This is a genomic window from Bradyrhizobium genomosp. III (genome assembly GCF_000261705.1).
GTDB lineage: Bacteria > Pseudomonadota > Alphaproteobacteria > Rhizobiales > Xanthobacteraceae > Bradyrhizobium > Bradyrhizobium ottawaense.
Map to the genome: position 1 here is coordinate 1 of NZ_AJQF01000379.1, position 55,747 is coordinate 55,747.

Here is a 55,747-nt window from a genome sequence, read left to right on the forward strand (position 1 = left end):
CCGGCTCGCTCAGCCATGGAAGCCCCCTGGGAGCTTGTATTGCATGCCGACCCGCGTCGCCGGGCGCAGCAGGATCGGTTCGAAGAACTCGCCGAAGCGCTTATCCGCGTAGGGGGACATGATGCTCTTGAAGCGGCAGTTCATGCTCCAGCGCGTGCCGGGCTCCTCGTTGACGCGATTGCCGTGCATCAGGGTCTGGTTGAACAGCATCACGTGACCGTAGGGGATCTCGATGAAGGTCGCGTGCGGCTTGATCGTCTTGTACAGCTCCTCGGCGCTGCGCAGGCTTGCCATCCGGTCCTGCATATCGCCGTTCAGCGACGGCGGCAGCAGATACATCGCCTTGGTGTGGTGGACGTCCACCAGCGGCACCCACACCACGACCTCGAACGGCGAGTCGCCCGACCAGACATCGGAATGGGTGGCGAGCAGCGAAGAATCGTCGCCGGGCATCTGGATGCTGAGATTGACGCGGCGCTGCATGCAGAGCTCGTTGCCGACGATGGTCTCGATCGTCGAACGCGCCAGGCGGAAATAAGTCGGCCGGAACCACGGCTCGGCGTTGAGGCCGTTGAAGACGTGCAGCCGCAGGCCGTTGAGATCGTCCACGCTCACCCGGGTGTGGATGCTGTCCAGCATCGCATAGGGATCGTTGCTGTGCGGCAGCTTGAGATAGTCCGCCGCGAGTTCAGCGGCGCGCCGCTGGATGCGGTCGAGGCCTGCGCGATCGTCGGCCGGCGTGGTGACGAAGCCGTTGTCGATGAAGCGCTGCGCCAGCGCCTGCTCATCGGCCTGAAGGAAGTCCGTATCCGTCATGCAAAATACTCCCGGGCGGTCGCGCAGATATAGCTGATATCGGCGGCCGACAGGAACTGGTTGATGGGAAGCGTGAGGATCTGGTCTGCCTGCCGCTCGGTCACCGGGAACGCGCCGCGGCCTTGACCCAGATGCGCCGCCGCCGGCTGCAAATGGATCGGGACCGGATAATGGATCGCGGTCTCGATGCCCTTGTCGGCCAGATATGTCTGGAAGTCGTTGCGGCGGTCGGTCTGCACCACGAAGGTGTGGAAGGTGTTGAACTCGATGTTGCGGCAGGGCGGAATGAACAGAGGAAGCCCTGCGAGCTCGGCGCGGTATTGCGCGGCGTTGCGCCGCCGACGCTCGATCACGGAGGGCAGGTGACGCAGGCGAATGCGCAGCACCTCGGCCTGCAGCGTGTCGAGCCGTGATACGATGCCCCACTCCTGGACGTCACTGCGGTTGATGAGGCCGTGATTGCGCAGCCGGCGGATTCTTGCGGCGAGCTCGGCGTCGGCAGTGACGAGGAAGCCGGCATCGCCCGCGGCGTTGAGATTCTTCAAGGGGTGGGCGGAGAAGCAACCGAACGTGCCGATGGTGCCGCTCATCCGCCCGTCATAGGTCGAGCCGACCGCCTGGGCGCTGTCCTCGATCACGGCGAGCGCGTGCTTGTCCGCGATCGCCATCAGCGGGGTCATGTCGGCCATGCGCCCGGTCAGGTGTACCGGCATGATCGCCTTGGTGCGCGGCGTGACGGCCGCCTCGACCGCGGCCGGATCGATGTTCTGGTCCGGCAGCACGTCCGCAAAGACAGGCGTGGCGCCGACCGCGATGATCGCGGCGGTCGAGGCCACGAACGAATTCGGCGGGGTGATCACCTCGTCGCCGGGACCGATGTCGAGCGCCCGCAAGGAAAGGATCAGCGCGTCGGTGCCGGAATTCAGCGTCACGACATGGGGCGAGCCGAGATAGGCGGACAATTCCTCCTCGAGCTTTCCGACCGCCGCCCCGCCGATGAAATCGCCGCGCTGGAATACGCCTTCCACCGCCTGCATGATCTCGGTGCGCTCTTCCTCGAACTGGGCGGGAAGATTGACGTAACCGATGCGCCGGCGGCCGGTGTCAGCGTCCATGGCAGAACTTCCTGACGGTCTCGATGACGCGGTCCTGCTGTGCGCGCGTCAGATGCTGGTCGACGGGGAAGCTGATGACTTCCTTGGCGTGGCGATCGGTGACCGGGAAGGTGCCGGGCGCGTAGCCGAGATGCTTGAGGCCTTCCTGCTGATACAGCGGGATCGGATAGTGGATCTTGGCCTCGATGCCGTTGTCCAGGCAGTATTGGTAGAGCTCGTCGCGGCGTTCGGCGAACACCATGTAGAGATGGTAGACGTGCTTCACGTTGGGCCGGCGCGGCGGAACGCGCAGGCCGGGCAGGCCGGCAAGGCCCGCGTCGTAATAGGCCGCGTTCTCGATTCGGCGCCGCGTGATCTCGCTGGTCTGGCCGATCAGCCAGTTGCCGACGACGGCCTGCAGGGAATCGAGCCGCGAATTGCAGCCGAGGATCGCGATCTCGTCGCGGTTCTTCATGCCGTGGTTGCGGATCAGGCGGAGCTTCTCGTTCATGCCGTCGTCATTGGTGACGACGACGCCGGCATCGCCCCAGACGTTGAGGTTCTTGAGCGGATGCAGGGAGAAGCCGGCGGCGATGCCGTGGGTGCCGGAGCGCTTTCCCGCAAACTCCGAGAGGATGCCCTGGCAGGCGTCCTCGACGACGGGAAGGTTATGGCGCTGCGCGATCGCCATCAGCTTGCCCATGTCGGTGACCTCGCCGGTCAACTGAACCGGCATGATCGCCTTGGTCTTCTTGGTGATGGCGGCTTCGACCTGGTCGACGTTCATGCAGAAGGAATCGTCGCAGTCGACCAGCACCGGGGTGGCGCCGGTTTCCGCGATCGCGCCGACGGTGGCGATGAAGGTGTTGGCGGCGGTGATGACCTCGTCGCCATGGCCGATGCCGAGCGCCTTGAGCGGCAGCTTGAGTGCGTCGGTGCCGGATCCGACGCCGATGGCGTGACGCACGCCGATCAGTTCGGCAAAGCGCTTCTCGAATTCGGCGACGGGCTTGCCAAGGGTGAAGTCACCGGTCGCGACCAGCCGGCCGATCTCGGCCAGGATCGGGGCGGGGTCGGAGAATTGCTCGAGCAGATAGGAATATCGAACGTCGTACATGTGACCCGTCAGGTGGAATGGAGTTGAGGAGCGGAGGTGCGCGACGCCGCGAGCGCGTGCTCGATCGAGGTCGCAATGGCGTTGGGCGCGAGGCCGTGCTTCTTCAGCAGCGAGTCCTGCGAGCCGTAATTGTGCATGAAGCGGTCCGGCAGCGACAGCCGCAGCATCGCGGGCAGGCCGGAGCCGAGCTTGTCGATCAGCGTCTCCGCAACCGCACTGCCGAGGCCGCCGGAGGGCACGTGCTCCTCCAGCGTTGCCACGAGCTTGATGCCGCGGATCGCTTGCAGTAGCGCTTCGGTGTCGAGCGGCTTCACCGTATGCATATGCAGGATGCCGGCGCGAATGCCTTGCGCGGCCAGCAGGTCGGCTGCGGCGATGGCGCGCTGGAGCATGATGCCGGTGGTCACCATGAGGACGTCGCCCGGCGGGCGCATCAGGATGGCCTTGCCGATCTCGAAGCCGTGCTCGGCCTTCGAGACGATGGCATCACCGCCCTTGCCGAGCCGGATGTAGATTGGTCCGGTCCAGTCGAGCGTCTTGTCCATCATGCGCGCGGCCTCGTCGGCGTCGCATGGGCAGACCACCGTCATGTTCGGCAGCGCCCTCATGATGGCGATGTCCTCGATCGCCTGGTGGGTGGGGCCGAGCGGCGCGTAGACGAGCCCGCCGCCATTGGCGATCAGCCGCACCGGCAGATTGTGCAAACAGAGATCGACGGCCACCTGCTCGTAGCAGCGGCGGGTGAGGAAGGTCGCGATGGTATTGACGTAAGGCACGAAGCCTTCCATCGCGAGGCCGGCCGACATGCCGATGATGTGCGCTTCCGAAATGCCCTCGATCAGATGGCGCTTGGGAAACTCCTTGCTCATCGCACGCAGCGTGCCGGCGCCGGGATCGGAGCCGATGTAAAGCACACGCTCGTCGCGCGCGGCGAGCTTGTGGACCATGTTCATCGCGGTGTTGCGCATGGGGAGCCGATCAAAAATCGCCGACGGCGACGCGGATGGCGTCGAGCTCACTGTCGGACAGCTTGTTCTTGTGATGCCAATCGGCGTTGGATTCTGCGGGCGGCAGACCCTTGCCCTTGACGGTATGGCAGATCACCGCGGTGGGCTTGCCCGGTACGGCCGGGACCTGCTTCAGGACGGTGCGCAGGGCGCCGACGTCGTGGCCGTTGAGCTCCTGCACGGCAAAGCCGAAGCTGCGCCATTTGTCCGCAAGCGGCTCCAGCGGCAGCACGTAGTCGGTGGGGCCGTAGCTCTGAAGCTTGTTGTAGTCGATCATCGCGACGAGGTTGTCGAGCCCGTGCTTGGCCGCGCCCATGGCGGCCTCCCACACCGATCCTTCGTTGATCTCGCCGTCGCCGAGCAGCACGAAGGTCCGGTAATTGCGCTCGCGCATGCGGGCGGCGAGCGCAAGGCCGACGCCGATCGACAGGCCGTGTCCGAGCGCGCCGGTCGACGCCTCGACACCCGGCACCATGCCGTATTCGGGATGTCCGCCCAAGATACTGTCGGAGCCGCAAAAGCCGTCGAGCTCCGACAGCGGGAAGAAGCCGCGATCGGCGAGCAGCGCGTAGAGCGCCAGGCACCCGTGCCCCTTGCTGAGGATCGCGCGGTCGCGTTCCGGATCGCGCGGGTTGTTCGGATCGATCCGCAGGATGTCGTCGTAGAGCACGCGGACCATTTCGATCAGCGACAGGGCCGGACCGACATGGCCGCGTCCTGCGGAGCGAACAGAACCAAGGACCAGGCGGCGCAAATAGAGACTGCGCTCGTCCAGCGTGCAGGTGAGGGCGGCTTCAGCGTGGGGTGAGATCTGGATCACGTTGGCAAATCGTTTGATGAAGCCGGCGTGCTTTGTCGAGCTGACCGGCAAGGCGGACCGTCAGATCGCCACCTTGCGCAGCCAAGGCGCGCCGGGAGCGGCTTTCGGGCAAATAGGCATTCAGGACAATCAGGCACCAGATCGCCCCGAACACAGGATACAGTACGTCACGGCGGATCGCAAACGCGTCATCCCTAGCCGCAAAGGCTTGCGTGAGGCGTTCGATGAGGCGATTCGCGCTTGTTGCGGGCAGATCGCTGCCGGGGTGGATCGCGGTATCGGACAGCAGTTTGACCGGATCGTCCCAGCCGAAATATTCGAAGTCGATGAAGCGCAGGCGGCCGTCTTCGCCGCGCAGCGCGTTGTGCAGTCCGAAATCGGACGGGCTCAATGCGCGATGCGCGGGCAGAAGGTCCGCTGCGGGATCCCGCCCCAGTTCCGCATAACGTTGGCGGAGCCTTTGGATGGCGACGGCCGTGCTGGGAACCAGGCTGCCGTCGATGAACGTACGCAGCTCGGGGTGATCCTGCGACTCGCGCGTCAACCCGTCGAGGCGCTGCTCGTACTGGGCGATGGCTTCCTCGGGTGAAAAGATGCTGGCTGACGCATTGCGCAAGGTCTGCGCACCTTCGGCGTCGCGCAGCTTCTGCAATTCGATCAGGAAATCGGCCAGCTGGTCGGCATCGTCGTCCCGGGGACGCAGCACCGCCGCGTCACCGTCGAACCATTGATACAGCGCGCAGAACGCATCCGCGTCCTTTGCAATCGGCCGCGGCGTCGATGTAATCCCATGGCGCGACAGAAACGTCAGCGCGTCATATTCCTGTCCCAGCCGGTCGCGCCCGTCGGACGGATAATGCTTGAGGGCGAGGGGTGGACCCTCCGCCATCTCCAGCCGAAACACCCTGTTGTTGCCGCCGGACCGCGCCGGGTGGGCGGCCGCGACCGTTGCTCCGGCAAGGCGGCTGCCGATCGAGATCGCATCCGCTGCGCTGATGTCGGGCTCGCTCATGCCGCAAACACCTCGTCGCGGATGCCGGCCCATGTCGCGATCGGCGTGCAATGTTCGGGGTGCGGGGACTGCGAACGCGTGAACAGGATCGATCGCGTGTCCTTCGGGAAATGCGGCTGCTCGAAGACCTCGACGAGATCGTCGATGAAGATGTCCAGCTCCAGGCTCGCGAGCCTGTCGACCTTGGCCGCCATCGTGTCCTCGAAATAAACATCGCCGCTGGCCACTGCCGCCTCCGCAGCGTCGATGAGGCCGGCGCCACGCAGCCAGCCGCGTGCGGCCTCGCGCAGGTCGGTATGGTCGGGGTCCTGATGACCGAATCGGGTCTTGTGGCTGACGATGTACACCCTGGCGCCGGCCTGTCTGCACGCCGCGAGGAATTCGCGCACGCCCGGATAGATTTCGGCGCCGCCAATGCCCTTGCCGTAGACGAAGCCTTGCAGGCCTTGCCAGGCGAGCTCGCCACCCGTGCGGGATCGCAAGAGATCCCGCACATCGTTCTTCAGCCCCTCCCAGCCCTCCGGCACCAGGTCGCGCTGACGCGCCGCGGCGGCAAAGACCTTGTCGTAGCAGATGATCGTGTTGTCGAAATCGATGCCGATCCGCACGCCGCTCACTTCAGGCTGATGTTCTGCATCATCTTGATGTTGAAATACCGGGGATCGTTGAGCGAGTTCGGCAGGCGGCCGGACCTGAAGGCGTCCACGAGGCCGGACACGGCCTGCTCGATCGTGTGCGTCGGTGCAAATCCGAGTTCGCGGCGGATCTTCTCCGAGGAGACGTGGTAGGAGCGCAGATCGTCGGTCGGCTCGACGGCGACCTCGACGTTGTTTCCGACCACCGATTTGACGATGTCGGCGATCTTCATCAGCGAGTGGTTCTCGTAGCCGATATTGTAGGTCTTGCCGTCGATCTTCGCGTCATCCTGCTGCAGCAGGAACAGATAGGCCGCCGACATGTCCTCGATGTGCAGATTGGGCCGCTTCTGCGTTCCGCCGAACACGCGGATGCGGCCGGTGTTGACCGCGAGGTTGGTCAGGATGTTGACCACGACGTCGAGCCGCTGCCGCGGTGCATAGCCGCAGACGGTGGCGGGACGAACCGTGCAGGTGACGAAGCCGGCCGCGGCCTCTTCGGCGAGGTCGGTCTCGCACATCGCCTTGAACTTGGAGTAGTCCGTGAGCGGCTCGCAGGACAGTTCCTCGGTCACCTCGGCCTCGTCCTTGATGCCGTAGACGCTCGAGGAGGAGGCGTAGATGAAGCGCTTGATGCCGGCCTTCTTCGCGGCGCGCACCATCGGACGGAAGCAGTCGTAGTTGATGGACTTGCCGAGCCCCGGATCGAGCTCGAACGAGGGATCGTTGGAGATGCAGGCGAGGTGGATCACCGCATTGTTGCCGCGCAGGGCCTCGTTGATCGCGGCCTCATCGCGGATGTCGCCCTTGATCAGGCGAAGGTTCGGATTGTTGCGAACCGCGTCGAAGACGGATTCGCCATACATGAACAGGTCGAGCACCGTGACCTTGTGGCCCGCTGCCAGCAACTGGGGAACCAGCACGCTGCCGACATAGCCGGCGCCGCCGGTGACCATCACGTTCCATTTCTGATCAATCACTGTCGTTCTCCAGATTTCCGGTTCGCGTTACTTCAACAACGCGGTGACGAATTTGACCAGCGGCGCCTTTTCGACCGAGTTGCGGTGACCGACGATGCCGACCTTGATCGCGCCTGCCGCGTTGCCGATGAAGGCGACGTCCTCGATATTGCCGCCGGCCGCCACCAGCGGCGCCGTGATCGTCAGGAAGGCATCGCCGGCGCCGACCGTGTCGACGACGGTCTTGGTGAAAGCGGGCACGCGCGCGACGCCGGTCTTCGACGAGAAGGGGTAGCAGCCGAAGGAGCCGTGCGTGATGATCATGTTGTCGCAATCGATCTTGCCGTGCAGGCGATTCTCGATCACCGACGCGATGTCGCTGAACTTGTCGGTCGCGGCCAGCCGCGCTTCCGGCGCGTCGATGCAGACGTAGTCGGCCCGCGGATATTTCGTGATCAGATTGTAGCCGTGGTTTCCGCTGTTGCTCTGGGCGTTGACCGCCAGGAACTTGGAGTTCGCGATGAGCGTGTCGATGGTGCTGGACGCGATCATGCCGTGACCGAAATCGGTGACGATCACCACGTCTCCGCCACGAACGCGCTCGGCGGTGATTCGGTCGATCTCCTTGCGCTCGGCCTCGTCGAGCGGCGTGTCGTCCATGGTGTAGACTTCGAAGAGCTTGTGCAGATAGCCCATCTCGACGTACCGCAATTTGCGGGTCGTCGGTCGGCCCTGAATGCGGATCGGCGTCAGCGTGACATTCGGGCGGACATGCGCGCGAATGAACTCCTCGGGGTAGTCGTTGCCGCCCAGCGTCGTGACGATCTCCACCGACTTGCAGAAGCTCGCCACGTGATTGGCCGCGGCAATGACGCCGCCGGCAAATTGCTCGCCATTCTTGAGCAGAGTGGCGACAATGTTCTCCTTCGAAGCCTTCCCGAGCGCCGTGACGTACTGGTATTCGTCGATGATGGTATCGCCGACCAGCACGACGTGCATGTCCTGGATCTTGTCGATCAGCTTCAGCAGGCGTTCGGCGCCGCCACCTTCGCGTACCTTCTGGAGGTAGTCGCGCAGGGGGGGATCGTAGATGTCGAAATAGCGGTTCAGCAGCGACGACGAGCTGAAGGTGACGTCGCGCGTGAAGACGATCCGTCCGCCATGACGTTCGACGGCCTCGCGCTCGGTGGCGATCTTGCCGGTGACGTCATCCTCGGGATTCTCGTAGTCCGAGCCCTTCACGTAGGTGTCGGGGCGCACGGTATCGAGGACCGGCTCGGCGCTGGAGGTCCGGTTGATGCCGACCCAGTCGACCGTGCCGAGCGCGGCCAGCATCTCGGCGCGCATGTTTTCCGGAAAGATCGGCCGTCCCGGGCCCTTGTTGACGAAACGGTCGGCGGTGATGGTCACGATGACCACGTCGGCCTCGTTGCGCGCCGCCAGGATGTGCCGGACGTGGCCGAGATGCACCAGATCGAACACGCCGTGGCAGAGCGCGACGGTCAGGCCCTTGGCCTGCGCGGCGCGAGCAATCTCGCCCAGTTCCTCGATCGTCCTGATCTTGTCGTGCGGTGCCGGATGGCCGGTCGGCTTGTCTGTCGCAGCATTACCCATGTGGATTACCCAAAGCGCCGGCAGGTCTCAGATGGCCGGCCTGAAATGATCGACTCGCAGCAACGATATCCGGCGAGCCTGTTCAAGAGCTTGCCTTCTGCGGTGAGCCGTCGTCGTCACCGAGATATTTGAACCAGTCCTTGGTGGCGTCGGCGATCTTGTCGACCGTCCACAAGGGCGCGTCCTTGTACTGATCCATCGACTTCAGCATCGTCGCGACGCCGTCCTCGAATTTCACCTTCGGCGTCCAGTTCAGGACCCGTTTGATTTTGGTGATGTCGGCGTAGGTGCAATCGGGCTCGCCCGGACGCTTGGGAATATGGACCTTGTCGCCGCCGAGAAGCTCGACCAGCCGGTTGACGCTGTAGGTGTTGTCCGAGCCGACGTTGAATATCTCGTGCGAGACATCGGAGCGCGCGGCGGTGACGAAGGCGTCCGCGACGTCGCTGACGAAGGTGAAATCGCGCGTCTGCTCGCCGTCGCCGACCACCGTGAAGGGCTTTCCGGCAAGCTTCTGCGCCATGAACACCCCGAACACGGCGCCGTAGGTGCCGGTGGTGCGATGGCGCGGCCCGTACACGTTGAACAGGCGCAGCGCGACCGCAGGCAGTTTGTAGACCTGGCACCAGTGCATGACGCACTGCTCGCCGAGATTCTTGGTAAGCGCGTAGGGATACATCGGCCGGATCTCGGCGCTCTCCGGCGTCGGATAGACGTCGGGAATGCCGTAACAGGACGACGAGGCGGCGTAGACGAAGCGCTTGGCGCCCGCGTGCCGCGCCGCTTCGAGGACGTTGACCGTGCCGTCGACATTGGCGCGATGATACGGGATCGGGGACTCGATCGAGGGAACGATGTCGGCCAGCGCCGCCAGATGGAAGACCCAGTCGATACCGTGGAAATACGGCTTGATCGACTCGAGATCGGTGACGTCGGCCCGGACGACTTTCAACTGGCTCGAACCGGCGCGTGCGGCCAGATTTTCGGGGCGACCGATCACGAAATTATCGAGCGCGATGACCTCGTGGCCGTCGTCGAGGAGACGATCGACGAGGTGACTTCCAATGAAGCCGGCGCCGCCAGTAACGATGCATTTCATGAGGAACATCCGTGACGCGAATGCCCAGCGAAACAGGCCCGCCAATGTTGAGTGAAACCCGAAAGCCGACTACCAGCCGCTCGCCGACTTTGCAAGTATTATACCTTTGCAATCCTTGGTAATAGCCGGTATCACCCGGTCATGTTGCAATCGAGCCGCCAGCCCATGCCCGCCGTGTCCGTCGATCCCGATCACAAGGCTTTCCTTGACGATTACGTGGGGCGCCTCCACCGCGCGACGGCGATCGACGACGGCGCTTTCGCCGCAATCTCCGCCACCCGCGCCACATGGTTGCGCGCGCGCGAGCAGGGCGGCCGCGTCATCTTCATCGGCAATGGCGGCTCGGCCGGCATCGCTTCGCATCTGGCGATCGATCTGGCGAAGAACGCATCGGTGCCTGCGCTCTGCTTCAGCGACGCGAGCATGATGTCGTGCCTTGCCAACGATTACGGATTCGAGGACTGGATCGCGCACGCCGTGCGGCTGAGCGCGCGTGCCGGCGACTGCCTCGTCGCGATCAGCTCCTCGGGGCGCTCGAAGAACATTCTCAACGCGGTTGCGCAGGCGCGGACGATGAAGCTCGATGTGATCACGCTGTCGGGCATGAATGCGGACAATCCGCTGCGCAATCTCGGCGACGTCAATTTCTTCGTCGATAGCCGCAGCTACAACATTGTCGAGACCACGCACCAGTTCTGGATGATGGCCGCGATCGATCTCGTGATCGGTCGCGCGGAATATCCGGCATCCTGAGGCGGGCATCCGATGCAGTCGCGGTTCAAACAGGCGGCCCTGTTTTCGGTAAAGCTGCTGCTGTCGATTGCCGTCCTGGTCTACATCGCGCGCGGTCTCGATCTGCAGCGGTTGCGCAGCCATCTCGTCTCGGTCGATCCTTTGCTGTTCGTCCTGGCGCTGGCGCTGATCTTCTTCCAGACCTTCGTGCTCAACGGCCGGTGGGAGCTGATCATGCGCGCGCTCGGCGTGTCGCTGGACTGGCTCGCGGGCTGGCGGATCCTCATGATCAGCCTCTGGTTCAATCAGGTGTTGCCGTCCTCGGTCGGCGGTGATGCGGTGCGGATGTGGCTGCTGCGCCAGCGCGGCGTGCAGTGGCCGGAGGCGGTCAAGGGCGTTGCAGCCGACCGTTTCACGGCATTGATCGGGCTGATCGCGCTGATGGTGGCCGGATTGCCGTTCCTGTTGTCGCGCGTGTCCGATCAGGCCGCGATCCTGGCCATCGGCGGGCTGACGCTGGCCGGCGTCGCTGGCACCGTGGTTCTGTTGACGCTCGACCGTCTGCCCAAGCGCCTCACCGCCCATCCGGCGATCGCAAGCTTCGTCCGGTTCGGAGCGCTGGTCAGGTTTCTCCTGCTGCAGTCCGAGCGCCGTGCTTTGCTGTTCGGGTCGGCGCTGCTCATCCATCTCGTGACCGCGGCGGCTTGCTTCGCCCTGGCGCGCGGTGTCGGAGCACAGCTTTCGGTGGTGGACGCCGGCATCCTGATTCCGCCCGTGGTGCTGTTGACGGCGGTCCCGATCTCGATCAGCGGGTGGGGTGTTCGCGAGGGGGCGATGGTCGCCTGCCTCGGTCTGGCGGGTGTCCCTTCCGAGGAGGCGCTGTCGGTTTCGCTGCTGCTGGGCGCCATCAGCGTGATCATCGGGCTCGTCGGCGGAGCGATCTGGCTGGCAAGTCCGGAGCGCGGATCGTATTCAGCGGACAAGGCCGCCAAGGCGGCGGAGGAAGCCCCCAGCTACGACGGGCTGGGCAAGGAAGTCTCGAGCCACCCATGACCCGCTTGAGTCCGTTGCTGGCGGTCTGGTCTTCACGGGGTGGGATTGCCTCACCCGATCGCGTATCTCATTTTTCGGTTCCACGATGAAAAATCTGTTCTACGTCCGCCACACCTGCCGCCTCTGTCATTCGGACAAGCAGGAGCTTGTCGTCCCGATGGCAGGCATGCCGATCGGCACGCCGAACTTCCAGGTCCCGGACGCCAGCGTCGACGATCCCGTGTTCCGCGCTGCGGTGCCGATGGCGCTGCATCTGTGCAGGGATTGCGGTCATCTCCAGATTCTCCATGTTGGTAATCCCGAGATCCAGTACCGCAACTACGTCTACACCACTTCGCTCTCGCTCGGTCTGCGCGAGCACTTCGCCGGCTACGCCAACGACGTCGTCAGCCGCTTCGGTGTCGCGCCCGGCTCGCTGGTCGTCGAACTCGGCAGCAACGATGGATCGCTGCTCGGCTTCTTCAAAGAGCGCGGCATGCGGGTGTTGGGTGTCGATCCCGCTGTGGACATCGCGAAGCGCGCGACGGAAGCGGGGATCGAGACCATCGGCGACTTCTTCACCGATGCCATTGGTCACCGCATCCTGCAGAGCCACGGTGCGGCGAGCGTCGTGATCGCCAACAACATGATCGCCAATGTCGACAATCTCGATCCGCTGGTGATCGGGGTTCGCGACGTGCTCGCGCCGGACGGATTGTTCGTCTTCGAAACGCAATACGGCGTCGACGTCACCGAGAAGAACCTGCTCGACACCGTCTATCACGAGCATCTGTCGTATTTTAACATCAAGCCGCTGATCCGCTTCTTTGCCCGGCTCGGCATGGAGCTGATCGACGTCCAGCACATCTGGACCAAGGGTGGCTCGATCCGCGTGACCGTGCAGCGTGCCGGTGGCGCCAAGAAGCCGTCGGCTGAGGTCGCGCGCTTCGTCGCCGAGGAAGAACGGCTGGGCGTCGATCAGCCGGCCTATTATGCGCCCTATGTGAAGCGGATCGCCGCGATCCGCGACGAGCTGGTCGCGATGGCTGATGCCGCCCATGCGCGCGGGCAGCTCGTTGCCGGCTACGGCGTCTCGGTCGGCACCACGACGCTGCTGCCGCAGTTCGGCCTGGAGAACAAGATCGACTTCCTGGTCGACGACGATCCCAAGAAGGGGAACGTGATGGCCGGCCCGGGTTACGACATCCCGATCCTGCCGCCTGCCGCCCTTTACGAGCGCAAGCCGGCGTTCGTCGTCGTCTTCGCCTGGCGTTATGTCGACCCGATCCGGGCCAAGCACGCCCGCTATTTCGCCGAAGGCGGAAAGTTCGTGGTGCCGCTGCCGGGCATTTCCATGGTCGAGCGGGCCGACTGACCGCGCAACGGCGCCGAGGCGGGCGCTCCGGGGGAGCGTCCGGAAGGAACCGGTCGGGCGCTGCGATTGCGCCCTGAAGGGTGGGTGGATAAGCCTTTGATCCGGCTGGGCTCTGCTCTAGCGCCCGGCAAGGTCGGCTGGTCCAGCGGGGCCCTCTATATCTTGACCTTTGGTCCTATCCGCAGTAGATACCCCGCACTCGCAGCCGGCCCGTTAGACGCGGATCTCCGGCGCGGCTTTGAAATCCCCGAACAATCGAGCCCGGTTTCCGGCTCATCCTTCGAGACAGAGGGCTGGGCCAACGGCGGCTGTTCGGATCCCTGAAATTCATTCGCGTCTGTCGACGGACGTTGGACATCAAAACGATGGCAGTCAGCCCTTTCAAGTTCTTGCAGGAAGTGCGCTCGGAGACCGCCAAGGTCACTTGGCCGACCCGCCGCGAGACCACGATCACCACCATCATGGTGTTCGTCATGGTCGCCGTGGCCTCGATCTTCTTCTTCGCTGCCGACCAGATCATCCGTGTCCTCATCACCTACCTTCTGGGCATTCACTGATGGCAACCGCAACCGCTCAACTGTCCGACAAGCGCTGGTACATCGTCCACGCCTACTCGAACTTCGAGAAGAAGGTCGCCGAATCGATCCGCGAGCAGGCCAAGCAGCGCGGGCTCGAGGAGCTGTTTGAGCTGGTGCTGGTTCCGACCGAGAAGGTCACGGAAGTGCGCCGCGGCCGCAAGATCGACGCCGAGCGCAAGTTCTTCCCCGGCTATGTGCTGGTGAAGATGAAGCTGACCGACGAAGCGTTTCACCTCATCAAGAACACGCCGAAGGTCACGGGCTTCCTCGGCGCTGAAAACAAGCCGATGCCGATCTCGGAATCCGAGGCCATGCGCATCCTGCACCAGGTGCAGGAAGGCGTGGAACGGCCGAAGGCGTCGGTGTCGTTCGAGATCGGCGAGAACGTGCGCGTGGCCGATGGCCCGTTCGCCTCGTTCTCGGGTGTCGTCGAGGAAATCGACGAGGCGCGCTCGCGCGTGAAGGTCGCGGTGTCGATCTTCGGCCGTGCCACGCCGGTCGAATTGGAATTCGGTCAGGTCGAGAAGGTCTGACCGGACGAGGCGTGAGACTTCGGTCTCGCGTTAGCAAGAGGCCGTGGGAGGGAGAGGGCGGTTGCCAGCCGCATCCGACCCAGACCACGAACCTGAAACCGCTGGCAGCCTGCCGGCACAACAGGAGTGATACATGGCAAAGAAAGTGACCGGATACCTGAAGCTTCAGGTCCCGGCCGGTGCGGCGAATCCTTCGCCCCCGATCGGTCCCGCGCTCGGTCAGCGCGGTCTCAACATCATGGAGTTCTGCAAGGCGTTCAACGCGCAGACCCAGAAGGAAGAGAAGAACACCCCGATTCCCGTCGTGATCACGATCTACGCCGATCGTTCGTTCACGTTCGAGATGAAGACCCCCCCGATGTCCTTCTTCCTCAAGCAGGCTGCCAAGATCCAGTCCGGCTCGAAGGCGCCGGGCCGTGACAAGGCCGGCAAGGTGACCAAGGCGCAGGTGCGCGAGATCGCCGAGAAGAAGATGAAGGATCTCAATTGCGACACCATCGAATCGGCCATGAAGATGGTCGAGGGCTCTGCCCGTTCGATGGGTCTGGAAGTGGCGGGGTAAGCGGTCATGGCAATCGGAAAGCGTTTGAACAAAGCCCGCGAAGGTGTTGACCGCGAAAAGCTTTATCCGCTCGCGGACGCCATCAAGATGGTCAAGGAACGCGCGAAAGCGAAGTTCGACGAGACCATCGAGGTCGCGATCAATCTCGGCGTCGATCCGCGTCACGCCGACCAGATGGTCCGCGGCGTCGTGACCCTGCCGAACGGCACTGGCCGTACGCTCCGCGTCGGCGTGTTCGCCCGCGGTGCCAAGGCCGATGAGGCCAAGGCTGCTGGTGCCGACGTCGTCGGTGCCGAGGACCTGGTCGAGAAGGTGCAGAACGGCTCGATCGATTTCGACCGCTGCATCGCCACCCCCGACATGATGCCGCTGGTCGGCCGTCTCGGTAAGGTGCTCGGCCCGCGCGGCCTGATGCCGAACCCGAAGATCGGCACCGTGACCATGGACGTCACCGGTGCGGTGAAGGGTGCCAAGGGCGGCTCGGTCGAGTTCCGCGTCGAGAAGGCCGGCATCCTGCAGGCCGGCGTCGGCAAGGCCTCGTTCTCCGAGGAGAAGCTGGTCGAGAACATCAAGGCTCTCGCCGATGCTGTCTCGAAGGCGAAGCCGGCCGGTTCCAAGGGCACCTACATCCAACGCGTTGCGGTGTCCTCGACCATGGGCCCCGGCGTGAAGGTCGAGCCGGGCACCATTCTCGGCTAAGTCTGAAAATTGCATGAGGCGAGGGGCGGAATTGGGCAACCGATTCCGCCCCTCGTCGTTTGTGGCAGGGCTCACCGGAAACAAGAACAATGGCTGACAAGGTCCTGATCTATTCGCGCTTTCCCAAGACGATGATGGCGCGTTTCGCCGAGCGGTTCGAATTGCTCGACACCGGTGGCAAGCCCGCTAGCGAGGTGCTTTCGGCGGAGGAGCTCAGTGGCATCCGCGCACTGCTGACCGCAGGCGGCTCGCCGCTCGGCGCGGAGGCGATGGACCTGTTTCCGAAGCTCGGCGCGATCGTTTGCTACGGCACCGGCTATGACGGCGTCGACCTGAAAGCGGCAGCCAGCCGCAACATCGCGGTCGGCCACAGCCCGGGCGCCAACGCGGCCTCGGTCGCCGACATCGCGATGACCCTGATGCTGGCGACGACCCGGCGGATCCTGGTCGCCGACCAATATGTCCGCAGCGGTGACTGGGCGGCGTCGAAGCAATCGCCGATGATGCGTCCCCAGGCCGGCATGCCCGGCCGCCGCATCGGCGTCTACGGCATGGGCGAGATCGGCCGCAAGATCGCGGCGCGCTGCGCCGCCTTCGAGAGCGAGATCGGCTATTTCAGCCGCAGCAAATACGATCTGCCCTATCAATATTTCCCGACCCTGGAGGCACTGGCTGACTGGTGCAGCGTGCTGATGATCGCGGTCCGGGCAGGGGCCGAGACCCAGCACGTCGTCAATGCCGATATCCTGGGGCGCCTCGGCGCGGACGGCTACGTCGTCAACATCTCCCGCGGCTCCGTGATCGACGAGAAGGCGCTCGTGGCGGCGCTGACCGACAAGACCATCGCCGGCGCCGGCCTCGACGTCTTCGAGAAGGAACCGCACGCCCCCGACGCGCTGACGACGCTGCCGAACGTGGTGTTCGCCCCCCATATCGGCGGCCACACCCTCGAATCGCACGTCGCCATGCAAGGCTGCGTGCTGGCGAACCTGACCGCGTTCTTTGAAGGCAGGCCGCTGCCTCATGCGGTCAAATCGGCCTGAATCGGTCCTTATCGGCCCGGATCAAGCGCCCAGGGCAACGGATTGGAACTGGTGTGAATTTTGCTCTTGGCAAGCAGGCGGAGAGCGGTTAAAGAACCGCTTCCGGACGTGCCGGCCTCGGCTGGCGCGTTCGTGCACGCATTCCGAAAACCGAAGACAGGAGAAATTCCTTTTCAGGACGTCCGTGAGGATTTGCCCGAAAAGGAAGAAAGACCCGTCGGCTGGTGGAGTGCGGGCAGAGGTCGGGCGGTTCGCCGGCTGACCTTGTCCTGTCCAAGACTGCAGGCGCCCGCGGGGAATTTCGATTTCTCAAGGGCTTAATCGCATGGCCTGCATAGACGGGTGAAGACCGGATTTCACTTCGCCTTCCACCTTAAGGGTGGTTGCGAAACGGGTCTGGTTCGGACCTCGACACGCCGTGGGCTCTCAAGAGCTCCCGGAGGGCAGGCTTTGAATCGTCGTCTCGCCCGGCGCGTGTCCGATGGGTTTTGACCCGGAGGTTCAGGTTTTGGGTGGGGCGATGGGTGCAACCCGGCGGTCCCGCTTTCGCGATGACCGCCAACCGGAAAGAGCTTGCTGTGGAACGAGCGGCAAAAAAGGAAGCGGTCGAACAGCTCAACGGGGTCTTCAAGACCACGAGCGTCGCGGTCGTTGCTCAATATTCCGGCCTCACCGTCGCCCAGATGCAGAAGCTGCGCCAGCAGATGAAGCAGGCGGGCGCTGCGGTGAAGGTCTCGAAGAACCGTCTCGCCAAAATTGCTCTTGAAGGCACTGACGTCGTTGCCATCGGCCCCATGCTGAAGGGACCGACCGTGATCGCCACTTCGAACGATCCGGTAGCGGCGCCAAAGGTCGCCATCGAATTCGCCAAGGCGAACGAAAAGTTCGTCATCGTCGGCGGCTCGATGGGGAAGACCGTCCTGAATGTCGACGGCGTGAAGGCGCTTGCCTCGCTGCCGTCGCTTGATGAACTGCGCGCCAAGATCGTCGGCCTGCTTGTGGCCCCGGCGACCAAGATCGCTCAGCTCGCCAATGCGCCCGCGGGCAAGCTCGCGCGCGTCATCCAGGCTCATGCCTCAAAGGGCGAAGCGGCCTGACGCCCTTCGCAAAACTCAAACCCGAACCAGACTTACACGTAAGGAAACTGAACAATGGCTGACTTGCAGAAGATCGTTGACGACCTCTCGAGCCTCACCGTGCTCGAAGCCGCTGAACTGGCGAAGCTCCTCGAAGAAAAGTGGGGCGTTTCGGCTGCCGCGGCTGTCGCCGTGGCCGGCCCGGCTGGTGGTGGCGCTGCCGCCGCTCCGGCGGAAGAGAAGACCGAGTTCACGGTCGTTCTCGCCAGCGCCGGCGACAAGAAGATCGAGGTCATCAAGGAAGTCCGCGCCATCACCGGCCTGGGCCTGAAGGAAGCAAAGGACCTCGTCGAGGGCGCGCCGAAGCCTGTCAAGGAAGGCGTGAACAAGGACGAAGCCGACAAGATCAAGGTCCAGCTCGAGAAGGCTGGCGCGAAGGTCGAGCTCAAGTAAGCACCGCTTACTGGCGAGGTCTCGGGCGAGCGTAAGCTTGGTCCGAGATCCTGCTTGCCCCTCAAAAAGGGGCGAGCTGATGCAAAAGGCGTGCGACGGAACGTCCCGACGCAGGCCGAACACGAAAAAGTGTGGGGATTTGAGGGTTCGCCCCTCGAATCTCCACTATTGTCGCCCCATATCGGTTCGGCAGCACGAAAGCGCGGTGGGCAGGGATAGCGGATTCCCTGTAAGCCGTTGGGAGAGCAAGCTATTTCGGGCTTTTGCAGTCCGTGAAACGATCGTTGTGACGGGCGGGCGCGCACCAGCGCCCCGCGCGTCGTTTTGCGTTTTGAAGGTCTGAAGAACAGATTCAGGACATTCCGGCCTGAAGCTGAGTCTCCGGCCCCCAAAGCGGGTTCGAAAAATTCAACCCGGGGAGCGGTGGCAGCCGCGTCTCGGACGGTTCGCCCAGAGCGGGCGACGAAAATGAGAGGCCACGATGGCGCAGCAGACATTCACCGGTCGCAAACGCGTTCGCAAGTTCTTCGGACACATCAAGGAAGTCGCCGAGATGCCGAACCTCATCGAGGTTCAGAAGGCGTCCTATGACCAGTTCCTGATGGTCGATGAACCCCAGGGTGGCCGTCTCGACGAGGGTCTGCAGGCGGTGTTCCGCTCGGTGTTTCCGATCTCCGATTTCTCGGGCACCTCGATGCTGGAATTCGTCCGCTACGAGTTCGAGCAGCCGAAATACGACGTCGACGAGTGCCGCCAGCGCGGCATGACCTTCGCGGCTCCCCTCAAGGTGACGCTGCGCCTCATCGTGTTCGATATCGACGAGGAAACCGGCGCGAAGTCGGTGAAGGACATCAAGGAGCAGGACGTCTACATGGGCGATATCCCGCTCATGACGATGAACGGCACCTTCATCGTCAACGGCACCGAGCGCGTCATCGTCTCGCAGATGCACCGCTCGCCCGGCGTGTTCTTCGATCACGACAAAGGCAAGACCCATTCCTCGGGCAAGCTGCTGTTCGCCGCCCGCGTCATCCCGTATCGCGGCTCCTGGCTCGACATCGAGTTCGACGCCAAGGACATCGTCTATGCGCGTATCGACCGCCGCCGCAAGATTCCGGTGACGTCGCTGATGTTCGCCCTCGGCCTCGACGGCGAGGCGATCCTGTCGACGTTCTACAAGAAGATCCTCTACAAGCGGACCAAGGAAGGCTGGCGCGTTCCGTTCGACGCCAACCGTTTCCGCGGCTACTCGACCATCAACGACCTGATCGATGCCGACACCGGCAAGGTCGTGCTCGAGGCCGGCAAGAAGCTCACCGTCCGTGCCGCCCGCCAGCTCCAGGAGAAGGGGCTGAAGGCGCTGCGCATGGCCGATGAGGAACTGGTCGGCAATTACATCGCCGAGGACCTCGTCAACCCGAAGACCGGTGAGATCCACGCCGAAGCCGGTGAGGAAATCACCGACAAGTCGATGAAGGTGCTCAACGAGCACGGCTACAAGGAATTGCCGCTGCTCGACATCGACCACGTCAATGTCGGCGCCTACATCCGCAACACGCTCTCGGCCGACAAGAACATGACGCGTGAAGACGCGCTGTTCGACATCTACCGCGTGATGCGTCCGGGAGAGCCGCCGACGCTGGATTCGGCGCAGGCCATGTTCCAGTCGCTGTTCTTCGATGCCGAGCGCTACGACCTCTCCGCGGTCGGCCGCGTCAAGATGAACATGCGCCTCGATCTCGATGCGCCCGACACCCAGCGCACGCTGCGCAAGGAAGACATCCTCTCCGTCATCAAGACGCTGGTGGATCTGCGCGACGGCAAGGGCGAGATCGACGACATCGACCATCTCGGCAACCGCCGTGTGCGTTCGGTCGGCGAGCTCATGGAGAACCAGTACCGCATCGGCCTGCTGCGCATGGAGCGCGCGATCAAGGAGCGCATGTCCTCGGTCGACATCGACACGGTCATGCCGCAGGACCTGATCAACGCGAAGCCGGCGGCTGCCGCCGTGCGCGAGTTCTTCGGCTCCTCGCAGCTCTCGCAGTTCATGGACCAGACCAACCCGCTCAGCGAGATCACCCACAAGCGTCGTCTCTCGGCGCTTGGACCGGGTGGTCTGACCCGCGAGCGCGCCGGCTTCGAGGTGCGCGACGTGCATCCGACGCATTACGGCCGCATCTGCCCGATCGAGACGCCGGAAGGTCCGAACATCGGCCTGATCAACTCGCTCGCGACCTTCGCGCGCGTGAACAAGTACGGCTTCGTCGAGACGCCGTATCGCAAGGTCAAGGATGGCCGCGTCACCGACGAGGTCGTGTATCTCTCGGCGATGGAAGAGGGCCGCTACACGGTCGCGCAGGCCAACGTGCCGCTCGACCCGAAGGGCCGCTTCACCGAAGACCTCGTGGTCTGCCGTCATGCCGGCGAAGTCTTGCCGGTGACGCCCGACAAGGTCGACTACATGGACGTGTCGCCGAAGCAGCTCGTTTCGGTGGCCGCGGCGCTGATCCCGTTCCTCGAGAACGACGACGCCAACCGCGCGCTGATGGGCTCGAACATGCAGCGCCAGGCGGTGCCGCTGGTTCGCGCCGAGGCGCCGTTCGTCGGCACCGGCATGGAAGGCGTGGTTGCGCGTGACTCGGGCGCCGCGATCGCGGCGCGCCGTTCGGGCGTGATCGACCAGATCGACGCCACCCGCGTCGTCATCCGCGCCACGGAAGATCTCGATCCGACCAAGTCGGGCGTCGATATCTACCGTCTGATGAAGTACCAGCGCTCGAACCAGTCGACCTGCATCAACCAGCGTCCGCTGGTGAAGGTCGGCGACATCGTCAAGAAGGGCGACATCATCGCCGATGGTCCGTCGACCGATCTCGGCGAGCTCGCGCTCGGCCGCAACGTGCTCGTCGCGTTCATGCCGTGGAACGGCTACAACTTCGAAGACTCGATCCTGCTCTCCGAGCGAATCGTGAAGGAAGACGTCTTCACCTCGATCCACATCGAGGAATTCGAGGTGATGGCCCGCGACACCAAGCTCGGGCCTGAGGAAATCACCCGCGACATTCCGAACGTCTCGGAAGAAGCGCTGAAGAACCTCGACGAAGCCGGTATCGTCTACATCGGTGCGGAAGTCCGCGCCGGCGACATCCTGGTCGGCAAGATCACGCCGAAGGGCGAGAGCCCGATGACGCCGGAAGAAAAGCTGCTGCGCGCCATCTTCGGCGAGAAGGCTTCCGACGTTCGCGATACCTCGCTGCGCGTTCCTCCGGGCGTGCAGGGCACGATCGTGGAAGTGCGCGTGTTCAACCGTCACGGCGTCGACAAGGACGAGCGTGCGCTGGCGATCGAGCGGGAAGAGATCGAGCGTCTGGCCAAGGACCGCGACGACGAGCAGGCGATCCTGGACCGCAACGTCTACAACCGTCTTGCCGAGCTGCTCGAAGGGCGGCAGGGCATTGCCGGCCCGAAGGGCTTCAAGAAGGACACCAAGATCACCCGTGCGGTGCTCGAGGAGTACCCGAAGTCGCAGTGGTGGCTGTTCGCCTCGCCGAACGACAAGCTGATGGCCGAGATCGAGGCCATGCGGAAGCAGTACGACGAGTCGAAGAAGGGGCTGGAACAGCGCTTCCTCGACAAGGTCGAGAAGCTTCAGCGCGGTGACGAATTGCCGCCCGGCGTGATGAAGATGGTCAAGGTCTTCGTCGCGGTGAAGCGCAAGATCCAGCCCGGCGACAAGATGGCCGGCCGCCACGGCAACAAGGGCGTGGTGTCGAAGATCGTGCCGATCGAGGACATGCCGTTCCTCGAAGACGGTACGCACGCCGACATCGTGCTCAACCCGCTCGGCGTGCCTTCGCGCATGAACGTCGGACAGATCCTCGAGACCCATCTCGGCTGGGCCTGCGCCGGCCTCGGCAAGCGTATCGGCCAGACCGTCGATGCGTACCTGTCGAAGCAGGACATCAAGCCGCTGAAGGAGACCTTGAAGAAGGTCTACGGCGAGGACGAGACGATCAAGACGCTCAACGACAACGAGTTGATCGAGCTCGGCCATAACCTCAGCCGCGGTGTGCCGATCGCGACGCCGGTGTTCGACGGCGCCAAGGAAGCCGACATCGAGGAGATGCTGAAGCTTGCCGGTCTCGACGCTTCGGGTCAGTCGACCGTCTATGACGGCCGTACCGGCGATGCGTTCGATCGCAAGGTGACAGTGGGCTACATCTACATGCTCAAGCTGCACCATCTCGTGGACGACAAGATCCACGCGCGTTCGATCGGTCCGTACTCGCTCGTTACCCAGCAGCCGCTGGGCGGCAAGGCGCAGTTCGGTGGCCAGCGCTTCGGCGAAATGGAGGTGTGGGCGCTCGAGGCTTACGGCGCGGCGTACACGCTCCAGGAAATGCTGACGGTGAAGTCGGACGACGTCGCCGGCCGTACCAAGGTGTACGAGGCGATCGTGCGCGGCGACGACACGTTCGAGGCCGGTATTCCGGAATCGTTCAACGTGCTGGTCAAGGAAATGCGCTCGCTCGGCCTCAACGTCGACCTGCACAACTCCAAGGTTGGACCGGCGCCGACGTCGGAAGCGGCCGAGTAACACGACCTTTCATGCCCGGCCTTCACGGCCGGGCATTGGCGCCCCTCCCGATGCCTTGAGGGCAGGGCGCCCTGCTTGAGTGATTTTCGAATTTGCGGCCGGAGGCGACCGGCACGCGAGGAGAAGACGATGAACCAAGAAATTATGAATCTCTTCAACCCGACGACGCCGGCTCAGGTCTTCGACCAGATCCGGATCTCGATCGCGTCTCCAGAGAAGATTCTGTCCTGGTCCTACGGCGAGATCAAGAAGCCGGAGACCATCAACTACCGCACCTTCAAGCCCGAGCGCGACGGCCTGTTCTGCGCCCGCATCTTCGGGCCGATCAAGGATTACGAGTGCTTGTGCGGCAAGTACAAGCGCATGAAGTACAAGGGCATCATCTGCGAGAAGTGCTCGGTTGAGGTCACGCTGTCGCGCGTCCGGCGCGAGCGCATGGGCCATATCGAGCTCGCAGCCCCCGTCGCCCACATCTGGTTCCTGAAGTCGCTGCCCTCGCGCATCGGCCTGCTGCTCGACATGACGCTGAAGGATCTCGAGCGGATCCTCTACTTCGAATACTACGTCGTGCTCGAGCCGGGCCTCACCGCGCTGAAGGACCGCCAGCTGCTGTCGGAAGACGAGTATCTGAAGGCGCAGGACGAGTACGGCCAGGACAGCTTCACCGCCATGATCGGCGCGGAAGCGATCCGCGAGCTGCTCAAGGGCATGGACCTTGAGAAGCTCGAGGCGACCTTGCGCCTGGAGATGCAGGAGACCGACTCCGACATCAAGCACAAGAAGCTCGCCAAGCGCCTGAAGATCGTGGAAGCGTTCCGCCACTCCGGCAACAAGCCGGAATGGATGATCATGACCGTGGTCCCGGTGATTCCGCCGGATTTGCGTCCGCTGGTGCCGCTGGACGGCGGCCGCTTCGCGACGTCGGATCTGAACGACCTCTACCGCCGCGTCATCAACCGCAACAACCGCTTGAAGCGGCTGATGGAGCTCCGCGCGCCCGACATCATCATCCGCAACGAGAAGCGCATGCTTCAGGAAGCGGTCGATGCGCTGTTCGACAACGGCCGCCGCGGCCGCGTCATCACGGGCGCCAACAAGCGCCCGCTGAAGTCGCTCGCCGACATGCTCAAGGGCAAGCAGGGCCGCTTCCGTCAGAACCTTCTGGGCAAGCGTGTCGACTATTCGGGCCGTTCGGTGATCGTGGTCGGTCCCGAGCTGCGCCTGCATCAGTGCGGCCTGCCGAAGAAGATGGCGCTCGAGCTGTTCAAGCCGTTCATCTATTCGCGGCTCGACGCCAAGGGCCTGTCCACCACGGTGAAGCAGGCCAAGAAGCTGGTCGAGAAGGAGCGGCCCGAGGTCTGGGACATCCTGGATGAGGTCATCCGCGAGCATCCGGTGCTGCTCAACCGCGCACCGACGCTGCATCGTCTCGGCATCCAGGCGTTCGAGCCCGTGCTGATCGAGGGCAAGGCGATCCAGCTTCACCCGCTGGTCTGCTCCGCGTTCAATGCCGACTTCGACGGCGACCAGATGGCCGTGCACGTCCCGCTGTCGCTCGAAGCGCAGCTGGAAGCGCGCGTCCTGATGATGTCGACCAACAACATCCTGCACCCGGCGAACGGACAGCCGATCATCGTGCCGTCGCAGGACATCGTGCTCGGTCTCTACTACGTCTCGATCATGCGCGAAGGCCTGCCCGGCGAGGGCAAGGTGTTCGGCGAGATGGCCGAACTCGAGCACGCGCTGCACGCGAAGGTCATCCACCTCCACACCAAGATCAAGTACCGGTGGGAAGGCATCGACGAGACCGGCAAGATCTCGAAGCGCTGGATCGAGACCACCGCTGGCCGCGTCATGCTCGGCAATCTGCTGCCGAAGAACCCGCGCGTCCCGTACGAGATCATCAACAAGCTGATGACCAAGCGCGAGATCTCGGGCGTCATCGACCAGGTCTACCGCCACTGCGGCCAGAAGGAGACGGTGATCTTCTGCGACCGCATCATGGCGCTCGGCTTCTACAACGCGTTCAAGGCCGGCATCTCGTTCGGCAAGGACGACATGGTCGTGCCGCACTCCAAGTGGAAGATCGTCGACACCACCCGTACGCTGGCGAAGGATTTCGAGCAGCAGTACAACGACGGCCTGATCACCCATGGCGAGAAGTACAACAAGGTCGTCGACGCCTGGTCGAAGGCCACGGAAGAAATCGCCAAGGCGATGATGAAGGAGATCTCCTCCACTAAGAAGACGGCGAGTGGAGCGGATGCCGACATCAACTCGATCTACATGATGGCTCACTCCGGCGCCCGCGGTTCGCCGGCCCAGATGCGCCAGCTCGCCGGCATGCGCGGCCTGATGGCCAAGCCGTCGGGCGAGATCATCGAGACGCCGATCATCTCGAACTTCAAGGAAGGCCTTTCGGTTCTCGAGTACTTCAACTCGACCCACGGCGCCCGCAAGGGCCTCGCGGACACCGCGTTGAAGACCGCGAACTCGGGCTACCTGACCCGTCGTCTCGTCGACGTCGCGCAGGACTGCATCATCACGCAGAGCGACTGCGGCACCAAGCTCGGCATCAAGATGCGCGCCATCGTCGATGCCGGCACCGTGGTGGCTTCGCTCGGCTCGCGCATCCTCGGACGCACGGCCTGCGAAGATATCCGTGACAGCTCCGGCAAGGTGATCATCAAGCGCGATACGCTGATGGAAGAAAGCCATCTGGACGCCATCCAGCAGGGTGGTGTGCAGGAGGTGAAGATCCGCTCGGCGCTGACCTGCGAACTCGTCAACGGCATCTGCGGCAAGTGCTATGGCCGCGACCTCGCCCGCGGCACGCCGGTCAACCACGGCGAAGCGGTCGGCGTCATCGCGGCGCAGTCGATCGGCGAGCCGGGCACCCAGCTCACCATGCGCACCTTCCATATCGGTGGTGCGGCGCAGCTCAACGAGCAGTCGTTCGTCGAAGCCAACTTCGACGGCAAGATCGTGATCCGGAACAAGGCCATCGCCCGCAACAGCGAAGGCCACCTGGTCGCGATGGTGCGCAACATGGTGGTGGCGATCGTCGATGCCGACGGCACCGAGCGTGCGACGCACCGCGTTCAGTACGGTTCGCGCCTGCACGTCGACGAAGGCGACATGGTCAAGCGTGGCCAGCGCATCGTCGAGTGGGATCCCTACACCCGTCCGCTCCTCACCGAGGTCGAAGGTACCATCGGCTTCGAGGATCTGGTCGAGGGGCAGTCGATCTCGGAAACGCTCGACGAAGCCACCGGTATCGCCAAGCGCGTGGTCATCGACTGGCGCTCGACCCGCGGCGGCGCGGACCTGCGTCCGGCCATCGTGGTCAAGGGCAAGGACGGCAAGGTGCTCAAGCTCGCCCGTGGCGGCGATGCCCGCTACATGCTGTCGGTCGACGCCATTCTCTCGGTCGACGTCGGCGCCAAGGTCAATCCGGGCGATATCCTCGCCCGTGTCTCGACCGAAAGCGCCAAGACGCGTGACATCACCGGCGGTCTGCCGCGGGTGGCGGAACTGTTCGAGGCACGGCGTCCGAAGGATGCGGCGATCATTGCCGAAATCTCGGGCACCATCCGGTTCGGACGCGACTACAAGAACAAGCGTCGCATCTCGATCGAGCCGATGGACAAGACCGACGAGCCGCGCGAGTACCTGATCCCGAAGGGCAAGCACATCCACCTTCAGGACGGCGACGTCGTCGAAAAGGGCGACTTCATCGTGGAAGGCAACCCGGCGCCGCACGACATCCTGGCGGTCAAGGGCATCGAGGAACTCGCGGCCTACCTGGTCAACGAGATCCAGGAGGTCTACCGGCTCCAGGGCGTGCTCATCAACGACAAGCACATCGAGGTGATTGTCCGTCAGATGCTCCAGAAGGTGGAAGTCACCGACCAGGGCGACACGGACATGATCTCCGGCGAGCAGGTCGACAAGATCGAGTTCGACGCGCTGAACGAGAAGGCGAAGGAAGAGGGCAAGAAGATCGCTACGGGGACGCCGGTTCTGCTCGGCATCACCAAGGCGAGCCTCCAGACCCGCTCCTTCTTCTCGGCGGCCTCGTTCCAGGAGACCACCCGCGTCCTCACGGAAGCGGCGGTCAACGGCAAGGTCGATCCGCTCGAAGGCCTCAAGGAGAACGTCATCGTCGGCCGGCTGATTCCGGCAGGCACCGGCGCCTCCATGGCCAAGATTCGCGAAGTCGCCATGAAGCGCGACAAGCTGATCCTGGACGAGCGCGAGAAGCAGGCGGCGGTCGTGTCGCCCGCGCCGGAAGCGGAGCTTCCTGCGCTGCCGCCCGCGGAATGATCGTTCATCCGTAGGACTACCGAGGACAATGAAAAGGCCGGCGAAAGCCGGCCTTTTTGTTGCTTTGCTTGTCTGTTGCGATGCGAGATCAACCTTTGTTCATCTTTCCTTCAGCCGCAAAAGCGCTTCTGCTAGGAGAGTTTAGACCGGTGGTCCCGTGAAGGGGGCGGGCCGGAGACCACGGAACTCACATGCTTGATCTCGCAATCGTAGGCGGCGGCCCCGGCGGGCTGATGAGCGCTTGGTATCTGAAGCGCAAGCTCGGCGACCTCTGTCGCGTCACCATCTACGAGGCCTCCGATCGGCTCGGCGGCAAGATCGTCACCCGCAAATTCGATTCCGCGCCCGCGATGTACGAGGCCGGCGTTGCCGAGATCTACGACTACTCGATGACCGGGCCGGATCCGCTGCGCGAGCTGATCCAGCATTTCGGGCTGCAGACGATTCCGATGGATGCCGAGCAGGTGCAGTTCGGCGGCGAGCTTCTCGACGACGTGCCGGGCATGCGCCGCAAGTATGGCGCCAAGACCGCCGCGGCGATCGAGGCGTTCCGCAAGCGCTGTGCTGAGGCGATGTCACCGATCGAATATTACGAGGGCGTCGGCGCGCACGACAATGAGAATCCCTGGGCCTACAAGACCGCCGAGCAGGTGCTCGACGAGGAGGTCGAGGACGAAACCGCAAAGCGGTTCTTCAAGGTGATGGCACGCTCCGACATCGCCACCGAGAGCCACAACACCAACGGCCTCAACGCGCTCAAGAACTATCTGATGGATGTCGACGGCTATATCGGCCTCTATTCCATCCAGAACGGCAACGAGCAGTTGATCGAATGCCTGCAGTCGGAGGTCAACGCCGACATCCAGCTCAATCACCGCGTGCTAACCGTCGGCAAGGCGCCGACCGGCCGCTACCAGCTCAAGATGATGAACGGCAAGGGACCGGAGACGCGCGACTTCGATCTCGTGCTGGTCTGCCTGCCGCATTCCTGGCTCGCCACCATGGGGTGGGAAGGCGAACAGCTCCGCAAGTCGATGGTCAAGCACGTTTCTTACTTCGACCGTCCCGCGCACTATTTGCGCGTCTCGATCCTGTTCGACACGCCGTTCTGGGGCGAGAAGATTCCAGGCGCCTGGTTCATGTCGGAAGCCTTCGGCGGCTGCTGCGTCTACAACGAGGGTGCGCGCCACGACGTCGGCAAGCACGGCGTGTTGAACTGGCTGATTCCCGGCTCCGACGCGCTGGCCTTCGCCAATCTGTCCGACCAGGAGCTGATCGATGCCGCGCTGAAATCGCTGCCGGCCTCGCTCGGCGATGCGCGCCTGCATTTCATGGAAGGCAAGATCCATCGCTGGTTGTCGTCGGTGAACGCGATTCCGGGCGGCCTGCCGGTGCGCGATGTCATGACCAATCACCGGCCCGAGCCGAAGGAGCATCCCGGCATCGTGGTGGTCGGCGACTATCTGTTCGACTCGACGCTGAACGGCCTGCTCGACTCCTCGGATGCGGCAACCGACATCATCCTGACCGAGATGATGCGCCTGCGCCGCGAGCGCGCGCAGGACGACAAGCCGCTCTCCGACAAGATCGATCGCGACTATTTCGAGAACTATCGCGGCCTCGGCCCCTATCACGAGGCATGGCGCCACTTCACCGATCCCGATTACCTCACCCGGCTGCTCGGCATCGTCTGGGGCAAGACCAAGGGCGCCAGGCTGCTCGTCGCGGGCTCGGCCAGCGGCGAATTGGTCGGCGCGCTGCGCGAGCGCGGCATCGATGCCTTCGGCATCGAGAGCAACCGCGCCATCCACGCCAGGACGCCGAAGGCGCTGAAGAAGTACAACAAGCTCGGCTCGATCACCGACATGCCGTTCAAGGACGGCGCGTTCGACTTCGTGTTCGAAACCAGCCTTTGCCACGTTTCCCCGAAGCAGGTGGTCCGCGCAATCAAGGAACTGAACCGCGTGGTCAAGACCGGCCTCGTGTTCGGCTCGATTACCTCGGACATGGCGCCCGCGCTGATCGACCGCTACGACCTCCTGCGCGGGGTCAAGAAACTCGGCACGTGGTGGGAATGGTCCGAACTGTTCTTCGGCAACGGTTTCGACCTCTCGATGCACCGCAAGGATTGCACCGATGCGCTCTGGGAGGCGACGCTCGCCGCCAACAAGGGGCCGGGGCAGTGGTACGCCGACGCCGATAGCCTGCGCTATTCCTTCTTCGACAAGGTCGAGGACGAGGACGAGGATTAGCCGCGGGGCGCGTGTCGAATTCGCCAATTGTTTTGCCGAATTCATCCTGATCGCATAGAATCGGTGCAATAGCGGCTTTCCGCTATGTCCTGCTTTCTCTGCGGTCATGCCGGCCGTCAGCATCGGTTGGTTTCATGGCATCCAAGCCTTTCTCGCCCGACAAACAGAAGCTCGCCGCCGAAGAGGCGGCCGAGCTCGACGACAAGCTCGCGTCGACTGCCAAGCCGGACCTCGAAGACGACGAGGATGGCGAAGACGAGGCGGATGACGAGCTGGAGCTCGACGACGATGATGAGGACGAGGACCTCGTCGTCTTTACCGCGCGCGAGGCCGCGGGCGCGCTCGCGACCATCGTCGGGTTCGTCAAGCCGTTCCTGGCGAACTACAAGCGGATGCTGTCCTTCGTGGCGTTTGGCGTCTGCGTCGAGACGCTGTTCAACGTCATCATGCCGCTCAGCCTCAAGTTCCTGATCGACGACGCGCTCGGGGAGGAGGACTTCCAGGCGCTGTACAAGATCCTCGGCGTGCTCGCCGTCGCCGGCATCTTCACCTCGATCGTCGCGGTCTGGTACGAGCGCTGGGACGCGCGGCTGGCCGCCTGCATCATCTCCGACGTCCGCAAGCGCCTGTTCGAGCACGTTCAGGACCTGCCGGCGGCCTATTTCGGCCGCACCAAGCGCGGTGAGATCCTGTCGCGCTTCTCCGTCGACCTGTCGGCCTTCGAAGGCTCGGTCAAGACGTTTGCCAACAGTGCCGCGCTGCCGTTTCTGGAGCTGATCGCCGGCATCATCCTGATGGTGTTCCTGAACTGGCAGCTCGCGGCGGTCGCGCTGCTTGTGTTCCCGATCACACTGATCGGCCCGCGGATCCTGACGCCCAAGGCGGTGCAGGCCAATTACGAGCAGAAGCTCAACGAGAGCGCGCTGCTCGGCATGGTGCAGGAGAACGTGGCGGCGCAGGCCGTGATCAAGGCGTTCAGCCTCCAGCGCAAGATGTTCGGCTTCTTCACCTTCCGCAACCACGAGGCGCGCGACAAGATCGCCTCAGCCGCGTTCCTGTCGACCATGGTGGAGCGGACGGTCACCATCTCGGTGCTGATGCTGCACCTCGTGGTGCTCGCGATCGGCGCTTATCTTGCCACCAAGGGCCAGATCACCATCGGCACCTTCGTCACCTTCGAGAGCGCCTTCTGGGAGGTCTCCTACAACATCGCCCATGTGATGCATTTCATCCCGGTGTCGATCTCCTCGGCGGCGGCGATCCGGCACATGCAGGAGCTGCTGGACGAGCCGACCCGCGCTGCCGACCGCCCCGGCGCGCCCGATTTGCCGCGCATCACCAACGACATCACGTTCGATCACGTCACCTTCCAGTACGAGGGCAGTCAGACCCCGGTGCTGGACAATCTCAGTCTCAAGCTCAACGCGGGCAAGCGCATCGCGATCGTGGGCCCCAGCGGCTCCGGCAAGAGCACGTTGCTCAATTTGATCCTGCGGCTCTACGTGCCCGACGAGGGGCGGGTCACCATCGACGGCGTCGACGTCCGCAAAGTGACGCTGGATTCGCTGCGCCGGAGCATGGCGGTGGTGTTCCAGGAGAACATGCTGTTCAACATGTCGATCCGCGAGAACATCCGGCTCGGCAAGGAGGGCGCGACCGACGAGGAGGTGGAGGAGGCCGCCAAGAAGGCCGAGATCCACCGCTATATCATGAGCCTGCCGCAGCGATACGACACGCCGGTCGGCGAGCGCGGCGACACCCTGTCGGGCGGTCAGCGCCAGCGCATCGCGATCGCGCGCGCGGTCATCCGCAACCCCTCGGTGCTGCTGCTGGACGAAGCCACCTCGGCGCTGGACCAGACCACGGAAGCCGCAATCAACCGCACGCTGCTCAAGGTCGCCAAGGGCCGCACCATGATCTGGTCGACCCACCGCCTGACCTCGGTGGTGGAGATGGACGAGATCATCGTGATCTCAGGGGGCAGGGCGATCGAGCGCGGCTCGCATGCCCAGCTGCTCGCCAAGAACGGGACCTATCGCAAGCTGTGGAACGACCAGATCCATCAGCCGCACGGCGCGGCGGCTCACGCCGACGACGGCAGGGACGATGAGGACGAAGACGACCTCGAGGATGCCGAGGACGAGGACGACGAGGAGGAATGACCGAGCAAGTTCGGCTCCAGCTCGAAGGCGCCTCCAAGCGGCCGCAGCAGGCCTTGAGCCGACCAGGCGATGAAGCGGGCCCAGCGCTGCGCCGTCCAGTAGGGGCTCGTACCGATCGAGACTGAGCGGAAGTCGAACGCCTTCGCCGCCGACCATTCGTCACAGGCCCGCTTGACCGGATCTGCGTAGAAGGCAGCGATCTTGGCCGCACTCATCCCGTCGCAGGCGAGCCAGGCCGGGATGTGGACGTTGCAGAGCCGCTCGACGTCGGTGAAGACCTTGTCGCAGCCGGTGCCGGCGACCGGGCAGGAGGTCGCGAAGGCATCGCCCACCAGCACGAGGCCGGGCTGGCCGCGGCAATCGTTCACGTAGAGATCGACCGGGCGGATCTTGATCTCGCCCGGGATCTCGAACGGGCCGGTGACGGCCTCGAGCCGGGGCAGGGCCGCATCCAGCGTCTCGGTCGGGGCGCGGCGCAGCTCGCGCAGCCAGGGGTCGTCGCAGGCGCGATAGACGAACAGATTGGCGCGCATCCGCGTGCCGACCGGAAACAGCGTGATGTACGGGATGCGGTCGCTCGGACGTTCGGAGAAGTAGGTCAGAGCCGGGAAGGCGAATGCTGAGCGCCCGACCGGGACGATGTCGAACCCGATCGAGATCGAATGGCAGGCGCTGATGACTTTTCGGGCGATGCCGAGCTGGTGGCGCAGGCCGACATTCAGGCCATTGGCGAGCACCACCAGGCGGGCCGAGATCGTCTCGTCATTGGAGAGCACGACCCGCTGCCGCTCCTCGCTCGTCTCGACGGCGATGGCCTTGGCGCAGATGCGCTCGACGGAAGCGGGGATTTCGTCGCGGACCGCGTTGACCAGGGAATCGTAGAGGATGTTGAACTGCCGGCTCGGTGCCTTGTCGAGCAGGCGGCCGAAGCGGGCGATCCAGTTCTCGCCGGTAAAGGTCGCGCGGCGCAGCACTGATTCTGCGATTCCGGTCTTCAGGAATCGCCCAACCTGCTCCTGACCACTGAGTTTCTCGACGCGAAAGTCCGTCGGATAGCTCTCATGCGGATCGATCAGGACGGTCGAAATGCCGGCCCGGCCGAGCATCGCGGCGGCGGTCGAGCCCGCCAATCCGCCGCCGATAATGGCAATGTCGGTGTACCGCATGGCGCCCATTTCCTGCCGAAGGGCCCAGATTGACGCATCAACAGGAAAAAAAGCCTTAGCCCTGGTTATAAAAGTACTTTTCGCCCGGGTATAATAATTCTCAAGCTGGCGGAACCGAGAGTCCGTTCCCATATCGGAGTGGTGCGGCGAGGGCGGCAAACCGCGATTTTGACAGGCTCCTGAAGCGCTTCGTGGCTGTCGTTTCGCCTTGACTTGATCGATTCTCACGCATAGAAAGCGCCTCACTTAACGACAGGCGGTGAGCATCGCCAGCGTCGGAACGGGCCACCCGTTAGATCCCCAAGGACTAAAGCCACCAGGGATCGCTAAAAGGCGGGCACCAACCTCGACGAATGCCGCTCAAACGCTGTCGATCATAGCTAGGCAATGCCAGTGCGATTCTAGTTCTCTTGAGCTTATTCTCTTGAGATCGAATTCGGATGCATGACCTCAGTGCGCGGGCCGCGGCTTTATGCTGATCGGCCTCAATACTGCGGTCCTCTGTGGCGTCGAAGCGCTTTCCGCCCGTTGATGGGGCGGTTGGCGCGATTTCGCTTTGTGCGGATTGTTCCGCGGAAGGCGACCTCGTCGGGCGGGTAGCTCGAAAGAATTTGCAGTCCCGGCGACGGGCTGCGGCAAGACAGCGGATCCGAAAAGGGTCTGCGACAGAACAAAGGGTAAGGCCAGGATGCCGACGATCAACCAGCTGATCGCTCAACCGCGTGAAGTGCAGAAGTCGCGCAAGAAGGTGCCGGCGCTGCAGCAGTCGCCGCAGAAGCGTGGTGTTTGCACCCGCGTCTACACCACGACCCCGAAGAAGCCGAACTCGGCGCTTCGTAAGGTCGCCAAGGTGCGCCTGACCAACGGCTTCGAGGTGATCGGCTACATCCCCGGTGAAGGCCATAACCTCCAGGAGCACTCGGTGGTCATGATCCGCGGCGGTCGCGTCAAGGACTTGCCCGGCGTGCGCTACCACATCCTCCGCGGCGTTCTGGATACCCAGGGCGTCAAGAACCGTAAGCAGCGTCGTTCGAAGTACGGCGCGAAGCGTCCGAAGTAAGCGGGAACCAGCTCCATGTCTCGTCGCCACTCAGCGGAAAAGCGCGAAGTCCTTCCCGATCCGAAGTTCGGGAACATCATCGTCACGAAGTTCATGAACTCGGTGATGTACGCCGGCAAGAAGTCGGTCGCCGAAGGCATCGTCTACGGTGCGTTCGGTATCATCGAAACCAAGACCAAGCAGAACCCGCTCGGCGTGTTCGAGCAGGCACTCGAGAACGTCATGCCGACGATCGAAGTGCGCTCCCGCCGCGTCGGCGGCGCGACCTACCAGGTTCCGGTCGAAGTTCGTTCGACCCGCCGTCAGGCGCTGGGCATCCGCTGGCTGATCTCCGCTGCGCGTGATCGCAACGAGAAGACCATGACCGAGCGGCTCTCGGCCGAGCTCCTGGACGCGTCGAACAACCGCGGGAATGCCGTCAAGAAGCGTGAAGACGTGCACCGGATGGCGGAAGCCAATCGCGCCTTCTCGCACTATCGCTGGTAACGGCGACACACGGAATCTAAGGAACACCCTATGCCCCGCGTTCATGCCATAGAGAATTACCGCAACTTCGGTATCATGGCGCATATCGATGCCGGTAAGACGACGACCACCGAGCGCATCCTCTATTACACCGGCAAGAGCCACAAGATCGGCGAAGTGCACGAAGGTGCCGCGACGATGGACTGGATGGAGCAGGAGCAGGAGCGTGGCATCACGATCACCTCGGCTGCGACCACTGCATTCTGGGCCGGCAAGCGCCTGAACATCATCGACACCCCCGGCCACGTCGACTTCACCATCGAAGTCGAGCGTTCGCTGCGCGTGCTCGACGGCGCCGTCTGCGTGCTCGACTCGAACCAGGGCGTCGAGCCCCAGACCGAGACCGTCTGGCGCCAGGGCGACAAGTACAAGGTTCCGCGCATCGTCTTCGCCAACAAGATGGACAAGACCGGCGCCGACTTCTTCAAGTGCCTGGCCGACATCGTCGACCGCCTCGGCGCCAAGCCGATCGCGATCCAGCTTCCGATCGGTGCCGAGAACAACTTCAAGGGTCTCGTCGACCTCGTGAAGATGCAGGGCATCATCTGGAACGATGAATCGCTCGGCGCGAAGTTCGACTATGTCGACATCCCGGAAGATCTGGTCGAGCAGGCCAAGGAATACCGCGAGAAGATGGTGGAAGCCGCCGTCGAGCTCGACGACGACGCCATGGCCGCCTATCTCGACGGCAAGGAGCCGGACGAAGAGACGCTGAAGCGGCTGATCCGCAAGGCGGTCCTGACCGGCGCGTTCTATCCCGTACTGTGCGGCTCGGCCTTCAAGAACAAGGGCGTCCAGCCGCTGCTCGACGCCGTCGTCGACTATCTGCCGTCGCCGATCGACGTGCCCGCGATCAAGGGCACCGACGATCGCGGCAACGAAGTCGTGCGCAAGGCGGACGACAAGGAGCCGCTCGCGCTGCTCGCGTTCAAGATCATGGACGACCCGTTCGTCGGCACCATCACCTTCTGCCGCATCTACTCCGGCGTTCTGCAGAGCGGCACCGGCGTCGTGAACTCGACCCGTGAGAAGAAGGAGCGCATCGGTCGCATGCTCTTGATGCATGCGAACAATCGCGAAGACATCAAGGAAGCCTATGCCGGCGACATCGTCGCACTGGCCGGCCTGAAGGAAGCGCGCACCGGTGACACGCTGTGCGATCCCGACAAGCAGGTGATCCTCGAGAAGATGGAATTCCCCGAGCCGGTCATCGAGATCGCGATCGAGCCGAAGTCCAAGGCCGACCAGGAAAAGCTGGGCGTGGCTCTGGCCAAGCTCGCTGCGGAGGATCCGTCCTTCCGCGTGTCGACCGACCAGGAGTCCGGCCAGACCATTCTCAAGGGCATGGGCGAACTCCACCTCGACATCAAGGTCGACATTCTCCGCCGCACCTACAAGGTCGACGCCAACATCGGCGCGCCCCAGGTTGCGTTCCGTGAGCGCGTCACCAAGAAGGCCGAGGTCAAGTACACTCACAAGAAGCAGACCGGCGGTACCGGTCAGTTCGCGGAAGTGTCGATCGTGGTCGAGCCGAACGAGCCCGGCAAGGGCTACGAGTTCGAATCCAAGATCGTCGGTGGTGCGGTTCCGAAGGAATACATCCCCGGCGTTGAAAAGGGCCTCAACAGCGTGATGAGCTCTGGTGTCGTCGCGGGCTTCCCCGTGGTCGACGTCAAGGTTCAGCTCGTCGACGGCAAGTATCACGACGTCGACTCGTCGGCGCTCGCCTTCGAAATCGCATCGCGCGCGGCATTCCGCGAAGCCTTGCAGAAGGGCAAGTCCGTCCTGCTCGAGCCGATCATGAAGGTCGAAGTGGTGACCCCGGAAGACTACACCGGCTCGGTCATCGGCGACCTGAATTCGCGGCGCGGTCAGATCCAGGGTCAGGACATGCGCGGCAACGCCAACGTCATCAATGCGATGGTGCCGCTCATGAACATGTTCGGTTACGTGAATAACCTGCGCTCGATGAGCCAGGGGCGCGCAACCTTCACCATGCAGTTCGACCACTACGCAGAAGCGCCGGCCAACGTGTCGGCAGAAGTCCAGAAGAAGTTTGCCTGATTGTCGTCGGTCACGAACTGACGATTGAACGGAGAGTCAAATGGCCAAAGCAAAGTTTGAACGTAACAAGCCGCACTGCAACATCGGCACCATCGGTCACGTCGACCATGGCAAGACGTCGCTGACCGCGGCGATCACCAAGGTTCTCGCCGAAGCCGGCGGTGCGACGTTCACCGCGTACGATCAGATCGACAAGGCGCCGGAAGAGAAGGCGCGTGGCATCACCATCTCGACCGCGCACGTCGAGTACGAGACGCCGAACCGCCACTACGCCCACGTCGACTGCCCCGGCCACGCCGACTACGTCAAGAACATGATCACCGGCGCCGCCCAGATGGACGGTGCGATCCTGGTCGTGTCGGCCGCTGACGGCCCGATGCCGCAGACCCGCGAGCACATCCTGCTCGCCCGCCAGGTCGGCGTGCCCGCACTCGTCGTGTTCCTCAACAAGTGCGACATGGTCGACGATCCGGAACTGCTTGAGCTCGTCGAGCTCGAAGTCCGCGAGCTGCTCTCGAAGTACGACTTCCCGGGCGACAAGATCCCGATCATCAAGGGTTCGGCGCTCGCCGCTCTCGAAGATTCCGACAAGAAGCTCGGCCACGACGCCATCCTCGAGCTGATGAAGAACGTCGACGAGTACATCCCGCAGCCGGAGCGTCCGATCGACCAGCCGTTCCTGATGCCGGTTGAAGACGTGTTCTCGATCTCGGGCCGCGGTACCGTCGTGACCGGCCGTGTCGAGCGCGGCATCGTCAAGGTCGGCGAGGAAATCGAGATCGTCGGTCTCCGTGCGACCCAGAAGACCACCGTCACCGGCGTCGAAATGTTCCGCAAGCTGCTCGATCAGGGCCAGGCCGGCGACAACATCGGTGCGCTGCTCCGCGGTACCAAGCGCGAAGACGTCGAGCGCGGCCAGGTGCTGTGCAAGCCGGGTTCGGTCAAGCCGCACACCAAGTTCAAGGCTGAGGCTTACATCCTCACCAAGGAAGAGGGCGGTCGCCACACCCCGTTCTTCACCAACTACCGTCCGCAGTTCTACTTCCGCACCACCGACGTGACCGGTGTCGTGCACCTGCCGGAAGGCACCGAGATGGTGATGCCGGGCGACAACATCGCGATGGAAGTGCACCTGATCGTGCCGATCGCGATGGAAGAGAAGCTCCGCTTCGCGATCCGCGAAGGCGGCCGCACCGTCGGCGCCGGCGTCGTCGCCTCGATCATCGAGTAATTACGAGAACAGGGATCGGCGAGTAGCGAATGGTGACATTCGCTATTCGCTATTCGCCACCCCACTGAAGAGAGACCACGGCAATGAACGGCCAAAACATTCGTATCCGTCTCAAGGCGTTCGACCATCGTATCCTCGATACGTCGACCCGCGAGATCGTGAACACGGCGAAGCGCACCGGCGCGCAGGTCCGCGGACCCATTCCGCTGCCCACCCGCATCGAGAAGTTCACCGTCAACCGTTCGCCCCACGTCGACAAGAAGAGCCGCGAGCAGTTCGAGATGCGCACTCACAAGCGCTTGCTCGATATCGTCGATCCGACCCCGCAGACCGTCGATGCTTTGATGAAGCTCGACCTGGCCGCCGGTGTCGACGTCGAGATCAAGCTCTAAGATTTTTGGATCCCGTTCGCGCAAGCGGACAGAAAGAACAGGAAGCAAGCCGATGCGCTCCGGAGTGATCGCACAAAAGGTCGGGATGACGCGGGTCTTTACTGAGGCCGGCGAACATATCCCCGTGACCGTGCTGAAGCTCGGCAATTGCCAGGTCGTGGGCCACCGTACCGAAGAGAAGAACGGTTACGTCGCGCTCCAGCTTGGTTCTGGCAGCCGCAAGACCGTTTACATGCCCAAGGCGGAGCGCGGCCAGTTCGCGGTCGCCAAGGTCGAGCCGAAGCGGCAGGTCGAGGAATTCCGCGTCACCGCGGATGCCATGATCCCGGTCGGCGCCGAGATCCTCGCCGACCACTTCGTCGTCGGCCAGTTCGTCGACGTCACCGGCACCTCGGTCGGTAAGGGCTTCGCCGGCGGCATGAAGCGCTGGAACTTCGGCGGTCTGCGCGCCACCCACGGTGTCTCGGTCTCGCACCGCTCGATCGGTTCGACCGGTGGCCGTCAGGACCCCGGCAAGACCTGGAAGAACAAGAAGATGCCCGGCCACATGGGTGTCGACCGCATCACCACGCTCAACCTTCGCGTCGTTCAGCTCGATGTCGAGCGCGGCCTGATCCTCGTCGAAGGCGCCGTTCCCGGCTCCAAGGGCGGCTGGATCCGCGTGCGCGACGCCGTCAAGAAGCCGCTGCCGAAGGAAGCTCCGAAGCCCGGCAAGTTCAAGGTTGCCGGTGGCGAAGCCGAGGCTGCGGCCCAGCAGGAGGGTGCGTGAGATGGAATTGAAGGTCACCACCCTCGAAGGTAAGGAAGCCGGCTCGGTCCAGCTGTCCGACACCATTTTCGGCCTCGAGCCGCGCCAGGACATCATTGCGCGTTGCGTGCAGTGGCAGCTCAACAAGCGTCAGGCCGGCACCCACAAGGCCAAGGGCCGCGCCGAGATCTGGCGCACCGGCAAGAAGATGTACAAGCAGAAGGGCACCGGCGGTGCTCGTCACGGCTCGGCCCGCGTGCCGCAGTTCCGCGGCGGCGGCCGTGCCTTCGGTCCGGTGGTGCGTTCGCACGCCACCGACCTGCCGAAGAAGGTCCGCGCGCTGGCGCTGAAGCATGCGCTCTCGGCCAAGGCCAAGGACGGCGATCTCGTCGTGATCGAGAAGGCCGCGCTGGAAGCCGCCAAGACCAAGGCGCTGCTCGGTCACTTCTCGGGTCTGGGTCTGACCAACGCGCTGATCATCGACGGCGCCGAGCTCAACAACGGCTTCGCCGCTGCGGCCCGCAACATCCCGAACATGGACGTGCTGCCGATCCAGGGCATCAACGTCTACGACATCCTGCGCCGTCAGAAGCTCGTTCTGACCAAGGCCGCCATCGATGCGCTGGAGGCGCGCTTCAAATGACGAAGAACATCGAGGCTCGCCACTACGACGTGATCCTGTCGCCGGTCGTGACCGAAAAGGCCACGATCGCCTCGGAGCACAACAAGGTGCTGTTCAAGGTGGCCGCCAAGGCGACCAAGCCGCAGATCAAGGAAGCGATCGAGAAGCTGTTTGACGTCAAGGTCAAGAGCGTCAACACGCTGGTCCGCAAGGGCAAGACCAAGATCTTCCGCGGCAATCTCGGCTCGCAGTCGAACACCAAGCGCGCGATCGTGACCCTCGAAGAGGGCCACCGGATCGACGTCACCACCGGTCTGTAAGGTCGTACGACGATGGCACTGAAGACATTCAATCCTACGACGCCGGGCCAGCGCCAGCTGGTCATGGTCGATCGTTCGGCCCTCTACAAGGGCAAGCCGGTCAAGGCGCTCACCGAGGGCAAGCACTCCTCGGGCGGCCGCAACAACACCGGTCGCATCACCGTGCGCTTCCGTGGCGGTGGCCACAAGAAGACGCTGCGCACCGTGGATTTCAAGCGCGAGAAGATCGACGTCCCCGCGACCGTCGAGCGTCTCGAGTATGATCCGAACCGCACCGGCTTCATCGCGCTGATCAAGTATCAGGACGGCGAGCAGGCCTACATCCTGGCGCCGCAGCGCCTGGCCGTGGGTGACACCATCATCGCCGGCAACTACGTCGACGTGAAGCCGGGCAACGTCATGCCGCTCGGCAACATGCCGGTCGGCACGATCATCCACAACATCGAGGTCAAGATCGGGAAGGGCGGCCAGCTCGCCCGTTCCGCGGGCACCTATGCCCAGCTCGTCGGCCGCGACCAGGACTACGTGATCATCCGCCTGAACTCGGGCGAGCAGCGCCTGGTGCACGGCCGTTGCCGCGGCACGATCGGCGCGGTGTCGAACCCGGATCACATGAACACCTCGATCGGCAAGGCCGGCCGCAACCGTTGGCTGGGCCGCAAGCCGCATAACCGCGGTGTTTCGATGAACCCGATCGACCATCCGCACGGCGGTGGTGAAGGTCGTACCTCGGGCGGCCGCCACCCGGTCACCCCGTGGGGCAAGCCGACCAAGGGCAAGAAGACCCGCACCAACAAGTCGACCAACAAATTCATTCTCCTAAGCCGCCACAAGCGGAAGAAGTAAGGAACGCCGGACATGGTTCGTTCAGTCTGGAAAGGCCCGTTCGTCGAGGGTTCTCTGCTCAAGAAGGCAGATGCCGCCCGCGCGTCCGGCCGTCACGACGTCATCAAGATCTGGAGCCGTCGCTCGACGATCCTGCCGCAGTTCGTCGGCCTGACCTTCGGCGTCTACAACGGTCAGAAGCACGTGCCGGTGGCCGTCAACGAGGAAATGGTTGGTCACAAGTTCGGCGAGTTCTCGCCGACCCGGACCTTCCATGGCCACTCCGGCGACAAGAAAGCCAAGAAGGCTTGAGGATTAAACGATGAGCAAACCTAAGCGCGAACGGAGCCTCGCCGAGAACGAGGCCAAGGCGGTCGCCCGGATGCTGCGGGTGAGCCCGCAGAAGCTCAACCTGGTCGCCCAGCTCATTCGCGGCCGGAAGGCAGCTGCTGCGCTCGCCGATCTGCAGTTTTCGCGCAAGCGGATCGCGGTCGACGTGAAGAAGTGCCTGGAATCGGCTATCGCCAATGCCGAGAACAACCACGATCTCGACGTCGACGATCTCGTCGTGGCTCAGGCCTTCGTCGGCAACGGCCTCGTGATGAAGCGCTTCGCCGCTCGCGGCCGTGGCCGTTCGGGCCGTGTCTACAAACCATTTTCGCAGCTGACGATCATCGTTCGTCAGGTCGAAGCCGAAGCAGCCGCTTAAGGGCGCAGGAGAACACGATGGGTCAAAAGATCAATCCGATCGGTCTGCGTCTCGGCATCAACCGCACCTGGGATTCCCGCTGGTTCGCCGGCAAGCAGGAATACGGCAAGCTGCTGCACGAGGACGTCAAGATCCGTGAGATCCTGCACAAGGAGCTCAAGCAGGCGGCCGTCGCCCGCATCGTGATCGAGCGTCCGCACAAGAAGTGCCGCGTCACCATCCACTCGGCTCGTCCGGGTGTGGTGATCGGCAAGAAGGGCGCCGACATCGATAAGCTGCGCAAGAAGGTCGCGGACATCACCTCGTCCGACGTCGTCATCAACATCGTCGAGATCCGCAAGCCGGAACTCGATGCGACGCTGGTGGCCGAGTCGATCGCGCAGCAGCTCGAGCGCCGCGTGGCGTTCCGCCGTGCCATGAAGCGCGCCGTTCAGTCGGCGATGCGTCTCGGCGCGGAAGGCATCCGCATCAACTGCTCGGGACGTCTGGGCGGTGCGGAAATCGCGCGCATGGAGTGGTATCGCGAAGGTCGCGTGCCGCTGCACACGCTGCGCGCCGACATCGACTACGGCGTTGCGACCGCGTTCACGACCTTCGGCACCTGCGGCGTCAAGGTCTGGATCTTCAAGGGCGAGATCCTCGAGCACGATCCGATGGCCCAGGACAAGAGAATGGCCGAAGGCGAGACGGGTGGCAGTGGTGATCGTGGTGGCCGTCAGCGCCGCGATACGGCTGCAGCCTAAAGCCGCACAGGAATTTGAGGGCTTAAAGCCATGATGCAACCTAAGAAAACGAAGTTCCGGAAGGCGCATAAGGGCCGCATCCACGGCGTTGCGTCTTCGGGCGCGACGTTGGCGTTCGGCCAGTTCGGCCTGAAGGCGACCGAGCCTGAGCGCGTCACCGCGCGCCAGATCGAAGCCGCTCGCCGCGCGCTGACCCGCCACATGAAGCGCGCCGGCCGCGTCTGGATCCGCGTGTTCCCCGACGTTCCGGTGTCGAAGAAGCCGGCCGAAGTCCGCATGGGCTCCGGCAAGGGTTCGCCGGAATTGTGGGTCGCGCGCGTCAAGCCGGGCCGGGTGCTGTTCGAGATTGACGGCGTCAACACCCAGACGGCGCGTGAGGCGCTGACCCTGGCGGCCGCCAAGCTGCCGATCAAGACGCGCTTCGTCGAGCGCATTGCGGAGTAATGGCCATGGCCCAGATGAAGATCGAAGACATCCGCGCGATGAGCCCCGACCAGCAGGACGACGCCGTCCTGAACCTGAAGAAGGAGCGCTTCAACCTGCGCTTCCAGCGCGCCACCGGGCAGCTCGAGAACACCTCGCGCCTGCGCGAGGCCCGCCGTGACATCGCCCGGATCAAGACCGTCGCCGCGCAGACGCGCGCGAAGAAGAAGTAAGAGGCTTACGAAGATGCCGAAACGTACTTTGCAGGGCGTGGTCGTCAGCGACAAGCAAGCCAAGACCATCGTGGTGCGCGTTGATCGCCGCTTCACGCACCCGATCTACAAGAAGACGATCCGCCGTTCGAAGAACTACCACGCGCACGACGAGAGCAACGAGTTCAAGCCGGGCGACATGGTGTGGATCGAGGAATCGAAGCCGATTTCGAAGTTGAAGCGCTGGGTCGTGATCCGGGGCGAGCACAAGAAAAGCGCCTGATCTGTTGGCTTTAGCCGACTGACTTCAGGGAAATGTTGAGCGCCGGCTGGGCTGGCGCAAAGAGAAGAGGACGAGGTGCATCAATGATTCAGATGCAGACCAACCTCGACGTGGCCGACAATTCTGGCGCACGCCGTGTCATGTGTATCAAGGTGCTCGGGGGCTCCAAGCGCCGCTACGCCACGATCGGCGACATCATCGTCGTTTCGATCAAGGAAGCAATTCCGCGTGGCAAGGTGAAGAAGGGCGACGTGATGAAGGCCGTCGTGGTGCGCGTCCGCAAGGACATCCGCCGCGCCGACGGTTCGGTCATCCGCTTCGACCGCAACGCCGCCGTTCTGATCAACAACCAGTCCGAGCCGGTCGGCACCCGTATCTTCGGGCCCGTGCCGCGCGAGCTGCGCGCGAAGAACCACATGAAGATCATCTCGCTCGCGCCGGAGGTGCTGTGATGGCTGCCAAGATCCGCAAGGGCGACAAGGTCGTCGTGCTGACCGGCCGCGACAAGGGCCGCACCGGCGAAGTGTTCGAAGTGCGTCCCGACGCCGGCACGGCGCTCGTGCGCGGCATCAACATGGTCAAGCGTCATCAGAAGCAGACGCAGGCCCAGGAGGGCGGCATCATCTCGAAGGAGTCGCCGATCCAACTGTCCAACATCGCGTATGTCGGCAAGGACGGAAAGCCGACCCGCGTCGGATTCAAGATTCTGGCGGACGGCAAGAAGGTCCGCATCGCCAAGAGCTCGGGAGCTGAGATCGATGGCTGAGGCCGCTTACACGCCGCGCCTGCGCGCGGAATACGATGCGAAGATCCGCACGGCCATGACCGAGAAGTTCGGTTATGAGAACGTCATGCAGGTTCCGCGTCTGGACAAGGTCGTGCTGAACATGGGCGTTGGCGATTCCGTCAACGATCGCAAGAAGGCCGAGACCGCCGCTGCCGAGCTGACCCAGATCGCCGGCCAGAAGGCGATCGTGACCTATTCGCGTATCGCGATCGCGACCTTCAAGCTGCGTGAGAACCAGCCGATCGGCTGCAAGGTCACGCTGCGCAAGGCCCACATGTACGAGTTCATCGATCGCCTGGTGACGGTCGCGCTGCCGCGCGTCCGCGACTTCCGCGGCCTGAACCCGAAGAGCTTCGACGGCCGCGGCAACTACTCGCTCGGCATCAAGGAGCACATCATTTTCCCCGAGATCGACTTCGACAAGGTCACGGAAGCCCGCGGCATGGACATCACTGTCTGCACCACGGCCAAGACCGACGAAGAGGCGAGGGCCTTGTTGACCGCTTTCAATTTCCCGTTCCGGCAGTGAGACGCTGACCTAAAGCCTCTCAAACGCGGATACCCAGGAGCCAAGCATGGCAAAGAAGAGTTCAGTCGAGAAGAACAACCGGCGCAAGCGGATGGTGAAGAACGCCGCCGCCAAGCGCGAGCGGTTGAAGGCGATCATCGCCGACAAGAAGCTGCCGATGGAGGAGCGTTTCGCTGCGACGTTGAAGCTGGCGGAAATGCCGCGCAACTCGTCGGCAACCCGCATCCGCCTGCGTTGCGAGCTGTCGGGCCGCCCGCGCTCGAACTACCGCAAGAACAAGCTGTCCCGTATCGCGCTGCGCGAACTTGGCTCCAAGGGCATGGTCCCGGGCCTCGTGAAGTCCAGCTGGTAAGGAGGGTCGTTTAGATGTCTACGCACGATCCAATCAGCGATCTGATCACCCGTATCCGCAACGCGCAGATGCGCTCCAAGACCAAGGTCTCCACGCCTGGCTCGAAGATGCGCGAGAACGTGCTCGAGGTCCTCAAGTCCGAGGGCTACATCCGCGGTTACGCCACGCTCGAGCACTCCTCGGGCCGCAGCGAGATCGAGATCGAGCTGAAGTATTTCGACGGCGAGCCCGTCATCCGCGAGATCGAACGTGTTTCCAAGCCCGGGCGTCGCGTCTACGCTTCGGTGAAGAACCTGCCGCGGGTCAACAACGGGCTCGGCATTTCGGTGTTGTCGACGCCGAAGGGGATCATGGCCGACCACAGCGCGCGCGACGCGAATGTGGGCGGTGAAGTCCTCTTCACGGTGTTCTGAGAAGGATTTTTGATCCATGTCACGTGTTGGCAAAAGGCCTGTGGCGGTTCCGTCGGGTGTGACCGCGACCGTCGATGGGCAGACCGTCAAGATGAAGGGGCCGAAGGGCCAGCTTCAGTTCGTCGTTCATGACGACGTCGAGGTGAAGCTCGAGAGCGGCCAGATCATGGTCAAGCCGCGGCTCGAGACCAATCGCGCCCGCGCGCTCTACGGTACCGCTCGCGCCCAGGTCGCGAATCTGGTCGAAGGCGTCACCAAGGGTTTCGAGAAGAAGCTCGAGATCACCGGCGTCGGTTACCGCGCCGCGATGCAGGGCAAGAACCTGCAGCTCGCGCTCGGCTACAGCCACGACGTGATCTACACGATCCCCGAGGGGATCACGATCACCGTGCCGAAGCCGACCGAGATCACGGTGACGGGCAGCGACATCCAGCGCGTCGGCCAGGTTGCGGCCGAGATCCGCGGTTATCGCCCGCCGGAGCCCTACAAGGGCAAGGGCGTGAAGTATGTTGGCGAATTCATCTTCCGCAAGGAAGGCAAGAAGAAGTAACGGAGCCGGTCATGTCCAAAGCCAAGGTTACCAATGCCCGGCGCAAGCGGAGTGTGCGGCTGAAGCTGCGCCGCTCCGGTGGTGGTCGTCCGCGTCTGTCGGTGTTCCGCTCGTCCAAGCACATCTACGCCCAGGTCATCGACGACCTGAAGGGCGAGACGCTGGCCTCTGCCTCTTCGCTCGAGAAGTCGATGCGCGACGGCGGCAAGACCGGCGCCGACATCGATGCGGCGAAGGCGGTCGGCAAGCTGCTGGCCGAGCGCGCCGCCGAGAAGGGCGTCAAGGAAGTCGTGTTCGATCGCGGCAGCTACCTCTACCACGGGCGCGTCAAGGCTCTTGCCGACGCAGCGCGTGAGAGCGGGCTGAGCTTCTAACAGAATTTGAGGATTGAGGCGCAAGCCTCTGAAGGATTGGAAAAATGGCAGAACGCGAACAACGTGGTGGACGCGATCAACGCGGCGGCGGCGGACGTGAACGCAGGGAGCGCGAGGAGCGCGACAGCGAGTTCGTCGACAAGCTCGTCCACATCAACCGCGTGGCCAAGGTCGTCAAGGGCGGCAAGCGCTTCGGTTTCGCAGCGCTGGTCGTGATCGGCGACCAGAAGGGCCGCGCCGGCTTCGGTCACGGCAAGGCGCGCGAAGTGCCGGAGGCGATCCGCAAGGCCACCGAGTCCGCCAAGCGCAACCTGACCCGCGTCTCGCTGCGTGAGGGCCGCACGCTCCATCACGACATCGCCGGCCGTCATGGCGCGGGCCGTGTCTACCTGCGTGCAGCTCCCGCCGGTACCGGCATCATCGCCGGCGGCCCGATGCGCGCCGTGTTCGAGACGCTCGGCGTCCAGGACGTGGTCGCCAAGTCGATCGGCTCGTCGAACCCCTACAACATGGTTCGCGCGACCTTCGACGCGCTGAAGCATCAGGATTCGCCGCGTTCAGTCGCAGCCCGCCGCAACATCAAGGTGTCCACTCTGCAGCCCCCCCGCCGTATCGGTGGTGATGCCGAGGCGGCTGCCGACTAACGGAAGCTCTGGAGTAGACTCCCATGGCCAAGGCCAGCAAGACGATCAAGCTCGAGCAGACCGGCAGCGCGATCCGGCGCCATCACTCGCAGCGCTCGACGCTGATCGGGCTCAAGCTCAACAAGATCGGTCGCACCAGCGAACTGCAGGACACCCCGGCAGTCCGTGGCATGATCGAGAAGGTTCACCATCTCGTCCGCATCGTCGACGAGAAGTAAATAAGGAGAAGGGCGATGAAGCTCAGCGATATCGCCGACAACGCCGGCTCGCGCAAGAAGCGCATGCGCGTCGGCCGTGGCATCGGTTCGGGCAAGGGCAAGCAGTCCGGCCGCGGCGGCAAGGGTCAGACCGCGCGTTCGGGCGTGCGCATCAAGGGTTTCGAAGGCGGCCAGATGCCGATGCATCGCCGTCTGCCCAAGCGCGGCTTCAACAACATCTTCCGTGTCGAGTTCGCCGAGATCAATCTCGACCGGCTCCAGGAAGCGGTCGATGCCAAGAAGATCGACGCCGGCAGCGTCGTGAACGTCGAGGCCTTGGTGAAGGGCGGCGTGCTGCGCCGGCCCAAGGGTGGCCTGCGGCTGCTCGGCCGCGGCGAGCTCAAGTCCAAGCTCAACATCGAAGTCCACGGCGCCACCAAGACCGCGATCGCCGCGGTCGAGAAGGCCGGCGGCTCGGTGAAGATCCTCGCCCCTGCCAAGGAAGAAGGCGAGGCGGCGTAACAACTGCGTCATTGGCCCGCGGCTCGCGGGCCTTTACGCGTGCGGGACGTGGACTTATCGAAGCCGAGCCCCAGATAATGTCCGGTGTCCGGTATAATGTAGCCCGGCCGCGGGCATGACGGCGCAATAGGCGGCGGGAGAAAGTCCAAGATGGCCTCTGCAGCGGAACAACTGGCAGCCAATCTCAATTTCGGTGCGTTTGCCAAGGCTGACGAACTGAAGAAGCGCATCTGGTTCACCCTGGGTGCGCTGCTCGTTTATCGGCTCGGGACCTACATCCCGCTCCCCGGCATCGATCCCAATATCTGGGAGCAGGTGTTCCGCTCCCAGGCGGGCGGCATCCTCGGCATGTTCAACATGTTCGCCGGCGGCGGCATCCACCGCATGGCGATCTTCGCCTTGAACATCATGCCGTATATCTCGGCCTCGATCATCATCCAGCTCCTCACCACCGTCTCGCCGCAACTCGAGGCGCTGAAGAAGGAAGGCGAGTCCGGCCGCAAGCTGCTGAACCAGTACACCCGCTATCTCACGGTGATCCTGGCCGCGTTCCAGTCCTACGGCATCGCGGTGGGCCTCGAGGGCGCCGGCAACGTCGTCAGCGACCCCGGCCTGTTCTTCCGCCTGTCCACCGCGATCACGCTGACCGGCGGCACCATGTTCCTGATGTGGCTGGGCGAGCAGATCACCTCGCGCGGCATCGGCAACGGCATCTCGCTGATCATTCTCGCCGGCATCGTCGCCGAGCTGCCCGCCGCGCTCGCCAACATGCTCGAGCTCGGCCGTCAGGGCGCGATGTCGACCGGCCTGATCCTGGTCGTCATCATCATGGCGGTCGCCGTGATCGCCTTCATCGTGTTCATGGAGCGCGCGCAGCGCCGCCTCCTGATCCAGTATCCGAAGCGCCAGGTCGGCAACAAGATGTTCGAGGGCCAGTCCTCGCATCTGCCGCTCAAGCTCAACACCTCCGGCGTGATCCCGCCGATCTTCGCGTCCTCGCTGCTGCTGCTGCCGACCACGGTAGCGAACTTCAACGCGGGCAGCGGGCCGGAATGGTTCCAGTGGATCACGACCCAGCTCGGCCATGGCCGTCCGCTGTTCCTGATCATGTATCTGGCGCTGATCGTGTTCTTCGCCTTCTTCTACACCGCGATCGTGTTCAACCCGACCGAGACCGCGGACAATCTGAAGAAGCACGGCGGCTTCATTCCGGGCATCCGTCCCGGCGAGCGTACCGCGGAATATATCGACTACGTGCTGTCGCGCATCACCGTGCTCGGCGCGGTCTATCTGGCGATCGTCTGCTTGATCCCGGAGATCCTGATCTCCTACGCCTCGGTGCCGTTCTACTTCGGCGGCACCTCGCTGCTGATCGTGGTCAGCGTCACCATGGACACGGTGGCACAGGTGCAGGGTTATCTGCTGGCGCATCAGTACGAAGGCCTGATCCGCAAGTCGAAGCTGCGCGGCCGCCGTAGATGAGAAGGGAGCTCGCGCGCCGGATCGCTTTCACGATTGGCGCGCTGCTCCTCTTCAGGCTCGGCATCCAGGTCCCGTTCGTCGGGATGGGGGCGCCGGGCCCGTCGTTCTCAGGCGAACATGTGGTTCGCTTTTCGATCTTCGCGCTCGGTATCCTTCCCTATCTGACGGCCGCGATCGTCGTCCGGCTTGTTTCGCTGGTATCGCGGCGCTTGAGCTCGCTCGAGAGATCGGGCGAGCGCGGCCGGCGCAGGATCTCCGGCTACACGCTGATCGTGACTCTGGTCTTCACCACCTTCCAGGCCTACGGCTACGCCTCGACCATCCGGACAATTCCGGCGCTGGTCCCCGATCCCGACGAATGGCCCGTGCTCGCGGCCACGGCCTCGATCGTGGGTGGCGTGTTCGTCCTGGTCTGGCTCAGCGAACAGATCACCCGCCATGGCATCGGCAATGGCCTGGCGCTGCTGCTCAGCGTCAATATTCTCGTTCATGTCCCGGTCGACATCGCCGGCATCGCACGCCTTCTGCAGGACGGCCAGGTATCCGGCAGTGTCGTGCTGGTCCACGCGCTCGTCTGGATCGGGGTCATCGCCCTGATCGTCTTCGTCGAAGGTGCGCGACGCAATGTCGGCGTCGAGTTCGCCGAGCGCAGACTCGGAGATCGCCTGCTGTCCGCGCGAGCAGCGATTCTCCCGATCAAGATCAACAGCGCAGGTTTTCTGGTGCCGGCCACGGTGGCGCCCTGGATCCTGTTTCTGCCGGTGGCCGGTTTGGCCTACGTCTTTGGTGCCGACACGCCGTGGGTCGCCGCCGCCTACCGGCACCTTGGGTTTGGCATGCTGGCCCATTTGGTCCTTGGATCGGTTGCGATCTTTGTGCTGGCCTTCATCTACACGGCCTACGTCGTCGATCCCGAGCACGCGGCCAAATCCCTGGCCGCGCGCGACGGCACGATTCCCGGTGTCGCACCGGGCGAGGCGACCGCCGACTATCTCGACCGCGTCGTGTCATTGACGACAGTCGTCGGAGCCGTCTACCTGACTGTGTTGCAGTTGATTCCGGAGGTCTTCGAGCTTTACGGGATCGGGCTGCCTTATAGTATGATGATCAATGGCGGTGGGGCGCTGGTTGTGGTTTGCACCGCTCTTGATATCAAAACACAGGTGCGCGACGTATCGCTCACCAATCCGGGGGGCGTACGCCGATGAGAATTATACTTCTGGGACCGCCGGGGTCGGGCAAGGGGACCCAGGCGCAGTTGCTGGTGCAACGCTATGGCATCGTCCAGCTCTCGACCGGCGAGATGCTGCGTGCCGCGGTTGCGGCCGGTACGCCGGTCGGGCTGAAGGCCAAGGAGATCATGGCCAGCGGTGGTCTCGTACCCGACGAGGTCGTGGTCGGAATCATCTCCGATCGGATCGACCAGCCGGACGCCAAGAACGGTTTCATCCTCGACGGTTTCCCGCGCACCGTGCCGCAGGCCGAGGCGCTGGACGAGCTGCTCAAGCACAAGCACCTCAAGCTCGACGCCGTGATCGAGCTCCGCGTCAACGAGAGCGCGCTGCTGAACCGTGTCGAGACCCGCGTCGCCCAGATGCGTGAGCGCGGGGAGGAGGTCCGACTCGACGACACGCCGGAGGTCCTGACCAAGCGGTTGGCCAGCTACCGCAACCAGACGGAACCGCTGATTCACTACTATTCCGAGCGGCGGAAACTCTCGACCATCGACGGTATGATGGCCATCGACGAGGTCACCCGCGCCATTCATCGCCAGCTCCTGGCGTTAGGGGCAGTCGAGCCCAGGACCCACGCCAAAAGCGCAGCCAAGGCGGGCCCGGCCAAGAAGGCCAAGGCCAGCAAGAAGGCGAGCAGGAAAGCCAGGAAAACAGCCAAACAGCCCGCCAAAACGACCAAAAAACCCGCCAAATCGGCCAAAAAGGCCGCCAAGACGGCGGTGAGGGGCCCCAAGAAGACGGCCAAGAAAGCCGGCAAGAAAGCGGCCAGGAAGACCGTCAAGAAAGCGGCGAAAAAGGCAGCCCAAAAGACCGCCAAGAAGGCTGTCAAAAAGGGTGCCAAAAAGGCCGCAAAAAAGGTCACGAAAAAGCGAGCTAAGCGCTAGCAGCGGTTGACGAAAGCCCCTGGAATCCCCTAATAAGCCCCGCATCCAAGTCGGATAGTTTCAAACGATGCCGGGCCCCAGGAAGACCAGGGGTGGGCGTCGTGTTCGCGTTTGTGAACACCTGCCCGAGAAACCAAGCACTTAAAGACCGGTTCCTGACGAGGGATCGGCAACAGGAGAGAAGGCCGTGGCCCGTATTGCCGGCGTGAACATCCCGACCAACAAGCGCGTGCTGATCGCGCTCCAGTATATCCATGGCATCGGTCAGAAGATCGCCGGTGAGATCCTGGAGAAGGTGAAGATCCCCGTGGATCGTCGCGTCAATCAGCTGAGCGACGCCGAAGTGCTCCAGATCCGCGAAGTGATCGACCGCGACTATCTCGTCGAGGGCGACCTGCGTCGTGAGGTCGGCATCAACATCAAGCGTCTGATGGACCTCGGCTGCTATCGCGGCCTGCGTCATCGTCGCGGCCTGCCGGTACGCGGCCAGCGCACCCACACCAATGCGCGCACGCGCAAGGGTCCGGCCAAGGCCATCGCCGGCAAGAAGAAGTAAGTTTTCGAATCCAATCGCGGCGTGTGGCGAACAGGGATGACCCGTTCGCCACGCGCCTTTCGTTCCACAGGTGTAGCCGCTGGCATTACGGCGGCGTTTGAGATCTTCAGGAAAGGTACTCTATGGGCAAGGAAGCCACCCGCGTTCGTCGTCGTGAGCGCAAGAACATCGCCTCCGGCGTCGCGCACGTGAACTCGTCGTTCAACAACACGACCATCACCATCACCGACGCGCAGGGCAACACGATTGCCTGGTCTTCCGCCGGCACGATGGGTTTCAAGGGCTCGCGCAAGTCGACCCCGTACGCCGCGCAGGTTGCCGCCGAGGACGTGTCCAAGAAGGCGCAGGAGCACGGCATGCGCACGCTGGAAGTCGAAGTCGCAGGTCCCGGTTCGGGCCGCGAGTCGGCGCTCCGCGCGCTTCAGGCCGCGGGCTTCACCGTCACCTCGATCCGTGACGTGACCACGATCCCGCACAACGGTTGCCGTCCCCGCAAGCGTCGGCGCGTTTGATTTCGAGTTGCGGGCGCATTGGCGCCCGCAATGACTTTTCTAAGAAGCCGCGGGAATGATCCGCGGCCTTTCTCCAACGCCAGTATTTGAGCTTTCAAATTGACTGGCCTGTATGGGTGAAACAGTGACGATCCAGAAAAATTGGCAAGAACTGATTCGACCGAACAAGCTCCAGGTCACGCCCGGCAGCGATTCGAACCGTTTCGCGACCATCGTCGCCGAGCCGCTCGAGCGCGGCTTCGGCCAGACGCTCGGCAACGCGCTGCGCCGCATCCTGCTCTCCTCGCTCCAGGGCGCGGCAGTGCAGTCGGTGCACATCGACGGCGTGCTGCACGAGTTCTCCTCGATCGCTGGCGTTCGTGAGGACGTCACCGACATCGTGCTCAACATCAAGGACATCTCGATCAAGATGCAGGGCGAAGGCCCCAAGCGCATGGTCGTGAAGAAGCAGGGCCCGGGCGTCGTCACCGCCGGCGACATCCAGACCGTCGGCGACGTCGTGGTGCTGAACCCCGATCTGCAGATCTGCACCCTCGACGAGGGCGCGGAGATCCGCATGGAGTTCACGGTCGCCACCGGCAAGGGCTACGTGCCCGCCGAGCGCAACCGCCCCGAGGACGCGCCGATCGGCCTGATCCCTGTCGACAGCCTGTACTCGCCGGTCCGCAAGGTCTCCTACAAGGTCGAGAACACCCGCGAGGGCCAGATCCTCGACTACGACAAGCTGACCATGACGATCGAGACCAACGGCGCGATCTCGCCGGATGACTCCGTGGCTTACGCCGCGCGCATCCTGCAGGATCAGCTCAACGTGTTCGTCAACTTCGAAGAGCCGCGCAAGGAAGTTGCCCAGGAGATCATCCCGGACCTCGCCTTCAACCCGGCCTTCCTCAAGAAGGTGGACGAGCTCGAGCTGTCGGTGCGTTCGGCCAACTGCTTGAAGAACGACAACATCGTCTACATCGGCGACCTCGTGCAGAAGAGCGAGGCGGAAATGCTCCGCACTCCGAACTTCGGCCGCAAGTCGCTGAACGAGATCAAGGAAGTGCTGGCCCAGATGGGTCTGCATCTCGGCATGGAAGTGCCGGGCTGGCCGCCGGAGAACATCGACGAGCTCGCCAAGCGCTTCGAGGATCACTACTGATCCGAGCTACGACAGGCTAAAGCGCGAGTTCATCGCGCTTTAGCGGGCGAACGCAGGCAGCCCACCTGAGCAACATGTCCGACGAACCGTCGCGGCAGTTTTTACGTAAGGAATAGTCACATGCGTCACGGCAAGGTTCATCGGAAGCTCAATCGCACTGCCGAGCATCGCCGCGCGATGTTCGCCAATATGTGCGCCGCGCTGATCAAGCACGAGCAGATCGTCACCACGCTGCCGAAGGCGAAGGAATTGCGTCCGATCGTCGAGAAGCTCGTCACCCTCGGCAAGAAGGGTGGGCTGGCCATGCGCCGCCAGGCCATCTCCGAGATGCGCGACAAGGACCAGGTCAAGAAGCTGTTCGACGTGCTGGCGCCTCGCTACAAGGACCGTCAGGGCGGCTACACCCGCATCATCAAGGCCGGCTTCCGCTACGGCGACAATGCCGCGATGGCCGTGATAGAGTTCGTCGATCGCGACGTCGATGCCAAGGGCCAGGATTCCGGTCCGGTGCAGGAGAAGGAAGCCGAGGCGGCGTAAGCCGATCGGCATTGAATTCGAGAGCGGCGCCTTCGGGCGCCGCTTTTTTTTGGCCGGCGCCGTACCTTATCGGTGCTTGCGGTATCGTCCCGGCTTTCGCCGTGACGACGAGTCCATGCCTTCCTCACGCCTGAGTGAGCGCCAATTGCGGTCTCATGTCGAGCGCCCGATATCTCCACCGACATTGATGGAGATGAGACATGAACATCGACCTTTCCGGAAAGACCGCCCTCGTAACCGGCTCGACGGCCGGCATCGGCCACGCCATCGCCAAAGGCCTCGCGGCCTCCGGCGCGAGTGTCGTGATCAACGGGCGCGGCCAGGACAAGGTCGATGCCGCCGTGCGCAAGCTGGAAGGGACGGGCGCGAAGGTGCGCGGTATCGCTGCCGACGTCTCGACCGCGGCGGGCTGCAAGGCGCTCGTTGCGGCGCTGCCAGAGGTCGACATCCTCATCAACAACGCCGGCATCTTCGAGCCCAAGGATTTCTTCGAGATTCCGGACGAGGACTGGAGCCGCTTCTTCGAAGTCAACGTCATGAGCGGCGTGCGGCTGTCGCGCGCTTATCTGAAGGGCATGCTCAAGCGCAACTGGGGCCGCATCGTCTTCATCTCATCGGAGTCCGGGCTCAACATTCCCGTCGAGATGATCCACTACGGCATGAGCAAGACGGCCCAGCTCTCGGTCGCGCGCGGTCTTGCGCAGCTTACCCGCGGCACCGGCGTCACCGTCAATTCCGTGCTGCCGGGCCCGACCATGTCGGAGGGCGTCGAGACTTTTGTGAAAGATCTCGCGAAGCAGAACGGTCAGTCCGTGGACGAGGCCGCCGCCAATTTCGTCAAGCAGCATCGCCCGAGCTCGCTGTTGCAACGCTTCGCCAGTGTCGACGAGATCGCCAACATGGTGGTCTATGTTGCGTCGAAGCAAGCGTCCGCGACCAACGGTGCGGCGCTGCGGGCCGAGGGCGGCATCGTCAATACCATCGCCTAGGTGAGGCGGTAGGGTGGGTTAGCCGAGCAGATGCGCGAAGCGCATCTGCTCGGCGTAACCCACCACTGGTACTATCTGCGGACGCAGAAGAGGTGGGTTACGCTGCGCTAACCCACCCTACGAGGCCTTCGCCTACCACCCCTCCAGCACGATCTTGCCGCGCGACTTGCCGCTCTCGAGCAGCGCATGCGCGCGCTTGAGGTTGGCAGCGTTGATCGTGCCGAAAGTCTGGTCGAGCGTGGTACGCAGCACGCCCTTGTCGATGAGGTCGGCGACGTCGTTCAGCAGATGATGCTGCGCGATCATGTCTGATGTCTGGAACGAGGAGCGCGTGAACATCGATTCCCAGTGCACCGAGATCGCCTTGCCCTTGAACGTGCCCATGGTGAATTCCGGGGGATCGTCGATCAGGCCGAACCGGCCCTGCGGCGCCATGAACTCGGCGATCGCCTTGTAGTGCTGATCGGTGAAGGTGAGGCTCGCCACCAGCGCGACCGGCGGCAGCTTGAGCTTCTCGATCTGCTCCTTCATCGGTTTTCCGTGGTCGATCACCGCATGCGCGCCGAGATCGAGGCACCATTTCTGCGAGTCCGGCCGCGTCGCGGTCGCAACCACCGTCAATCCGGTGAGGCGGCGGGCGAGCTGGATCAGTATCGAGCCGACGCCGCCGGCGCCGCCCGTGATCAATAGCGTACGCGGATCGACGCTCTTGCCGGGCACCGCGCCGAGCCGATCGAACAGCAATTCCCAGGCGGTGATGGAGGTGAGGGGAAGGGCAGCGGCTTGCGCGAACGAGAGGCTCTTCGGCTTGTTGCCGACGATGCGCTCGTCGACCAGATGGAATTCGGAATTGGTCCCCTGGCGCAGGATCGAGCCTGCGTAGAACACCTCGTCGCCCGGCTTGAACAGCGTGACCTCGGGCCCGACGGCATCGACCACGCCGGCCGCGTCATAACCCAGGATCTTGGTCTCGCCCTCGGGCGGCGCTGCGCGCTTGCGCACCTTGTAATCGACCGGATTGGCCGAGATCGCCTTCACGGCGACGCGGATGTCGCGCCCTCCGGGCTCGGGCTTTGCGGTTTCGAAATCGATCAGCGCATCCTGATCCTCGATCGGAAGCG

Annotated in this window: 59 protein-coding genes (1 of these 59 cut by a window edge); 47 read left to right on the top strand and 12 right to left on the bottom strand. The window is 63.6% G+C overall.

Annotated features, from left to right (window positions below; genetic code table 11):
* Nucleotides 1-9: 9 nt before the first annotated feature.
* The 10 genes from IC66_RS0130485 to IC66_RS0130530 form a co-directional block, all read right to left on the bottom strand.
* Nucleotides 10-816 (bottom strand): sporadic carbohydrate cluster 2OG-Fe(II) oxygenase, encoded by an 807-nt coding sequence (locus IC66_RS0130485; RefSeq protein WP_018322239.1) that lies wholly within the window; start codon nt 814-816, stop codon nt 10-12.
* Nucleotides 813-1,931: a DegT/DnrJ/EryC1/StrS family aminotransferase gene (locus tag IC66_RS0130490; RefSeq protein WP_038950202.1), complete on the bottom strand. Its 1,119-nt coding sequence runs from the start codon at nt 1,929-1,931 to the stop codon at nt 813-815. The genes IC66_RS0130485 and IC66_RS0130490 overlap by 4 nt, the downstream gene beginning before the upstream one ends.
* A complete protein-coding gene (locus IC66_RS0130495; protein WP_028141025.1) occupies nt 1,921-3,027 on the bottom strand; it encodes a DegT/DnrJ/EryC1/StrS family aminotransferase in 1,107 nt (368 codons plus the stop codon). The genes IC66_RS0130490 and IC66_RS0130495 overlap by 11 nt, the downstream gene beginning before the upstream one ends.
* An 8-nt stretch (nt 3,028-3,035) precedes the next feature.
* Nucleotides 3,036-3,995: a transketolase family protein gene (locus IC66_RS0130500; RefSeq protein ID WP_028141024.1), complete on the bottom strand. Its 960-nt coding sequence runs from the start codon at nt 3,993-3,995 to the stop codon at nt 3,036-3,038.
* Nucleotides 3,996-4,005: 10 nt separating this feature from the next.
* Nucleotides 4,006-4,854 carry a transketolase gene (locus tag IC66_RS0130505; protein ID WP_080670094.1) on the bottom strand — a complete coding sequence of 283 codons (849 nt, stop codon included), beginning with the start codon at nt 4,852-4,854 and terminating at the stop codon, nt 4,006-4,008.
* The gene (locus IC66_RS0130510) at nt 4,829-5,866 is read right to left on the bottom strand and encodes an aminoglycoside phosphotransferase family protein (RefSeq protein WP_049806676.1); all 1,038 of its coding nucleotides are present in this window, start codon (nt 5,864-5,866) and stop codon (nt 4,829-4,831) included. Before IC66_RS0130510 ends, IC66_RS0130505 begins: the two co-directional genes overlap by 26 nt.
* Nucleotides 5,863-6,483, bottom strand: coding sequence for a haloacid dehalogenase-like hydrolase (locus IC66_RS0130515; protein ID WP_028141021.1), 621 nt, complete (start codon nt 6,481-6,483; stop codon nt 5,863-5,865). Before IC66_RS0130515 ends, IC66_RS0130510 begins: the two co-directional genes overlap by 4 nt.
* Nucleotides 6,480-7,481, bottom strand: a complete 1,002-nt coding sequence (locus tag IC66_RS0130520; protein WP_028141020.1) for an NAD-dependent epimerase/dehydratase family protein — start codon at nt 7,479-7,481, stop codon at nt 6,480-6,482. The genes IC66_RS0130515 and IC66_RS0130520 overlap by 4 nt, the downstream gene beginning before the upstream one ends.
* Nucleotides 7,482-7,508: 27 nt before the next feature.
* Entirely contained in the window at nt 7,509-9,074 is a 1,566-nt protein-coding gene (locus IC66_RS0130525) for a PfkB family carbohydrate kinase (protein WP_028141019.1), read from the bottom strand.
* 82 nt (nt 9,075-9,156) lie between these two features.
* Nucleotides 9,157-10,173: an SDR family oxidoreductase gene (locus IC66_RS0130530; protein WP_028141018.1), complete on the bottom strand. Its 1,017-nt coding sequence runs from the start codon at nt 10,171-10,173 to the stop codon at nt 9,157-9,159.
* 165 nt (nt 10,174-10,338) lie between these two features.
* On the opposite strand from IC66_RS0130530, the gene IC66_RS0130535 reads away from it, so the two are divergent.
* From IC66_RS0130535 to IC66_RS0130600, 14 genes are all read left to right on the top strand, one after another.
* Nucleotides 10,339-10,926, top strand: a complete 588-nt coding sequence (locus IC66_RS0130535) for an SIS domain-containing protein (RefSeq protein ID WP_240536482.1) — start codon at nt 10,339-10,341, stop codon at nt 10,924-10,926.
* 12 nt (nt 10,927-10,938) lie between these two features.
* Complete coding sequence (locus IC66_RS0130540; protein ID WP_028141016.1) at nt 10,939-11,958, top strand: lysylphosphatidylglycerol synthase transmembrane domain-containing protein; 1,020 nt, start codon at nt 10,939-10,941, stop codon at nt 11,956-11,958.
* A gap of 85 nt (nt 11,959-12,043) precedes the next feature.
* Nucleotides 12,044-13,312, top strand: coding sequence for a class I SAM-dependent methyltransferase (locus tag IC66_RS0130545; RefSeq protein ID WP_028141015.1), 1,269 nt, complete (start codon nt 12,044-12,046; stop codon nt 13,310-13,312).
* A 365-nt stretch (nt 13,313-13,677) separates the two neighbouring features.
* A complete protein-coding gene (gene secE / locus IC66_RS0130550) occupies nt 13,678-13,869 on the top strand; it encodes a preprotein translocase subunit SecE (protein WP_026202711.1) in 192 nt (63 codons plus the stop codon).
* The gene (gene nusG, locus IC66_RS0130555) at nt 13,869-14,423 is read left to right on the top strand and encodes a transcription termination/antitermination protein NusG (protein ID WP_008136441.1); all 555 of its coding nucleotides are present in this window, start codon (nt 13,869-13,871) and stop codon (nt 14,421-14,423) included. Before secE ends, nusG begins: the two co-directional genes overlap by 1 nt.
* Before the next feature lie 133 nt (nt 14,424-14,556).
* A complete protein-coding gene (rplK, locus tag IC66_RS0130560) occupies nt 14,557-14,985 on the top strand; it encodes a 50S ribosomal protein L11 (RefSeq protein WP_008136439.1) in 429 nt (142 codons plus the stop codon).
* A gap of 6 nt (nt 14,986-14,991) precedes the next feature.
* Nucleotides 14,992-15,684, top strand: coding sequence for a 50S ribosomal protein L1 (gene rplA / locus IC66_RS0130565; RefSeq protein ID WP_014494487.1), 693 nt, complete (start codon nt 14,992-14,994; stop codon nt 15,682-15,684).
* An 89-nt stretch (nt 15,685-15,773) separates the two neighbouring features.
* Nucleotides 15,774-16,727, top strand: coding sequence for a 2-hydroxyacid dehydrogenase (locus IC66_RS0130570; RefSeq protein ID WP_038950204.1), 954 nt, complete (start codon nt 15,774-15,776; stop codon nt 16,725-16,727).
* Between the two features lie 578 nt (nt 16,728-17,305).
* Complete coding sequence (rplJ, locus tag IC66_RS0130575; RefSeq protein WP_038950205.1) at nt 17,306-17,824, top strand: 50S ribosomal protein L10; 519 nt, start codon at nt 17,306-17,308, stop codon at nt 17,822-17,824.
* Nucleotides 17,825-17,878: 54 nt separating this feature from the next.
* The gene (rplL, locus tag IC66_RS0130580; RefSeq protein ID WP_018322255.1) at nt 17,879-18,256 is read left to right on the top strand and encodes a 50S ribosomal protein L7/L12; all 378 of its coding nucleotides are present in this window, start codon (nt 17,879-17,881) and stop codon (nt 18,254-18,256) included.
* A gap of 481 nt (nt 18,257-18,737) precedes the next feature.
* Nucleotides 18,738-22,856: a DNA-directed RNA polymerase subunit beta gene (gene rpoB / locus IC66_RS0130585; protein ID WP_028141012.1), complete on the top strand. Its 4,119-nt coding sequence runs from the start codon at nt 18,738-18,740 to the stop codon at nt 22,854-22,856.
* Nucleotides 22,857-22,985: 129 nt separating this feature from the next.
* Nucleotides 22,986-27,182, top strand: a complete 4,197-nt coding sequence (gene rpoC / locus IC66_RS0130590) for a DNA-directed RNA polymerase subunit beta' (RefSeq protein ID WP_028141011.1) — start codon at nt 22,986-22,988, stop codon at nt 27,180-27,182.
* A 191-nt stretch (nt 27,183-27,373) separates the two neighbouring features.
* The gene (locus tag IC66_RS0130595) at nt 27,374-29,434 is read left to right on the top strand and encodes an FAD-dependent oxidoreductase (RefSeq protein WP_028141010.1); all 2,061 of its coding nucleotides are present in this window, start codon (nt 27,374-27,376) and stop codon (nt 29,432-29,434) included.
* 134 nt (nt 29,435-29,568) lie between these two features.
* Nucleotides 29,569-31,596, top strand: a complete 2,028-nt coding sequence (locus IC66_RS0130600; RefSeq protein WP_028141009.1) for an ABC transporter ATP-binding protein — start codon at nt 29,569-29,571, stop codon at nt 31,594-31,596.
* On the opposite strand, the gene IC66_RS0130605 is transcribed toward IC66_RS0130600, so the two are convergent.
* A complete protein-coding gene (locus tag IC66_RS0130605; RefSeq protein ID WP_038950206.1) occupies nt 31,518-32,762 on the bottom strand; it encodes an FAD-dependent oxidoreductase in 1,245 nt (414 codons plus the stop codon). The genes IC66_RS0130600 and IC66_RS0130605 overlap by 79 nt on opposite strands.
* Nucleotides 32,763-33,450: 688 nt before the next feature.
* Here IC66_RS0130605 and rpsL point away from each other — a divergent pair.
* The 33 genes from rpsL to IC66_RS0130770 all read left to right on the top strand — a co-directional run bounded on the left by rpsL (nt 33,451) and on the right by IC66_RS0130770 (nt 54,626).
* Nucleotides 33,451-33,822 carry a 30S ribosomal protein S12 gene (gene rpsL / locus IC66_RS0130610; protein ID WP_007603006.1) on the top strand — a complete coding sequence of 124 codons (372 nt, stop codon included), beginning with the start codon at nt 33,451-33,453 and terminating at the stop codon, nt 33,820-33,822.
* 15 nt (nt 33,823-33,837) lie between these two features.
* Nucleotides 33,838-34,308, top strand: a complete 471-nt coding sequence (rpsG, locus tag IC66_RS0130615; RefSeq protein WP_018322260.1) for a 30S ribosomal protein S7 — start codon at nt 33,838-33,840, stop codon at nt 34,306-34,308.
* Between the two features lie 30 nt (nt 34,309-34,338).
* Nucleotides 34,339-36,411, top strand: coding sequence for an elongation factor G (gene fusA, locus IC66_RS0130620; protein WP_038950207.1), 2,073 nt, complete (start codon nt 34,339-34,341; stop codon nt 36,409-36,411).
* 40 nt (nt 36,412-36,451) lie between these two features.
* Nucleotides 36,452-37,642, top strand: coding sequence for an elongation factor Tu (gene tuf, locus IC66_RS0130625; RefSeq protein WP_008136415.1), 1,191 nt, complete (start codon nt 36,452-36,454; stop codon nt 37,640-37,642).
* Between the two features lie 83 nt (nt 37,643-37,725).
* On the top strand, nt 37,726-38,034 hold the full coding sequence (rpsJ, locus tag IC66_RS0130630) for a 30S ribosomal protein S10 (RefSeq protein WP_002712302.1): 309 nt from the start codon (nt 37,726-37,728) through the stop codon (nt 38,032-38,034).
* Nucleotides 38,035-38,086: 52 nt separating this feature from the next.
* Nucleotides 38,087-38,803: a 50S ribosomal protein L3 gene (rplC, locus tag IC66_RS0130635; protein WP_028141005.1), complete on the top strand. Its 717-nt coding sequence runs from the start codon at nt 38,087-38,089 to the stop codon at nt 38,801-38,803.
* 1 nt (nt 38,804) lies between these two features.
* Nucleotides 38,805-39,425 carry a 50S ribosomal protein L4 gene (rplD, locus tag IC66_RS0130640; RefSeq protein ID WP_020508797.1) on the top strand — a complete coding sequence of 207 codons (621 nt, stop codon included), beginning with the start codon at nt 38,805-38,807 and terminating at the stop codon, nt 39,423-39,425.
* The gene (locus IC66_RS0130645; protein ID WP_018322264.1) at nt 39,422-39,724 is read left to right on the top strand and encodes a 50S ribosomal protein L23; all 303 of its coding nucleotides are present in this window, start codon (nt 39,422-39,424) and stop codon (nt 39,722-39,724) included. Before rplD ends, IC66_RS0130645 begins: the two co-directional genes overlap by 4 nt.
* A gap of 12 nt (nt 39,725-39,736) precedes the next feature.
* The gene (gene rplB, locus IC66_RS0130650) at nt 39,737-40,570 is read left to right on the top strand and encodes a 50S ribosomal protein L2 (protein ID WP_018322265.1); all 834 of its coding nucleotides are present in this window, start codon (nt 39,737-39,739) and stop codon (nt 40,568-40,570) included.
* A 12-nt stretch (nt 40,571-40,582) separates the two neighbouring features.
* Entirely contained in the window at nt 40,583-40,861 is a 279-nt protein-coding gene (rpsS, locus tag IC66_RS0130655) for a 30S ribosomal protein S19 (RefSeq protein ID WP_008136357.1), read from the top strand.
* 10 nt (nt 40,862-40,871) lie between these two features.
* The gene (rplV, locus tag IC66_RS0130660) at nt 40,872-41,258 is read left to right on the top strand and encodes a 50S ribosomal protein L22 (RefSeq protein ID WP_008136353.1); all 387 of its coding nucleotides are present in this window, start codon (nt 40,872-40,874) and stop codon (nt 41,256-41,258) included.
* Between the two features lie 17 nt (nt 41,259-41,275).
* Nucleotides 41,276-42,001, top strand: coding sequence for a 30S ribosomal protein S3 (gene rpsC, locus IC66_RS0130665; RefSeq protein ID WP_014494500.1), 726 nt, complete (start codon nt 41,276-41,278; stop codon nt 41,999-42,001).
* A gap of 30 nt (nt 42,002-42,031) precedes the next feature.
* Entirely contained in the window at nt 42,032-42,445 is a 414-nt protein-coding gene (gene rplP / locus IC66_RS0130670) for a 50S ribosomal protein L16 (RefSeq protein WP_008136349.1), read from the top strand.
* 5 nt (nt 42,446-42,450) lie between these two features.
* Entirely contained in the window at nt 42,451-42,657 is a 207-nt protein-coding gene (rpmC, locus tag IC66_RS0130675) for a 50S ribosomal protein L29 (protein ID WP_026202715.1), read from the top strand.
* Nucleotides 42,658-42,670: 13 nt separating this feature from the next.
* Nucleotides 42,671-42,919, top strand: coding sequence for a 30S ribosomal protein S17 (gene rpsQ, locus IC66_RS0130680; RefSeq protein WP_007603028.1), 249 nt, complete (start codon nt 42,671-42,673; stop codon nt 42,917-42,919).
* An 83-nt stretch (nt 42,920-43,002) separates the two neighbouring features.
* Nucleotides 43,003-43,371 carry a 50S ribosomal protein L14 gene (gene rplN / locus IC66_RS0130685; RefSeq protein ID WP_007603030.1) on the top strand — a complete coding sequence of 123 codons (369 nt, stop codon included), beginning with the start codon at nt 43,003-43,005 and terminating at the stop codon, nt 43,369-43,371.
* A complete protein-coding gene (gene rplX / locus IC66_RS0130690) occupies nt 43,371-43,685 on the top strand; it encodes a 50S ribosomal protein L24 (protein WP_007603031.1) in 315 nt (104 codons plus the stop codon). The genes rplN and rplX overlap by 1 nt, the downstream gene beginning before the upstream one ends.
* Nucleotides 43,678-44,235, top strand: coding sequence for a 50S ribosomal protein L5 (gene rplE / locus IC66_RS0130695; protein ID WP_018322267.1), 558 nt, complete (start codon nt 43,678-43,680; stop codon nt 44,233-44,235). The genes rplX and rplE overlap by 8 nt, the downstream gene beginning before the upstream one ends.
* A 46-nt stretch (nt 44,236-44,281) precedes the next feature.
* Nucleotides 44,282-44,587 carry a 30S ribosomal protein S14 gene (gene rpsN, locus IC66_RS0130700; RefSeq protein WP_018322268.1) on the top strand — a complete coding sequence of 102 codons (306 nt, stop codon included), beginning with the start codon at nt 44,282-44,284 and terminating at the stop codon, nt 44,585-44,587.
* A 14-nt stretch (nt 44,588-44,601) separates the two neighbouring features.
* Nucleotides 44,602-45,000: a 30S ribosomal protein S8 gene (gene rpsH, locus IC66_RS0130705; protein ID WP_018322269.1), complete on the top strand. Its 399-nt coding sequence runs from the start codon at nt 44,602-44,604 to the stop codon at nt 44,998-45,000.
* A 16-nt stretch (nt 45,001-45,016) separates the two neighbouring features.
* Nucleotides 45,017-45,550 carry a 50S ribosomal protein L6 gene (rplF, locus tag IC66_RS0130710; RefSeq protein ID WP_028141004.1) on the top strand — a complete coding sequence of 178 codons (534 nt, stop codon included), beginning with the start codon at nt 45,017-45,019 and terminating at the stop codon, nt 45,548-45,550.
* Nucleotides 45,551-45,561: 11 nt separating this feature from the next.
* Entirely contained in the window at nt 45,562-45,924 is a 363-nt protein-coding gene (gene rplR, locus IC66_RS0130715) for a 50S ribosomal protein L18 (protein ID WP_007603036.1), read from the top strand.
* Nucleotides 45,925-45,968: 44 nt separating this feature from the next.
* On the top strand, nt 45,969-46,568 hold the full coding sequence (rpsE, locus tag IC66_RS0130720; protein ID WP_038950209.1) for a 30S ribosomal protein S5: 600 nt from the start codon (nt 45,969-45,971) through the stop codon (nt 46,566-46,568).
* A gap of 23 nt (nt 46,569-46,591) precedes the next feature.
* Nucleotides 46,592-46,786 (top strand): 50S ribosomal protein L30, encoded by a 195-nt coding sequence (rpmD, locus tag IC66_RS0130725; RefSeq protein ID WP_018322272.1) that lies wholly within the window; start codon nt 46,592-46,594, stop codon nt 46,784-46,786.
* A gap of 15 nt (nt 46,787-46,801) precedes the next feature.
* On the top strand, nt 46,802-47,287 hold the full coding sequence (gene rplO / locus IC66_RS0130730; RefSeq protein WP_028141003.1) for a 50S ribosomal protein L15: 486 nt from the start codon (nt 46,802-46,804) through the stop codon (nt 47,285-47,287).
* Nucleotides 47,288-47,437: 150 nt separating this feature from the next.
* On the top strand, nt 47,438-48,769 hold the full coding sequence (secY, locus tag IC66_RS0130735) for a preprotein translocase subunit SecY (protein WP_028141002.1): 1,332 nt from the start codon (nt 47,438-47,440) through the stop codon (nt 48,767-48,769).
* A 119-nt stretch (nt 48,770-48,888) separates the two neighbouring features.
* A complete protein-coding gene (locus IC66_RS0130740) occupies nt 48,889-49,977 on the top strand; it encodes a preprotein translocase subunit SecY (RefSeq protein ID WP_244429195.1) in 1,089 nt (362 codons plus the stop codon).
* A complete protein-coding gene (locus tag IC66_RS0130745; protein ID WP_038950212.1) occupies nt 49,974-50,888 on the top strand; it encodes an adenylate kinase in 915 nt (304 codons plus the stop codon). The genes IC66_RS0130740 and IC66_RS0130745 overlap by 4 nt, the downstream gene beginning before the upstream one ends.
* 187 nt (nt 50,889-51,075) lie before the next feature.
* The gene (rpsM, locus tag IC66_RS0130750) at nt 51,076-51,444 is read left to right on the top strand and encodes a 30S ribosomal protein S13 (protein ID WP_008549231.1); all 369 of its coding nucleotides are present in this window, start codon (nt 51,076-51,078) and stop codon (nt 51,442-51,444) included.
* 122 nt (nt 51,445-51,566) lie between these two features.
* Nucleotides 51,567-51,956: a 30S ribosomal protein S11 gene (gene rpsK, locus IC66_RS0130755; RefSeq protein ID WP_007603045.1), complete on the top strand. Its 390-nt coding sequence runs from the start codon at nt 51,567-51,569 to the stop codon at nt 51,954-51,956.
* A 112-nt stretch (nt 51,957-52,068) separates the two neighbouring features.
* Nucleotides 52,069-53,100, top strand: a complete 1,032-nt coding sequence (locus tag IC66_RS0130760; RefSeq protein ID WP_008136316.1) for a DNA-directed RNA polymerase subunit alpha — start codon at nt 52,069-52,071, stop codon at nt 53,098-53,100.
* A gap of 120 nt (nt 53,101-53,220) precedes the next feature.
* Nucleotides 53,221-53,637: a 50S ribosomal protein L17 gene (gene rplQ / locus IC66_RS0130765; RefSeq protein WP_018322277.1), complete on the top strand. Its 417-nt coding sequence runs from the start codon at nt 53,221-53,223 to the stop codon at nt 53,635-53,637.
* Between the two features lie 200 nt (nt 53,638-53,837).
* The gene (locus tag IC66_RS0130770; protein WP_028140999.1) at nt 53,838-54,626 is read left to right on the top strand and encodes an SDR family NAD(P)-dependent oxidoreductase; all 789 of its coding nucleotides are present in this window, start codon (nt 53,838-53,840) and stop codon (nt 54,624-54,626) included.
* A 132-nt stretch (nt 54,627-54,758) separates the two neighbouring features.
* On the opposite strand, the gene IC66_RS0130775 is transcribed toward IC66_RS0130770, so the two are convergent.
* Nucleotides 54,759-55,747, bottom strand: the 3' portion of a protein-coding gene (locus IC66_RS0130775) for a zinc-binding alcohol dehydrogenase family protein (RefSeq protein ID WP_028140998.1). 25 nt of this gene lie beyond the right edge of the window; 989 of the gene's 1,014 nt are visible here — the last part of the coding sequence; its start codon lies beyond the right edge, outside the window; it ends in the stop codon at nt 54,759-54,761.

Excerpts from the sequence above, each read along its gene's own strand:
- IC66_RS0130485 (WP_018322239.1), bottom strand. The coding sequence starts at position 816 with ATGACGGATACGGACTTCCTTCAGGCCGATGAGCAGGCGCTGGCGCAG.
- IC66_RS0130490 (WP_038950202.1), bottom strand. The coding sequence starts at position 1,931 with ATGGACGCTGACACCGGCCGCCGGCGCATCGGTTACGTCAATCTTCCC.
- IC66_RS0130495 (WP_028141025.1), bottom strand. The coding sequence starts at position 3,027 with ATGTACGACGTTCGATATTCCTATCTGCTCGAGCAATTCTCCGACCCC.
- IC66_RS0130500 (WP_028141024.1), bottom strand. The coding sequence starts at position 3,995 with ATGCGCAACACCGCGATGAACATGGTCCACAAGCTCGCCGCGCGCGAC.
- IC66_RS0130510 (WP_049806676.1), bottom strand. The coding sequence starts at position 5,866 with ATGAGCGAGCCCGACATCAGCGCAGCGGATGCGATCTCGATCGGCAGC.
- IC66_RS0130525 (WP_028141019.1), bottom strand. The coding sequence starts at position 9,074 with ATGGGTAATGCTGCGACAGACAAGCCGACCGGCCATCCGGCACCGCAC.
- IC66_RS0130530 (WP_028141018.1), bottom strand. The coding sequence starts at position 10,173 with ATGAAATGCATCGTTACTGGCGGCGCCGGCTTCATTGGAAGTCACCTC.
- IC66_RS0130535 (WP_240536482.1), top strand. The coding sequence starts at position 10,339 with ATGCCCGCCGTGTCCGTCGATCCCGATCACAAGGCTTTCCTTGACGAT.
- IC66_RS0130540 (WP_028141016.1), top strand. The coding sequence starts at position 10,939 with ATGCAGTCGCGGTTCAAACAGGCGGCCCTGTTTTCGGTAAAGCTGCTG.
- IC66_RS0130545 (WP_028141015.1), top strand. The coding sequence starts at position 12,044 with ATGAAAAATCTGTTCTACGTCCGCCACACCTGCCGCCTCTGTCATTCG.
- secE (WP_026202711.1), top strand. The coding sequence starts at position 13,678 with ATGGCAGTCAGCCCTTTCAAGTTCTTGCAGGAAGTGCGCTCGGAGACC.
- nusG (WP_008136441.1), top strand. The coding sequence starts at position 13,869 with ATGGCAACCGCAACCGCTCAACTGTCCGACAAGCGCTGGTACATCGTC.
- rplK (WP_008136439.1), top strand. The coding sequence starts at position 14,557 with ATGGCAAAGAAAGTGACCGGATACCTGAAGCTTCAGGTCCCGGCCGGT.
- rplA (WP_014494487.1), top strand. The coding sequence starts at position 14,992 with ATGGCAATCGGAAAGCGTTTGAACAAAGCCCGCGAAGGTGTTGACCGC.
- IC66_RS0130570 (WP_038950204.1), top strand. The coding sequence starts at position 15,774 with ATGGCTGACAAGGTCCTGATCTATTCGCGCTTTCCCAAGACGATGATG.
- rplL (WP_018322255.1), top strand. The coding sequence starts at position 17,879 with ATGGCTGACTTGCAGAAGATCGTTGACGACCTCTCGAGCCTCACCGTG.
- rpoB (WP_028141012.1), top strand. The coding sequence starts at position 18,738 with ATGGCGCAGCAGACATTCACCGGTCGCAAACGCGTTCGCAAGTTCTTC.
- rpoC (WP_028141011.1), top strand. The coding sequence starts at position 22,986 with ATGAACCAAGAAATTATGAATCTCTTCAACCCGACGACGCCGGCTCAG.
- IC66_RS0130595 (WP_028141010.1), top strand. The coding sequence starts at position 27,374 with ATGCTTGATCTCGCAATCGTAGGCGGCGGCCCCGGCGGGCTGATGAGC.
- IC66_RS0130600 (WP_028141009.1), top strand. The coding sequence starts at position 29,569 with ATGGCATCCAAGCCTTTCTCGCCCGACAAACAGAAGCTCGCCGCCGAA.
- IC66_RS0130605 (WP_038950206.1), bottom strand. The coding sequence starts at position 32,762 with ATGCGGTACACCGACATTGCCATTATCGGCGGCGGATTGGCGGGCTCG.
- rpsL (WP_007603006.1), top strand. The coding sequence starts at position 33,451 with ATGCCGACGATCAACCAGCTGATCGCTCAACCGCGTGAAGTGCAGAAG.
- rpsG (WP_018322260.1), top strand. The coding sequence starts at position 33,838 with ATGTCTCGTCGCCACTCAGCGGAAAAGCGCGAAGTCCTTCCCGATCCG.
- fusA (WP_038950207.1), top strand. The coding sequence starts at position 34,339 with ATGCCCCGCGTTCATGCCATAGAGAATTACCGCAACTTCGGTATCATG.
- tuf (WP_008136415.1), top strand. The coding sequence starts at position 36,452 with ATGGCCAAAGCAAAGTTTGAACGTAACAAGCCGCACTGCAACATCGGC.
- rpsJ (WP_002712302.1), top strand. The coding sequence starts at position 37,726 with ATGAACGGCCAAAACATTCGTATCCGTCTCAAGGCGTTCGACCATCGT.
- rplC (WP_028141005.1), top strand. The coding sequence starts at position 38,087 with ATGCGCTCCGGAGTGATCGCACAAAAGGTCGGGATGACGCGGGTCTTT.
- rplD (WP_020508797.1), top strand. The coding sequence starts at position 38,805 with ATGGAATTGAAGGTCACCACCCTCGAAGGTAAGGAAGCCGGCTCGGTC.
- IC66_RS0130645 (WP_018322264.1), top strand. The coding sequence starts at position 39,422 with ATGACGAAGAACATCGAGGCTCGCCACTACGACGTGATCCTGTCGCCG.
- rplB (WP_018322265.1), top strand. The coding sequence starts at position 39,737 with ATGGCACTGAAGACATTCAATCCTACGACGCCGGGCCAGCGCCAGCTG.
- rpsS (WP_008136357.1), top strand. The coding sequence starts at position 40,583 with ATGGTTCGTTCAGTCTGGAAAGGCCCGTTCGTCGAGGGTTCTCTGCTC.
- rplV (WP_008136353.1), top strand. The coding sequence starts at position 40,872 with ATGAGCAAACCTAAGCGCGAACGGAGCCTCGCCGAGAACGAGGCCAAG.
- rpsC (WP_014494500.1), top strand. The coding sequence starts at position 41,276 with ATGGGTCAAAAGATCAATCCGATCGGTCTGCGTCTCGGCATCAACCGC.
- rplP (WP_008136349.1), top strand. The coding sequence starts at position 42,032 with ATGATGCAACCTAAGAAAACGAAGTTCCGGAAGGCGCATAAGGGCCGC.
- rpmC (WP_026202715.1), top strand. The coding sequence starts at position 42,451 with ATGGCCCAGATGAAGATCGAAGACATCCGCGCGATGAGCCCCGACCAG.
- rpsQ (WP_007603028.1), top strand. The coding sequence starts at position 42,671 with ATGCCGAAACGTACTTTGCAGGGCGTGGTCGTCAGCGACAAGCAAGCC.
- rplN (WP_007603030.1), top strand. The coding sequence starts at position 43,003 with ATGATTCAGATGCAGACCAACCTCGACGTGGCCGACAATTCTGGCGCA.
- rplX (WP_007603031.1), top strand. The coding sequence starts at position 43,371 with ATGGCTGCCAAGATCCGCAAGGGCGACAAGGTCGTCGTGCTGACCGGC.
- rplE (WP_018322267.1), top strand. The coding sequence starts at position 43,678 with ATGGCTGAGGCCGCTTACACGCCGCGCCTGCGCGCGGAATACGATGCG.
- rpsN (WP_018322268.1), top strand. The coding sequence starts at position 44,282 with ATGGCAAAGAAGAGTTCAGTCGAGAAGAACAACCGGCGCAAGCGGATG.
- rpsH (WP_018322269.1), top strand. The coding sequence starts at position 44,602 with ATGTCTACGCACGATCCAATCAGCGATCTGATCACCCGTATCCGCAAC.
- rplF (WP_028141004.1), top strand. The coding sequence starts at position 45,017 with ATGTCACGTGTTGGCAAAAGGCCTGTGGCGGTTCCGTCGGGTGTGACC.
- rplR (WP_007603036.1), top strand. The coding sequence starts at position 45,562 with ATGTCCAAAGCCAAGGTTACCAATGCCCGGCGCAAGCGGAGTGTGCGG.
- rpsE (WP_038950209.1), top strand. The coding sequence starts at position 45,969 with ATGGCAGAACGCGAACAACGTGGTGGACGCGATCAACGCGGCGGCGGC.
- rpmD (WP_018322272.1), top strand. The coding sequence starts at position 46,592 with ATGGCCAAGGCCAGCAAGACGATCAAGCTCGAGCAGACCGGCAGCGCG.
- rplO (WP_028141003.1), top strand. The coding sequence starts at position 46,802 with ATGAAGCTCAGCGATATCGCCGACAACGCCGGCTCGCGCAAGAAGCGC.
- secY (WP_028141002.1), top strand. The coding sequence starts at position 47,438 with ATGGCCTCTGCAGCGGAACAACTGGCAGCCAATCTCAATTTCGGTGCG.
- IC66_RS0130745 (WP_038950212.1), top strand. The coding sequence starts at position 49,974 with ATGAGAATTATACTTCTGGGACCGCCGGGGTCGGGCAAGGGGACCCAG.
- rpsK (WP_007603045.1), top strand. The coding sequence starts at position 51,567 with ATGGGCAAGGAAGCCACCCGCGTTCGTCGTCGTGAGCGCAAGAACATC.
- IC66_RS0130760 (WP_008136316.1), top strand. The coding sequence starts at position 52,069 with ATGGGTGAAACAGTGACGATCCAGAAAAATTGGCAAGAACTGATTCGA.
- rplQ (WP_018322277.1), top strand. The coding sequence starts at position 53,221 with ATGCGTCACGGCAAGGTTCATCGGAAGCTCAATCGCACTGCCGAGCAT.
- IC66_RS0130770 (WP_028140999.1), top strand. The coding sequence starts at position 53,838 with ATGAACATCGACCTTTCCGGAAAGACCGCCCTCGTAACCGGCTCGACG.